We start from the raw sequence: 55295 nt of genomic DNA on the forward strand, positions 1-55295 counted from the left end.
CTGCGGTCAGCGTGGTTTTACCGTGGTCAACGTGCCCAATCGTGCCGATGTTGACGTGCGGTTTTGTACGCTCAAACTTTTCCTTTGCCATTCCTCAGGCGCCCTTTTGCGATTTGGGGGACCCTCGGTCCCGTGGTTACATCTGCGCGCGCGAGATATTTGGTTCAAAGGGGAAAATCAAGCACATCCTGCGTGAAAAGCAGGTTAAGATGCCGGATTTTGCGTAACAACACCGGATTCGAGCGGTTGGATCAGGTCTGGACGACGATCAAACCAGCCATTGTCTTTATGTTCCTCGGCCAACCATTCCTCGACTCGGTCCGCGACCTTCAGTGCAAGCCCGCTCATCTGCTCTTCTTTGGTCCGTTCGTGGCCAGAGCCCTTCAAAGCACTGCCGCCGGTCGTGTCCTCGAGAACCTGGAACTGCTTGCCCTTGGCAAGGAACTCTTTTTTGTTCACGTCATAGACGTTGACCAGGACAATGGCCGTGCTTTTCGGATTGTAGATGACCGGGATACCCGGAGGCGCAAGCATATAGCCTTCGAGGCTGATACCGATGTCGTATTCCTGCACGCCTTCATAGCGACCCAGCCGGATATCAACAGCGTTCTGAATAGCAGCGGTCCATTCATCCGGTGTGGCATCGCGGCTGACCGGCCCCTGCACCGCCTTTTCAGCAAAGGCATAATTGACCCGCAACTTGAATTCGCCCAGCGATTCCGGCTCTTCATAAAGCTGCGTTTGCGTGCAGGCGCCCATAAGGGCCAATCCGGTGATCAAAGTCAGAATGCGCAGCATAGGTTCATCTCGATAGGCCTGTTTTTCTTTGGTCTAGCGCACCGATACGGCCTGTGCCAAGCCGTATCAGCAAAATTCTACCTGCGTCCAGCGCATATTCACGAGAATTTATAGTCACGCGGGAAACCATAGGGTGGCTTTTTCCCAACACTAGCGCGCTTGGCGAGCCATTGGGACATATCCGCCTCGTGCCGGGTTTTATCCCCACCCATCGACCACTTGAGACCCTCTTCCCAATTGAAGGTGGTCAGGTCGGACAAGCCGCCATCCAGCTCAAGTGTGCCCTGCCGTCCACGCGCCATGTTGTATTTCTGCAGACGCACACCTTTGCCGCGGGTCATCTCGGGCAATTCTTCGGTTGGGAAGACCAGGAACTTACCGTTCTGAGACACCACCGCCACGTGATCGCCATCGATGGGCTTACAGATCATTGCGGTTTCTTCGCCTTTGACGTTCAGCACCTGTTTACCGTTGCGGGTCTGGGCCAGCACCTCATCCTCGGGCACCATGAACCCGTTACCCGCATCCGAGGCCACAAGCAGCTTGCGCCCGGGTTTATGGATCAGGATGTCGATGATCTGCGCCTCGTTCGGTAGATCGACCATCAGACGCAGCGGCTCGCCCATGCCCCGCCCGCCGGGCAGGTTGGCGGCGCTGACCGTGTAAAATCGCCCGTTCGAGGCAAACACCAGCAGCCGGTCCGTCGTTTCCGCGTGGAAGATGAAACGCGGGCCGTCGCCATCCTTGAATTTCAACTCGCGCTTCAGGTCGATATGCCCGGTCATGGCGCGAATCCAGCCCATCTGAGAGCAGACGACCGTGATCGGTTCCTTATCGATCATCGCCTCAAGGGGAACCTCTTCAACCTGTCCGGCTTCGGCAAACTGGGTACGGCGCGCACCGCCTTCGTAGTCTTTGCCAAAGGTCTTTCTGGTCTCTCTCAACTGCTCGGCGATCTTGGCCCATTGCAAGGCCGGATCGGCCAGCAAGTCCTCAAGATTGGCGCGCTCCATCATCAACGCGTCGCGCTCGCGCACCAGTTCCATCTCTTCCAGACGGCGCAAGCTGCGCAGACGCATGTTGAGGATCGCGTCGACCTGAACCTCGGACAGCTCGCCCTCACCCGGTTTGGGTGAGACATAGTCGGCCTCGCTAGTGGCACGAACATGATCGATCCCCCAGTCCTCGCGCATCAGCGCGGCTTTGGGGTCTTCGTCGTAGCGGATAATGTCGATCACACGGTCGAGGTTCAGGAAGGCAACGATAAAGCCTTCCAGCACTTCCAACCGATGGTCGATCTTCGCCATCCGGTGACGCGAGCGACGCAGCAACACCTCTTGCCGGTGATCCAGGAACGCGCGTAGCACTTCCTTCATCGAACAGACCTTGGGCGTCACGCCGTCGATCAGCACGTTCATGTTCAGGCTGAAACGCACCTCAAGATCCGAGTTGCGATACAGCATTCCCATCAACACCTCGGGGTCCACGTTCTTGGAACGTGGTTCAAGGATCAGGCGGATGTCGTCGGCGGATTCGTCGCGCACATCTGCCAAGATCGGGATTTTCTTAGTTTGGATCAGCTCGGCGATCTTTTCGATCAGCTTGGATTTCTGAACCTGATAGGGGATCTCGGTGACCACGATTTGCCACTGGCCACGGCCCAGATCCTCAACTTCGAACTTACAGCGCAGACGGAAGGACCCGCGCCCGGTGCGATAGGCCTGCGCGATATTCTCGGGCGGCTCGACAATGACGCCACCGGTCGGGAAATCGGGGCCGGGCACATAGTTCAGCAGGGTGTCGTCACGCGCGTCTGGTGTTTTGATCAAATGCAGGCAGGCGTCACACAGCTCGGCGATGTTATGCGGCGGAATGTTTGTCGCCATACCGACCGCGATGCCGCTGGAGCCATTGGCCAGCAGGTTCGGAAACTGCGCGGGCAGCACGACCGGTTCGGTGAGCGTGCCGTCATAGTTATCGCGGAAATCGACGGCGTCCTCGTTCAACCCCTCTAGCAGCGCCTCGGCCACGATGGTCATCCGTGCCTCGGTGTATCGCGAGGCCGCCGGGTTATCACCATCGATATTGCCGAAGTTCCCCTGCCCGTCGACCAGCGGGTAACGGACGTTGAAGTCCTGTGCCAGACGCGCCATCGCATCGTAAATCGCGGCGTCGCCGTGCGGGTGATAGTTGCCCATCACGTCGCCGGAAATCTTCGCAGACTTCCGGAAACCACCCGTCGCACTGAGTCGCAACTCGCGCATCGCATACAGGATTCGCCGGTGAACCGGCTTCAGCCCGTCGCGCGCATCAGGCAGCGCCCGGTGCATGATGGTGGACAAAGCATAGGTCAGATAGCGTTCGCCAATCGCGCGGCGTAGCGGTTCGGCTATCTCGCCCCCGTTGTCGGGGGCCTCCATGTTGGGGTCGTCGATCGTATCGGTCATACATGATGTGATACGCCGCAACCGCGCGCTGGTAAAGCGAGCAGCACGCATTTTACTGGGGACAAGTGGCGCTTTTTGCAACAGGGGGAGGCAACCCCCCGATTTCCCCCGTCTTTCGACTTGGACCCTGAAATATGGTACGCTGACTGGATTAGACTGCTGCCTATTTCTTGTATCTTACGATTGACCCTGGGGGATGCGCCATGACGCGCCTTGTTGTTTTTACTTTCGCTGCACTTGGTTGGTGCTTTTACGTAATGAGCGGCGGGCCGGATTTCGAACCGCGTGGCCTGCGTGCCGAGCAACCCGCTCGTATTGCAACCGCCCCGACGCAAACCATTGCTCCTGCCCGGGCCGAAGAGCTTGTGACCAATGTCGCAGTTCGTGCGCCAACTGCACGTGTGCAACCCAAGCCCGCCGTGGAAGAGGTGGTCGAATTTGTGGCCGATGATGCCACGCTGGGGTCTTTCTCAACCATTACGGTTTTCGCGGATCAAGACGCCAACATCACGCTTGCTTCGCTTGAGGACGGTGTGGCCGGGCTGCGCCAGATCACGGATGACGTGCAGGAAGATGTGGCCGAAACACCCGCCATCCCCGAGCCCGAAAAAGACATTCGCGAGATTTCGGGAACCCGCGTGAACATGCGCGACGGGCCGGGTACGATCTATCCGATTGTCGGCAAGGCCACCATCGGTCAGAAGGTCGAAGTACTAAGCGAATCCGGAACCGGCTGGCTGCGCCTGCGCGTGTTGCCTCAGCAACAGGTCGGATGGATTTCGGCCTCGCTGGTGCGAAAAATCGCGAACTGACGCAGCCGTGTCATTGTCCTGACCTGAACCTCGCCATAGCTATAGATCAGGTTCAGATTCAGGAAGACCATGCAAAAGACCATTCTTATCACCGGCTGCTCCTCGGGCATTGGACTAGATGCGGCGCACGGCATGCGCGCCCGAGGTTGGCGGGTGTTTGCCTCCTGCCGTCAGCAGCGAGATTGCGACCGGCTGCGGGCTCAAGGGTTTGAAAGCCCGCATATTGATTACACCGACGCCGACAGCATCACCGCGGGGCTGGCTTCGGTGTTTGAGGCGACGGGTGGCACGCTGGATGCGTTGTTCAACAATGGCGCGCATGGCCTGCCCGGTGCGGTCGAGGATTTGCCGACGGATGGCTTGCGCGCAATTTTCGAGGCCAATTTCTTTGGCTGGCACGAGCTGACCCGGCAGGTGATTCCAGCCATGCGGGCGCAAGGACATGGGCGAATCGTTCAGAACTCGTCCGTGCTGGGCCTGGTTGCCTATCCCTGGCGCGGCGCCTATGTGGCCACAAAATACGCGGTCGAAGGTCTGACGGACACGCTGCGCCTGGAACTGGCAGATACCGACATCAAGGTTATCCTGATCGAGCCCGGCCCGATCACCTCGAAAATCCGCGAAAACTCGATCCCCTTCTTTGAAAAATTCATCAACTGGCAGAACTCGCCCCTGCGAGAGCGGTACGAATCTTCGTTGTTGAAAAGACTGTACGAATCCTCGGGGCCGGATCGGTTCGAACTACCCGCGTCGGCGGTAACCGACAAGCTGGCCCATGCGGTCGAATCAAAACGGCCACGCGCGCGATACTATGTGACGACGCCGACTTACATCGCCGGATACCTGCGCCGCTTTCTGCCGACCCGCACGATTGATCGCATTCTGTCGGACGTCTGAGGCAATATTACCCGTTCGCTTTTCACACCTACGGGGCTAGATGATAGCCCAAGGAAACAAAAAACGCGGACGGTGTACCCATGGACCTAATGATGGTCGTTTTGCTGTTGGCCATGGCGGCTGTTGTCGTCGTGCTGGCGATTGGCATCTCAAACTTTGGCAAAAGCGGTAAAGAGGCCGCGATGAAAAGCAACAAGATGATGCGCCTGCGCATCCTGTTTCAGTTCATTGCCGTAGTGCTGATCGTGCTTTACGTCTGGTTGCGTGGACAAGGAGCCCAATAGATGGTCGTTCTCAACAAGATTTACACTCGCACTGGCGATGACGGCAAAACCGCTCTGGGTAATGGTGAGCGCGTTGCAAAGTATTCCGGCCGTGTTGCTGCCTATGGCACTGTTGACGAGTTGAACGCATTTGTTGGCGTGGCCCGCACCGAAGCCGAGGGCGATGTCGAAGCCGCCCTGTCCCGTATCCAGAACGATTTGTTCGACTTGGGCGCCGATTTCTGCCGTCCCGACATGGAAAAGGATGCCGAGGCCGACTATCCCCCGCTGCGCGTCGTGCCAGCCCAGATCGACCGGTTGGAAGCGGAAATCGACGCCATGAACGAAGCATTGGAGCCGCTGCGCAGCTTCATTCTGCCGGGTGGTTCGCGTCTGGCGGCACATCTTCACGTGTGCCGCACTGTTTCACGCCGGGCCGAACGGCTGGCGGTAGAGCTGACCAATATGGAACCGGTGAACACGGTTGCGGTGAAATACCTCAACCGTCTCAGCGACTGGTTCTTCGTCGCCGCACGTTGCGCCAATGAAAACGGCACGCGCGATGTGCTTTGGGTTCCGGGGGCGAACCGCTAAGTCGCGGACCATAACGTCAAAAAGCACGAAACGCGACGTCCCAAACCCATGACGTGACGATTTTGCTCTGTTGCAGGGCGAATTCAGACGTTATTCAGTCGTCCGAGAGCATTGGTGGAGTCGCAACGCGGCTTACCGTTTTTTGTGAGGAGCAAGCGCTAAAATGAAGGTACTCGTGCCTGTCAAACGCGTGATTGACTACAATGTGAAGGTTCGCGTGAAAGCGGACGGTAGCGGAGTTGATCTCGCCAATGTCAAAATGTCGATGAACCCGTTCGACGAGATTGCGGTGGAAGAGGCGATCCGCCTGAAAGAAGCCGGCAAGGCGGAAGAGGTTGTAGCCGTTTCGATTGGCGTCAAGCAGGCGCAAGAAACCCTGCGGACCGCGCTGGCCATGGGCGCCGACCGCGCCATTCTGGTTGTGGCCGCCGATGACGTGCATCAAGACATCGAGCCGCTGGCCGTCGCCAAGATCCTGGCCAAGGTGGTCGAAGAAGAGCAGCCGGGCATCGTGCTGTGCGGCAAGCAGGCGATCGATAATGACATGAACGCCACCGGCCAGATGCTGTCGGCCCTGCTGGGTTGGTCGCAAGGCACCTTCGCGTCCGAGCTGGACATCGAAGGCGACGCCGCCAAGATCACCCGCGAGGTGGACGGCGGCCTGCAGACCATCAGCGTCAAGATGCCGACCATCGTGACCGTTGATCTGCGCCTGAACGAGCCGCGCTATGCGTCGCTGCCCAACATCATGAAGGCGAAGAAGAAGCCGCTGGAGGAGAAGACCGCTGCCGATTACGGCGTAGACGTTTCCCCGCGCCTTGAGATCGTCAAGACCGAAGAGCCGCCGGCGCGTGCTGCGGGCATCATTGTTGGCTCGGTTGATGAGCTGGTTACGAAACTCAAAGATGCGGGGGCTGTGTAATGGCTGTTCTTCTTCTTGCCGAGGTTAACAATGGCGAGCTGGCGCTGGACGCCACCGCCAAGGCCGTCAATGCCGCCAAGGCTCTGGGCGACATTACCGTTCTGGCCGCTGGCGGTTCCGCCGCTGCTGCTGGAGAAGCCGCTGCCAAGATCGACGGTGTGTCCAAGGTTCTGGTTGCCGAAGACGACTCGCTGGGCCACCGCCTGGCGGAATCGACCGCCGCACTGATCGTGTCGCTGGCCGACGGGTATGAGCACATCGTTGCCCCTGCCACCACCGACGCCAAGAACGTGATGCCGCGCGTTGCCGCGCTGCTGGACGTGATGGTGATCTCGGACGCGTCGGGTGTGGTCGACGGCTCGACCTTCGAGCGCCCGATCTATGCGGGCAACGCCATCCAGACTGTGAAATCGAACGACGCCAAAAAGGTTGTCACTCTGCGGACCGCCAGCTTTGACGCGGCGGGCGAAGGCGGATCGGCCGCGGTCGAGACCGTTTCGGTTCCGGGCTCCGAAGGCCTGTCGTCCTGGGTCGAGGACAAGGTCGCCGAAAGCGACCGGCCGGAACTGACTTCGGCTGGGGTCGTTGTCTCGGGCGGACGTGGTGTCGGCTCGGAAGACGATTTCAAACTGATCGAAGGTCTGGCCGACAAGTTGGGCGCGGCGGTTGGTGCCTCGCGCGCGGCGGTCGATTCGGGCTATGCGCCGAACGACTGGCAGATTGGGCAGACCGGTAAGGTTGTTGCCCCGGACCTGTATGTCGCCGTCGGTATCTCGGGTGCGATCCAGCACCTGGCCGGTATGAAGGACAGCAAGGTCATCGTCGCGATCAACAAGGACGAAGAAGCACCGATCTTCCAGGTCGCAGACTTCGGACTGGTTGCCGACCTGTTCCAGGCCGTGCCAGAACTGACCGAAAAGCTTGGCTGATAGCAGGAAAAGATTTTTCGCCGAAAAATCTAGCAAGGCCCGCCACGTGGCGGGCCTTTTTCATTGCAGGTTCCGAATGGGTCCGACCAATGCCTCCGCGATTGACCGATGTGCCGCCGGGCCAATCATGTGCTCGGCCATCGGCTGTTGTAATGTACCGAACAACATATCCTCAAGCTCATCAGATTGCCCGGACACATAAGCCGTGCCTTCGACACAATCGGCGCAGAAAGGCCGCACGGCCTTTAGCATTTCAGGAGTGACTGTGATTGGTGCCCTCTCTTCCTGACGTTCATCATTTTTTTGCGGCAGCACCTTCAGCGCCAGCAGCAGGACCGGTACCTTCAACCTTTGCAGCAGATCGCTGATTTGCCGAACCCAGTTGCGACGCAGCTCTTCTGCCACAACCTCAAAGCGGGCATCCTGACAGTCTTGCAAACGCCGCATCAAGTGGCCCACAAAATGGACATCGGTAAAGTCAACCTCGGGGTAGAGGTCGATCAGATCCTGAGTTTGTGCCAAAACCCGGTCGTTGCGCCGGGGATGGACACGGTAAAAGTGGTTTGACTGGCTCAGAACCCCGGGCGCCTGTAACACACACAGTTCGGCCCCATTCAACAGCGTGAACAGGCCTGCATCGCCGCACAGCGCCTCGACCCCGCAATACAGGCTGCCCAAATTCAGACAGCGCCGGTCCAGCCTGTCCTCTAGAATCGCTGCATAAGGACGGTCAACAAATCGCCCATAGGTCTCATCCCCGCCGACACAGGTCATATAGGCCGTGTCCAAAGACCTCTCTGGTCCCCGAAACCAAAGACGTGATTGACCGTATTGGCATACGGAGTGCCCGGCACCTGCCGAGCCTGTTTGATGATAGCTCACAACACTCACCCATTTTTCACCCGGTTGCCATCTTGCAGCCGCATGTCTTGATAAATTCCTAATGCGCGCAATTTAGACAAATTCGATGGGTCCGATCCCCTTGCCGCCCCTACCGATCTGCCGGTACTGTCCCTTCAATCCCGAGACACAGAGGCATCAGAACATGGACGTAAAATCAGTCGGAGTGATTGGCGCAGGCCAGATGGGCAATGGTATCGCCCACGTCCTGGCCCTTGCGGAATATGACGTTCTGCTGAATGACGTGAACCAGGATGCACTGGAAGCTGCCGTCGCCGCAATCGAAGGCAACATGGCGCGTCAAGCCTCGCGCGGGAAAATTACCGATGAGGCGATGCAAGCCGCCCTTAAACGCGTAAAGACGACACTGGCATTGCCGGAACTGGGGCAAACGGACCTGGTGATCGAGGCCGCCACCGAGCGAGAATCAATCAAGCAGGCGATCTTCGAGGATTTGCAGCCGCACCTGCAACCGCACACGATTCTGACGTCGAACACGTCGTCAATTTCAATCACCCGCCTGGCCAGTCGTACAGACCGGCCTGAACGGTTTATGGGGTTTCACTTTATGAACCCGGTGCCAGTGATGCAGCTGGTCGAATTGATCCGCGGGATCGCTACGGACGAAGAAACCTTCAACACTTGCAAATCCGTGGTGGATCGTCTGGGTAAAACCGCCGCCAGCGCCGAGGATTTCCCCGCCTTCATCGTGAACCGCATTCTGATGCCGATGATCAACGAGGCGGTCTATACCTTGTACGAAGGCGTGGGCAATGTGCAATCCATCGACCAATCCATGAAATTGGGCGCCAATCACCCGATGGGGCCGTTGGAATTGGCCGATTTCATTGGCTTGGACACCTGTTTGGCTATCATGAATGTGCTGCACGAAGGATTAGCCGACACAAAATACCGCCCCTGCCCGTTGCTGACCAAATATGTCGAAGCCGGATGGCTGGGCCGCAAAACCGAACGTGGGTTTTATGACTATCGGGGCGAGGTTCCGATTCCGACCCGCTAAGGCAGAGGGGGTCAGCCCCCTCACCCCCGAGGTATTTTGGCCAGATTAAGAAACGGATCAGTTTTTTTGCGTTTCGGCCAGCGACATTGTGCGTTTTCTGAGCCAAGCCATGAAGCCACGCGGGTCGCGTTCCAGCAATTGCATGTCCTCGTCCGAGATCGGATCGCCGATAACCGGTGATTGCGGTTTGTTGCACGACCGCACGATCTCATGCAGCAGAAGGCCTTGTCGCAGGATCGGGGACAGCTTGTTGGCAATCTGATAGGCGCGAGAGTTTCTGCCCGGAAAGAAGATCGGAACCACTTTGGCACCGGACCGGCGGATCATCTTGGCAGTGAACACGTTCCACTCCCGCTCTTGCGCCGGGCCGAACCAGTCGTCCGAGGACATCACCACGCCTGACGGGAACAAAGCAACGACACCACCTTCTTTCAGGTGGTCCATCGACTTGCTGCGCATTTCCAGCATCTTGGTTTGCGCCTCGGGGTCATGGGGAAATGGCACTGGGATCATGAACGATGTCGCGGCTTCGTCCAGCCCCGTCAGAACAGAACGGGTCAGGATGCGGTAATCGCTGCGCACCTGGCCAATGAGTTCAGCCAAGATCATCCCGTCAACCATACCGTGGGGGTGGTTCGCCACCACAACAACGGGACCTTCTTTAGGTATACGGGCGATTTGTTCCTGAGGGGTGGTCAGGTCGATGCCCATCGTCTTGAGCGCACCACCCCAGAACCGTTGGCCGCGATAATATTCGTTCTTCTTTTCGAATTTGTTGACCATACGCAGAATGGTCAGCTTGCCAGTACACCATTCGATGGCGCGAATGGCCGTCGACGTCCAGACATCATCGAACGAATTCGCATAGGTCAGGGTTCTACGATCGTAGATCTCACCCTGATCTGTGGTCCCATCCACCACTGGGCCGGTCTTCGTCTCGTGCGTTGTTTCCGCCAATTCCAGGTCTTCCCGTTCTTCGTTGCGCGGCGGATGAAATCAGAAACCTTCCCCGAACTTGTCGTTCACCAGGGTTTCCAAGGCATCAGCCAACGCCTCAGCATCCGGTCCGGACGTCTCGACGTCAATAGTCGTTCCGCGCGAGGCTGCCAACATCAAAAGGCCCATTATACTATCGCCGGATGCAGAAAATCCGTCTTTGGATACTTCGGCCTGTGCGTCAAAGCCCTCGACCACCTCAACCAACTTGGCCGAGGCGCGGGCATGCAAACCTTTTTCATTAATGATTTTCAGGCTTCGATTGGTCATTCTTAATCTGTCCGGTCTTCTTCTAATGTAATGTTTTGCGCATTGATATATTTGCGTCCAGCCTCCATCGCCTGCCGTACTGAATCTGCTATGGGCAGGTGGCGGGTTTTGGCCAGTTTGATCAACATAGGCAGATTTGCACCGTAAAGGATACGGCGATCCTGTGGCGCGCAGGCCCGCAAGCTCAGGTTCGACGGGCTGCCCCCGAACAGATCAGTTACAACAACAACCCCATCCCCGACATCGACGCTGTCAGCAGCCGCACAGATTTCAGCCTGTTTTGCGGCACGGTCGTGGTCAGCCTCGATCGAAATCGCGACTAGGCCGGGCTGCTTTCCGACCACATGTTGCATGGCGGCCAGATACTCTTTGGCCAACCCACCATGTGCTACGAGTACGATCCCGATCAATCCGGCCTCACATTCAACGATCGACGTTCTATTTCGCGGTGCCTAATTGCCACTTGCTGCCCCTCCTCTGCAAGGGCCTTTGCAACCGCTTCGGCCATGGCCACCGATCTGTGTTGCCCTCCGGTACACCCAAAGGCCACGGACAGGTGTGCTTTGCCTTCGGCACGGAAGGTCGGCAACAAGAGTTTTAGCAGATCCACCACCCGGTCGAAAAAAGGTGCGTAGTTCGTGTCCGATTGTACATAGCGCGCGACATCGGGGTTTCGACCATCTTTCGCCCGCAAGTCAGGGCGCCAGTACGGATTGTCCAGAAACCGACAGTCAAACACCATATCCAACCCGCGCGGCAAACCGCGCTTGTACGAGAAAGATTCAATCGAAACAGCCAGATGCCGTCCGCCTTTGGGAGCGAACCAGCGTTCGACCTCTTCGCGCAATTGGTGGACGTTCAGCGGGCTGGAGTCGATCAATGTGTCGGCGATTTCGCGGATCGGAGCCAACAGTTCTTTTTCCTGCCGTACACCGGTTTCCGGGCTGGCATCTGTGGCCACAGGGTGCCTACGCCGGGTTTCCGAGAAACGCCGCAGCAATACCTCGTCGCTGCAATCCAGATAGAGGGTAGTCAAGTCTACCTGCTCCATCCGCCGCAGCCGGACCGCCAGCTCAATAAACCCGATGGTCGAGAAATCGCGGTTGCGTGCGTCGATGCCCAGCGCCATAGGACGATCGCTTTGCGGACCGTCCAGCAGGCGCATCAAAAGACCCATCGGCAGGTTATCGATGGCTTCAAAACCCAGATCTTCAAGAACGCGAATCGCCGTCGAGCGCCCGGCGCCCGAGGGGCCGGTTACCAGAACGATGCGCCGTTGCGAAGTCATGTGCTGGGCCATTCCGGGTCCACGCGTCCCATTTTCAAAAGTTGCATGAGTGCTGCCGCCAAATTGGGGACGCCTGCCGCCCGTAGCAAGGGAACGGATTGCTTTAGAACTAGGGTCTTATCGGGATCGGGCAAGCGGGCGGATTCGTTTTGATCAAGATCCACCACATAGCGGATCGGCGTTGTCCCCGCCGTGTGCGCCCGAAGCAAACCAATGCCCCGTGCCTCGATCAATCCACGTAGGTTTGGAGCAGTATCAGCCATAGCCGTATCGCCCACCATCGACAGGGCAACTCGGTCGTCAGCCACCAAAGTTGCGCCATGCGCCATCATCTGCAAGGCCAGCGCCGATTTGCCCGAACCCGACTGCCCCAGAATCAATGCGCCTTGCCCGTCGACGGCAACACATGTCGCATGGAGGATGGCCTTGTCTTGATGTTGGATGTCCAAGAGGGTCTTGCCGCTCATGCGCTTATACAGGCAGCCCCACGACAAAGCGCGCGCCTTGTGGGTCTGATGTAATATCTGCCTCGGTTGGGCGGATGTTCTCGGCCCAAATCACGCCGCCATGGGCCTCGACAATCTGTTTCGAGATCGCCAGCCCAAGGCCCGAGTTATTGCCGAAATGCTCGTCGGGACGCTGTGAATAGAACCGTTTGAAGATTTTGGTCAGCGCCTGTTCCGGGATGCCCGGGCCGGTATCCTCGACCACGATCAATACCCGGTTTTCGCGACGCCGCACCCAGACGCGAATGGCATCGCTGTCTTCGCAGAAAGAAATCGCATTGGTGATCAGGTTGACGAATACCTGCGCCAGTCGCGCTTCGAGCCCGTTCACGATAATCGGCTGAGACGGCAGGTCAGTGATATAGTCGATGCCTTTGGTACGGGCCTCTTCGCCCAGATATTGACCGATATTGCCCAGCAATTTCAGCAGATCAAAGGGTTGTTCCTCTTCTTTGACCAGTTCGGCATCCAGACGCGATGCGTTCGAAATATCGCTGACCAGACGATCCAGCCGCCGCACATCATGTTCGATCACGCCCAACAACTTGTCGCGTTGGTCGTCGCGTTTGACCACGCGCAGGGTTCCCACCGCGGATTGCAGGCTGGCCAACGGGTTCTTGATCTCATGCGCCACATCGGCGGCAAACTGTTCATTCGCATCGATACGATTATACAGCGCTGTTACCATCCCACGCAGGGCGCGGCTGAGGCGTCCGATTTCATCCGGCCGCGCACTGAGGTCCGGGATGCGGATACGGCCGGGATTTACCCCGGCACCGCGATCTTTGCCCATCTCGGCCGCAGCGGCCAGATCGGCCAACGGGTTGGCGATGGTCGAGGCCAAAACAAGGCTGAGACCGATGGACACCAGCAATGCCACAACAAACATCTGCAAAATGCGTTCCTGCGCGCGCCGGGCCAGCGCGTCAATCTGTCCAGCAGGACCAGCCATTGCGACGGCGCCCACCGGCTCGCCGCTTTGCAGGATCGGAGCCGCGGCAACGATGACCGTCTGACCAGCGTCATCCTTTACCGCCTCAATCTGCTTCTGCCCCTGAATCGACAATGGAATGATTTCCTGCACGCGCTGCGCCAGCGTTGGTGCTTCGTCGGGGTCGGAACGGGTGAACACCCGGGACAGCCCGGTCCACACAGCGTTCAGTGCGTCACTGATCAGGGTACTTCCGGTCTGCACTTCGGCTTCGGTTTTCAGCAATGCATAGGTCTGCGTTGAGGTCGAAACCCCGCGCGTCCAGCCGATCAGCGTTCCATCCATGTCATAGACAAAGACCTCGCCGCCGTCAGGCAGGCTAAGCCCCGCCAGCGTATCCTTAACGTCCAACGCCGCCGTATCCTGTGCGGTTCCGGATTGGTTTTGACGCAGCTGGGCTTCGAACACATTGCTGACTAGCTGCGCGTCCCCGATCAGGTTGCGCGCAGTCTGCTGGACCTGCTCTTCGCGAGAATCGTCGAGATACAGCAACCCGGTGACCAAGATCACAAGGGCAATCAGATTGAAGGTAATAATCCGACGCGCAAGGGGCGACCCGCGCAGCGAGAACATGTTGCGACGTCGGCGCGAAGCCCGGAGTTCAGCCGAATCCGGGTCTTGTGGGATGACCCAATCATCCCCCAGAACGACGTCACCGTCGCGCAACTCGTTTGCTTGTTCCGTATCGCGCACGAGACCCGGTTACCCCTTCTCAGTGGCCACACTTATTCTTCGTTGTACCTGTATCCGATACCATACAGCGTTTCGATGGCCGAAAACTCAGGGTCTGCGGTGCGCATTTTCTTGCGCAGGCGCTTGATGTGGCTATCGATGGTCCGGTCGTCGACATAGACTTGGTCATCATATGCAACATCCATCAGCTGATCACGGCTTTTGACAAAGCCCGGTCGCTGCGCCAACGCCTGAAGCAGCAAGAACTCGGTCACCGTCAACGAGACATCCGCACCCTTCCAACTGACCGCATGGCGCAACGGGTCCATCCGCAGTTCGCCACGTTCCATCACCTTGGTTTCGCCGGTATTGGCGTTGGTCGCATCACCCGCCGTCGCCTCTTGCCGACGCAGCAATGCGCGGATGCGTTCGACCAGCAAACGTTGGGAAAAGGGCTTTTTTACATAGTCGTCCGCGCCCATGCGCAGACCCAAAACCTCATCGATCTCATCATCTTTCGAGGTCAGAAAGATCACCGGCATCTGGGTTTTCTGTCGCAGCCGTTGCAACAGATCCATACCGTCCATACGCGGCATCTTTATATCCAGCACGGCCATATCGGGCAGTTTCTTGTTGAAAGCATCCAGAGCCGCCTGCCCATCATTATAGGTTTCGACTTCGAATCCTTCAGCTTCGAGCGTCATGGACACGGACGTCAGAATGTTTCTGTCGTCGTCCACCAGTGCAATCTTTGACATCGGGTTCACCCCTATTCCTGCTCACCTACGCAATAATACGCTTTTTTGTAAGTCATTGTTGGCGGTTTTGACGCGCCGAATCAATCCGTAACTGCGAATCATGCCATTCTTGCGGCAGCTATGCGGCAAAAATGCCTTGCAGCCCGCAAAATACTGCCCAGATTTCCATCAGGAAATTCTTGGTGGCGCTAAACTTGAGCTTGGTGGCGCTAACTGCGCCAAACCGTCCTGTTCATGCCCTAAACGACCGTGATAAGAGGCGCCTGACCGCCGGGTTTTTCCGGCAAATGCCCCAAGAGCGCATCCAGGCCAATCGCCAATGCGCCGCCACAGGAGAAGACACACATGACATCTGGACGGGTTAACCCGCAATTCCGCCTCGAAGATCAGGGCATCGAGGGATTGGGCAATGTCTATTACAACTTCATGGAACCGGCGCTGATTGAAGAAGCGTTGAAGCGTGGCGAGGGTACACTTGGCAACGGCGGGGCATTTCTGGTCACTACCGGCAAGTTTACCGGTCGCTCACCCAAGGACAAACATGTCGTCAAAACTGAAAGCGTCCTTGACTCTATCTGGTGGGAAAACAACGCCGAGATGAGCCCAAAAGGCTTTGACGCGCTTTATGATGATATGCTGGCTCACATGAAGGGCCGGGATTACTTCGTGCAGGACCTCGTTGGCGGAGCAGACCCAGCCTATTCGATCAACGTTCGGATGGTCACCGAGCTGGCCTGGCACAACCTGTTCATCCGCCACCTGTTGCGCCGTCCAGATCGCGAGGACTTGGATGAATTCATCGCGGATTTCACCATCATCAACTGCCCCAGCTTCCAGGCCGACCCGAAAAAGCACGGCTGCCAGTCTGAGACGGTGATTGCACTGAACTTCGATCGCAAGCTGATCCTGATCGGCGGCACGGAATACGCAGGTGAAAATAAAAAGTCCGTATTCACCCTGTTGAACTACATGCTGCCGGAAAAAGGTGTGATGCCGATGCATTGCTCGGCCAACCACGCGGTTGGCAATCCAGTCGACACCGCTGTTTTCTTTGGCCTGTCCGGCACGGGTAAGACTACCCTGTCGGCCGACCCGTCGCGTACGTTGATCGGTGACGACGAGCATGGCTGGTCGGATCGCGGCACCTTCAACTTCGAAGGCGGCTGCTATGCCAAGACCATCAATCTGAATGCCGAGGCCGAGCCGGAAATCTATGCGACAACCAGCAAATTTGGCACGGTCATCGAAAACATGGTTTTCGACCCCGAAACCAAGGAACTGGATTTCGACGACGACTCGCTGACCGCAAACATGCGCTGCGCTTATCCGCTCGAGTATATCTCGAATGCGTCCAGCAGCGCACTGGGTGGTCACCCTAAGAACATCATCATGCTGACCTGCGATGCGTTCGGCGTTCTGCCTCCGATCGCGCGACTGACCCCGGCACAGGCGATGTACCACTTCCTGTCGGGCTTCACATCCAAAGTGGCCGGAACCGAGCGTGGCGTCACCGAACCCCAGCCGACCTTCTCGACTTGTTTCGGCGCGCCGTTCATGCCGCGCCGTCCGGAAGTTTACGGCAACCTGCTGCGTGAAAAAATCGCTCAGCACGGCGCGACCTGCTGGCTGGTGAATACCGGCTGGACCGGCGGTGCCTACGGCGTTGGCTCGCGGATGCCGATCAGAGCCACCCGTGCGCTGCTGACTGCGGCACTGGACGGTTCGCTGCGTGATGCCGAATTCCGCAAGGACGCAAATTTCGGCTTTGACGTGCCGGTGACCGTACCCGGCGTAGCCGAGGTTCTGCTGGACCCGCGCCGCACTTGGGACGATCAAGCGGCATTCGACAAACAAGCAGAGAAACTGGTGAAGATGTTCGCCGAGAACTTTGAGCAGTACCTGCCGTTCATCGACGACGACATCAAAGCCGTTGCAATCGGGTAATTGGACAAGGGGGCGCTGACGCCCCCTTTTTCCTTAGTGGGTATCGTAAAAGAGCTCTCGCTAAAGTTGCATAATACAGACTTCACGTACAAATGCGTTGCCCGGCATGCCTGCCTGAGGTAATTTCGACGCTATTGAAATGAATAAGCCCGGCGCTTACGCACCGGGCGGAAAGTAAAAAGACCTTTGGGTGGCTCGGGCGAACTCTCACATCAGCACGATGAGCAACCTGAAAACGTGACTAGTGTAAGCTAAAGGGGATGAGTGTCAATATGAGACTTACTGATATTGTTTAAGAAATCGGTATATCGCATTTTGTCGCCGAGCAGCGGCATCGACACGAAGAGCGACAGGTAGAATATGACAGAAATCTCAAAACTGACCGAACTGCGTAAACTGATGCAGAGCATGGAACGGACGCTGGGCCTGGAACAGCTGTCTCCGGTTGAGCGTGACATTTATTACGCCGCCGAAGAGCTGTCCAAATCCGATGACGAAGTGCGCACATTCGGCTTGATTGAACACACGCTGGTTCAAAGCGTCTCGCGCCCGACATTCTTTCGTGCACTGAAATCGTTGGTACAGAAAGGGTATCTGTCGCAAAGCGGTACCGCCAACCGGGGCCGGTATATCGTTCATGCACCCAAGTAATGCCTTCTTCCTGCGTACAGGTGGCTGATCAACGTGCGCAGGTGGGCTACTGACACGCTCTTTGCCTCATCGGCTTATGTCGTCGCATCGTACCTCACTTTTGAGGTTCTGATGCCGCTTCAGAACGTGTTTTTTCCGGAATACCCCAGTCGGGCCAGTCTTTTGTTTCTTCCGCACGGGGTGCGGGTTCTATCGGCGTGGCTGTTTGGATGGCGGGCGATATTCGCCTTGTTGCCCGGCGTTTTCCTGGTTTTTGCCGTTCTCGGCGGCAGCGACGTGTTTCTGCCAAGCCGACTGATGGCGATATTCATTGCCGTCACCACCGTTCCTGCGGTGTTCTATCTATTTAAGTGGGCAGGTTGGGATCTGTTTCCCCGACCGGATCGCAAACCTTGTTGGTTATGCGTCATGGGGGTTGGGATCGTCACCTCTTTCCTTGTCTCGGGGTTGACCAATCTGGCTTTTGGCAGCGCGCGCGTCGAATATGTCGCCTTTCTGATCGGTGATATCTCAGGCCTGTTTTTCCTGATGCTGGGGCTATATTTTGCCTTTCGGCTTGCGGACAGGCGCCACTAACCGATTAGCGCGCGACGAAGCAGATTCACCCCTGCGACCAGCAAAACCAGCAACGTTACCTTTCGAAACAACGCCTGATCGATTCGTGATTGCAACTGCAAGCCCGCCCACATACCAAACAGTGCCGGCAGGACCAAAGCAACCGAGAACGGTGCCGTCTCGACTCGCAAAATGCCCGACGCTATATGCGCCAGCAACAATGCCACTGATCCCAGTCCGTATATCACGCCTTGCACGCGCATCTGCACTGCCTTCGGTGTGTTCAGTGCAGTCAGATAGGCGACGGTTGGCGGCCCCCAGATGCCGGACATCCCTCCGACAAACCCGGCAATCGCGCCTATGCCCACCTCGACACGTGCCGATGGTTTGCTCAGGGTCAACTGCATTCCCAGCACTTGAAACAGCGCGAAAACCGTAACCGGAAGGCCAATCATCAACAGAAACGTGGACGCGGGCACGGCGCTGACAACCTGGGCCCCCAACAGCAGGAACACAAAACCTACCATTAAGAAAGTACGGAACTGCTTGATCGCGGACACGGCGGCGGGCACCCCCTCGCGCAGGGCCTGAAACACGTTGGTTACCAGCGTTGGTAAGATCAACCCGGCGATCGCCAGATCGGGCGGCAAGAACATACTCAGCCCCGACACCAGAACCATCGGCATGGCAAATCCAACCATGCCCTTAACCCACCCCGCAACAAAAGCGAGGGCGGCGGCCAGCATCAAGTCATGCGGACTGAGTAAGGAAAACAATGTCATGCGCCCGTGATAACACTCTTGGCGCGCGCTGCATCGCAAAATCGACAAAGCAATTTTCGAACTTTTTCACTGCTTAATTCGTATTTTTGTTGCGCTGCACGTGCAGCATGGTATGACCAGACGACTCTAAAGAAGGACGTGATTCATGGCCCATGACGGACAGGATATGACCCAGATGACGACATCCGCGATTTTGCCCGACCTTCTGACGCTGACCCGCGCGGCCCTGCCTGCCGTTGAAGCAGTTTTTGAACGCGCCCGCGAGTCGGTCCGCGGGATAGTCACCGCTGACGGCCGGATCTCTGGCGGGTTGGTTGAAGCCAATCAAACCGCCGCCCACGGCCTTTCGTGGCTGGCGACGTACAACCAATCACTACAACAGATGCAACGCTGGGCCGAAGCCCTGGATGCAGATGGCAAATTTGGCGAAATGGAACAGCTGTTGCATCAGATCGCCTTTGGTGAGTACCTGCATCAGGTCGCAGGTGGCATCCCGATGAACCAGGGAGAGGTCGTGCGTCTGCAAGATATGGGCCTTGGCTGGGACGCCCTGTCCGGTTTCCAATGCACCGAAGTCCAGACGCTGATGGCTCAGGCCAACACACAGGCCGCCCGCACACAACTGGTTGGTCTGATGGCTGATCAGGCCGGTTCCACTATGTTCGGCGCCTCGGGTCTGGATGAAGAACTGGAAATGATCCGCGACCAATTCCGCCGCTATGCACAGGAAAAGGTCGAACCGAACGCCCATGACTGGCACCTCAAGGATCAGCTGATCCCGATCGAAATCATCGAGGAATTGGCCGAGATGGGTGTCTTCGGTCTAACCATCCCCGAAGAGTTTGGCGGCTTCGGCCTGTCCAAAGCCTCAATGTGCGTAGTGTCCGAAGAACTGTCGCGTGGCTACATCGGCGTCGGCTCACTGGGCACACGGTCCGAGATCGCAGCCGAGTTGATTATCGCCGGCGGCACCGATGAACAAAAAGCCAACTGGCTGCCGAAACTGGCCAGCGCTGAAATCCTGCCCACCGCCGTTTTCACCGAGCCGAACACCGGCTCGGACCTTGGCAGCCTGCGTACACGCGCCGTCAAGGATGAGAACGGCGATTACCAGATCACCGGCAACAAGACCTGGATTACCCACGCGGCCCGAACCCATGTGATGACCCTGCTGGCGCGGACCAATCCGGACACTACTGATCACCGCGGCCTGTCCATGTTCCTGGCTGAAAAAACACCCGGCACGGACGAGAACCCCTTCCCAACCCCCGGCATGACCGGTGGCGAGATCGAAGTGCTGGGCTATCGCGGCATGAAGGAATATGAGCTGGGTTTTGACGGTTTCCATGTGAAAGGTGAAAACCTTCTGGGTGGCGAAGAGGGCAAAGGCTTCAAACAGCTGATGGAAACCTTCGAGTCGGCCCGTATCCAGACCGCCGCCCGCGCCATCGGCGTGGCACAAAGTGCGCTGGATATCGCCATGCAATACGCGCAGGACCGCAAGCAATTCGGCAAATCGCTGATCAACTTCCCCCGTGTCTCGGGCAAGCTGGCGATGATGGCGGTTGAGATCATGATCGCGCGGCAGCTGACCTATTTCTCGGCCTGGGAAAAGGATCACGGCCAGCGCTGCGATCTTGAGGCAGGTATGGCCAAACTGCTGGGCGCTCGCGTGGCCTGGGCGGCTGCGGACAACGGTCTGCAAATCCATGGCGGCAACGGCTTTGCGCTGGAATACAAGATCAGCCGCGTTCTGTGCGATGCGCGTATTCTGAATATTTTCGAAGGGGCTGCCGAAATTCAGGCTCAGGTTATCGCACGACGACTGCTGAGCTGACGGTTTTCGGTATTCCCGTTTCCCCAACTGACCCGGCCCTGGCGCCGGGTCTTTTTCTGTTCGGGGCAGGTTGTGATCCGCTGATGGCGAACTTCCCCTTTGATCTCAAGTACGAACCTGGTTAGAGCATCCTGCGCTCAAGAAAGAATGGCACGAAGAATGACCAGACGACTTTTCGCACTGTGTGCGGTTCTAGCAGCAATAGTCCTTGGCGGATGCGCGACCAAGCAACCGACTGTCGGCCAAAGCGATATTGACGATTTGGCGATGGCCATCCAGGCCCTTGGCCCCGAGGTCGATCCGGCCGAGGCAAACAAAGCCGCCACGATTGCCTACTCTTATTCCCAGCAATTGAAGCAGGAATGGAACGTCACCGACTCGGCCATCATCCACAACGCCAAGGTCATCAACGGCTTTCGCGAGTTTGGGCTGTGCAATGATTGGGCTCAGGCCATGACCACACGCCTGAAGCAAGAGAATTTTCGCACGCTGGACCTGCACTGGGCGACTTCCCCGCCGACGGCGTTTCGGATCATCCACCACTCGGCTCTGATCAGTGCCAAGGGGGATTCGATGTATGACGGGATCATCCTTGACCCTTGGCGCGCTAGCGGCGCACTGACATGGGCGCCTGTCCGGGAAGATACCAAGTATAACTGGCGCCCTCGTCTGGAGGTCCGGGAAGAATTGATTAGCGGTGAGATCCCCTACTGACGTCGGTTCCGTCCAGTCAAAGGTTGCGCTAAGACCATCCCATGACCCGCCTGATCCTGACCCTACCCCTGTTGGCCCTTTTCCAATGCGACAAAGACGAAACCGTCGCTGCCTACGGCGCGGCTGATCAAACATGGGCGTTGCAGGAAATCGACGGACAACCCTTTGAGACCAGCGCCCTGTTGCGCTTTCCCGAGGAAGGCAAGATAGCAGGAAATGCCCCTTGCAACAGCTACAGCGGTACTCTGAACGCGCCATATCCGTGGTTTGAGATTGCAGACCTGACTGCGACCCGCACCGCCTGTGCCGGGCTTGAGGCTGAAGGGTTCTACTTCGCGGCCCTAATGGCCATGACCCAATCCGAGGTCTCTGGTGATGTATTGATCCTGCGAAATGAAGACGGGCACGAGATGGTGTTTACAGCCGTCGAGTAAACTGATCCACAAATCGTGCCCGCGCCTCTGGCAACGGGTGGTGCCCCAGCGACGGGGCCACACGGTGTTCCAGAAAAAACCCGGTCGTTTGCAAACCCGCTGCGATCTCTGCGTCCGGCGCAGCGCCTTCTCCGCGCAGGCAAGGCGGCAGTGGTAACAGCTTATCCGCCCATTCCCCTGCGGCTTCGCCACTGACCGCCCGGCCGGATTTGGGCGAGACATAAACAAGCCCCTCACGTGCGCCCGTCACGGCGCAAACGGACAAATCAAGCCCGAACCCAAGCTCCTCCAACATGGCCAGTTCCCACCGTAGATAAGCCAGCGGCCAAATTTCATCCTGGCCCAGCAAATCCATCAGCTGTTCCGTTTGATTGTAGACGGCAGGGTGCGGCTCTCGTTCCGGCAGACAAAAGGACAACAAGGAGACAACAGCGTTTAACCCGGCCAGCGCCAAGCGCCCCGAAAACGCCGCCGCCGCGCGGGATCGCAGGGGTTCAACCTGAAACGTTCCGATATGTTCCTCAAGTCGCGCGCGCCACAGAACGTCCAACTGCGCCCCCGGTTGCAGGATCGGCGCGGTCTTGCGGCTGGCGCCCCCGCGCACAACCCCAGCATGGCGACCGTGGCCTTCGGTAAAAACCTCGATGATCGCCGCCGTTTCGCCGTGGCGGCGCGAGGTCAGAAGGATGCCGTGATCACGCCAATCCAAAGTGGGCTCCTGATGGGTATAGAACTTCCCGGCCACAAGACCGCAACAACCGATCATGCGCAAGATATATGCCGGTTCCGCTGCAATTCTGTAAAAGTCCCCAGACCTTCCGACAAATGCTATGATCAACGGCACCGGCGCGCTGCTGGGGCAGGTTCATTGATTGATTTGAACGGGATACGCCCCGAGAACAGACAGGAGTACACCATGAAAACACCTTTTTTCACCTCACCTTCCGACTACCCTGAACCCCTGAACGTTCTTGGCGACAAAATCACTGTGCTAGCACGTCTTGAACAGATCGGGGATTATGCAGTCACGCTCAATTACGGTCACGAAGGCAATGGCCCACCGCCCCACACGCACCCTTGGGATGAGACCTTTTTTGTGGTGAATGGCGAGGTCGAATTTGTCATGGACGGGGAAACCAGAAGCGCCCCCGCCGGTACGCTGGTTCATTTCCCGGCCGGGACAGTACACAGTTTCAAGTTTGGCCCCGGGGGCGCACATCTGCTTGAGATAAGCGGCAGGGGTTCGCGCGCCATCGAGATGTTCACGGACCTTGATCGTGAAGCACCAGGCCCCGTTCAGGACGGTGCCAAAATTGCCGAGGTATTGCGCATAACCGGGGTGGAACTGGCTGGATAAGAGTGGTTTCTTTGCGCGTCAATCGACAATTGTCTGTGCGGTATCAATACCTCCGATTTTGACGCAACAATTAGATTCAGAAGTATGCCGTGATCGCACTAGGCCAATCCCGGTCCCCCATGGCTCCAGGTTTTCGGAGGATAGTCGCAGGTCGGGTAGTTTAGAGGGAAAAACTGAACCAGAAGGGCAATTAGAACCTTACTCTGAATGCAAAGCCGACCAACGGTGCCGTTTCGTAATTCTGGCGACTGAGTTCCGAACCATTTGCATCGTCCAACGTCAAACGGCCATCCAACTCAGCCCCTGCAAACACATTCAACGAAACGCCAGGATTGGGACTGTAACCTAACGCCAGCACAACAGGGATGCTTTTGTCTTCACCCACCCCATCCGGAGCCAAGCCATCTCCATCCAATCGAAACCGTATTCTCTCGGAGCGAGCCGAAAGCGACAGGTTCATTTCGTTATTTAGCGCGTAGCTGAGCGTGAGTCCTGGACCTTGCGTAGCACCAATCCCTGAGCCTGTGTTCAAGTTCCAGCGGTCGTTTATATCCCAATCCACCAACAAGGCTGGGAAGAAATCGATATCGTCATCCTCCAACTGCGAAAACACGCCAAATGCAGGGCCGATGGTAAGACGCTCACTTAGCTTCCATGCAATACCCGCAAAAGCTCCATAGGTACGTCCGTCCGAGGCAGTAGCGCCGCTTTGATAGTCCCATCTGATCTGTGGCGATATAAAGGCGGTGGCTGTATTTCCAACTCGAAACCGCACTGGCAAGGAAACGCGAATGTCTCGGATATCTTCCCAAGGCTGGTTATTTGCTTCGCTAAAGTTGTAATCGAACCTACCGAAGCTAGCCGACACCCCAACGGAGTTCCCTCCGTCCATGTTATAAAGCGCGGTGGTTCGCACAAAAGCACGGCTTGCCGAGAACTCTCCACCTCCACTCAAACTCGCATCGCCCTGAAAAGCAGCAAGCCCGTCAAGTTGATAGATCCAACCCAATCTGGGCTGCGCCGCTGCGGAAGTCGCTGTGCAAACCAAGAGCAAAAAGGGAAGACGGCAGGCTAACAAGAAGGTTTTCATAAATTCCAAACTCTTAGGAAGGGGGCACAATTCCAGATAGTATTTCAGTGTGCAGGGTGTAACGCAAAATAGAAATAGATTGTTAGACTTTGTCCGCCAGACCAAGCTGCAGTTAATCCAGCCCTTCTTCTCCAAGAAGATGCCGCCCCTGCCGGTCTTCTACCTCGATCACCCAAAGATCGGGGTCAAAGCTGCGCTGGCGTCGGATGGCTTCATCCACGTCCATTTCCGCACCGCTAGAGAGTTCAACCCATTTACGCTCACCACTCATCAGATCAAAGCTGCGTTGGAAGGCCACGGCCCGCCCGTCCAGAGTGTTCAGCTTAACCAGCACAGCGCCGGCCGTGTCGTCCCCGTGGGCCACTACGTAGGCCGGAATGTCCTGAAACCGCAGCCGCGCCAGATAGGCGTGGACCCAGAAATCAGCCGTCAGGCGCGTCATGCGTTGCCGTCTTTGAAATCCAGCCCCATTTCCGAATAGCGCTCGGATTCTTCCAGCCAGTTCGGGCGCACCTTGACCTGCAGGAACAGATGAACCTTGCGGTCGAGGAACTCTTCCAGCTCGGCCCGCGCTGCCTGGCTGACGGCCTTGATGGTCTCGCCGCGTTTGCCCAGCACAATACCTTTGTGACCGTCGCGCATGACATAGATGACCTGATCGATCTTGGCGGACCCATCCTTGCGTTCCTCCCAGTTCTCGGTCTCGACGGTCAACTGGTAGGGCAGTTCCTGATGCAGGCGCAGGGTCAGTTTCTCGCGCGTCATCTCGGCGGCGATCATGCGCATCGGAAGATCGGCAATCTGATCTTCGGGATACAGCCAAGGTCCTTCGGGCAGTTCTGCGGCCAGCCACTTACGCAGATCGTCCACACCATAGCCGCGCTCGGCCGAGATCATGAAAGTTTCGGCAAAAGGATAGCGCGCGTTCAGATCGCTGGTCAGCGCCAGCAGTTTCTCGGACGGAACCTTGTCAATCTTGTTGATGGCCAGCGCGATGGTACGGCCCTGCCCGATCTCTTCCAGACCTTCGAGGATGCGTTCGACCCCTTCGGTGATGCCGCGATGCGCCTCAACCATCAGCACCACCACATCAGCATCCGCAGCCCCGCCCCAGGCGGCCGCGACCATGGCGCGATCCAGACGACGGCGGGGTTTGAACAGGCCGGGCGTGTCAACGAATACCAGTTGCGCATCCCCTTCCATCGCCACACCACGAATGCGGGCGCGGGTGGTTTGCACCTTATGCGTCACGATCGAGACCTTAGCCCCGACCATGCGGTTCAGAAGGGTGGATTTGCCTGCGTTGGGCTCTCCGATCAGGGCGATAAATCCGGCGCGTGTGGTCATGTGTGATGCGATCCTGTTTGCAAGTGCGCACCCCTATAGCAGAAAGGCCTCGCGGGCCAGAGGCATTTGTCGCATTGCGGCCATGCGGTCGGGATGGCATCACCGGATCACGCCACGCCAATAACAGCCAGGCAATCCTTCTTTTCATGAGGCTGAAATGAACCGTCGCGAGTTTCTTTTGGGCAGTGGTGCCACTGCCGGGGCGTTAGGACTGGGATGCATTGGTTTAGCGGCAGGTGCGCAAGAGTTGGTCGTCCAACCCGCCAGCTTTGCCCTGCGCGATCAGGTCACCACCGGTATGGTCAGCCTGTCGCCCGACGCGCCGCCTCCGGTTTTACATGGCAAACAGGGTGAGGTGATGCGCCTGCCGGTGCGCAATACCCTGCCTGATTATACGGCGATGCATTGGCACGGGCTGCGTATTCCGAATGACATGGACGGGGTGCCTTATCTGACCCAAATGCCGATTGGACCGGGTGAGGTGTTTGACTATGAATTCACGCCTCCAGATGCGGGCACCTATTGGTATCACCCTCATTGCATGACGATGGAACAGATGGCCCATGGTCTGACCGGAGTGCTGGTGATCGCCGAGGCCGCAGATCCCGGTTTTGACAGCGAGCAGGTGATCAACCTGCGTGATTTCCGCCTGAATGATGACGGGTCGTTCCTGCCTGCCTACACCGCGCGCGGGGCCGCAAGGGCGGGAACCTTTGGTAATGTGCAAACGGTGAATTGGCTGGATGGGCCGGTTTATGATCACGTCGCAGGCAGCCTTGTGCGTTTGCGCGTGGTAAACACGGACACAACCCGCATCTACAAGGTGCATCTGAACGGTGCCGAAGCCCGAATTATCGCATGGGACGGTCATCCGGTCGAAGTTGACTTTCCATTGCCCAGTGCCGATGACCCCTTGCTGATTGGACCCGGACAGCGTGTGGATTTTGCTTTGAAAATGCCACTAGGCGAGGGTCAGACTGTCGATCTGATGGCCAAGTTTCCTGGACAGCCGAATCGCTCTATGACCCGTTTGCGTGCAGTGGGTGCGCCCGTCTCGCGCGAACTGCGCGAGCTGCGCCCCCTACCCGTGAACCCCACAACAAAACCGGATCTGGCGAATGCCGAATTGCACGAATTTGTCTTTGGCTGGACACCCGAAGGAGGCGAACCGACCAATGGGTTTTGTGGCTCTCTGGGGTATAACTTCTGGTCGATCAACCGAAGGCCTTGGCCGGGGGATGCGGCGAAAGGGGTTGGTCCGTTGGCCACGCTGCAACGAGGTAAAAGTTATGTTTTGCGATTGCGTAACGAGTCACCGAACCTGCATCCGATCCACCTGCATGGGTTGGCTTTTGTACCGATAAAATCGAACCTTCGCCCGTTACCACCATTGCTGACCGACACGATGTTGCTGTTGAAAGATGAGGTGGTCGAGATCGCGTTGGTCGCCGACAACCCGGGCGACTGGGCGTTTCATTGCCACGTGATCGAGCATCAGAAAACCGGGCTAACCGGATATATTCGGGTGGATTGAGGTTCAGTTTGACCACACCAATACGGGCGAAAGGGGGCTTGCCCCCTGCCCAAGACCACAATCTACTTAGGTAGGTTTTCCAACAGCGATTTGGCTGCGGCCTGTTCTGCCTGACGTTTTGAACCTGCGGTTGCCTGAGCCTCGGTGCCGTCTTGCAGTCGAGCGGCAATCGTGAAGACGGGGGCGTGATCCGGGCCGCTGCGCTTGATCTCGACATAAGACGGCGGCTTTTGGCCCCGCGCCTGCGCCCATTCCTGCAACGAGGTTTTGGCGTCCCGCGCATCAGCTTCGACCGTGTGGATACGATCGCCCCAAAGCGCCAGAATTACATCCCGCGCCGCTTCGAACCCGGCATCGCGATAGATCGCGGCAATGACCGCCTCCATCGCGTCGCCCAGCAGGGCCTGTTTACGACGGCCGCCAGACATCATTTCAGACCGGCCCAGTTTCAACACCGCGCCCAGATCGATCTGACGGGCCACGTCAGCGCACGCCTCCTTGCGGACCAGCGCATTGAAGCGGGGGGCAAGTTGGCCTTCGGATGCCTTCTTGTCGGCCTCAAGCAGAGCCGTCGCCATGACCAAGCCCAGAACGCGGTCGCCCAGGAACTCCAGCCGCTGGTTATCAGGCCGGGTCGCCGAAGAGACCGATCCATGAGTCAACGCGCGCACCAGCAGTTCGGGGTCTGCGAACTCATACCCCAATCGCTGCTCAAACGCTTTTATCTCGGCGGAAAGCTTCAATTGATCGCCTTGAAGAAGCGGTCACCACGCCAGGTCCAGAAGAACAGCATCGACCGACCCGCGGACGAGAACATGATCCGATCAGCACGACCAATCAGGTTTTCATAAGGAACATACCCCACGCCTCCGGCGGACTGTGGCAAGCGGCTGTCGCTGGAATTGTCGCGGTTGTCACCCATGAAGAAATAGTGGCCTTCGGGCACAGTATAAATGCCGGTATTGTCCGAACCCTGATCGGTGATGTTCAGCACGTCGTAAGAGACCCCGTTGGGCAAGGTTTCGATCAGACGGCTCTTTTCGCAGACACCGCCAATGCCGACAGGCCCGTTCTCGCAGCGCGGGCGCAGGCCTTGCGGGCCTTGAGGTTCGGCGGTTTCGGTAAAGACGCCGTCGGGTTGTTGCGGCACTGGTGTACCGTTCAAGATGATCTGCCCCTCACGGACCTGAACGCGATCCCCCGGCAGGCCGATCAGCCGCTTGATATAGTCGCGCCCGGTGACGGGATGACGGAAAACGATGACGTCGCCGCGCTCGGGCTCACCACCCCAAATGCGCGTGTTGTCACCTTTCATCCAACCGCAAATATCTTCCGCATCGACGTTCAAGCCGACGCTGGGAATAATCAGGCTTGGGCACGAGGCATAAGAATAGCCATAGGCCATTTTATTGACGAACAGGAAGTCCCCGATCAGCAACGTCTGTTTCATCGAGCCGGAGGGAATCCAGAACGGCTGAAAGAACAGGGTACGGAAAACACCCGCGATCAATAGGGCATAGACGATGGTTTTGATCGTCTCCCACACGGGATTTCCGGTTTTGACGTCCTCGGCCATACTGCTCTCCGGTCCTTTGGTTGTTGGGGTGCTACATGCGGGGCCGACGGGGGCAAGTCAAGGCTGCGTGGCGTTATCTTGAAGTGGTCGGGCCTCGATCACCACGAAGGCCTGTGCCCAAGGGTGGTCGTCTGTCAGAGTGACATGGATGATGGCTTCATGGCCCTCAGGCGTCATCTCTTTCAGACGTTCGGCGGCCCAACCGGTGACATGCATGACAGGTTGGCCTGTACGCAGGTTAGTGACCGCCATATCCTTCCACGCGATACCCATGCGCAGGCCGGTGCCCAGCGCCTTGGAACATGCCTCTTTCGCGGCCCAGCGTTTGGCATAGGTCCCGGCCGTATCGGCGCGGCGCTCGGCCTTGGTCTGTTCAGTATCGGTGAAAACACGATTGCGGAACCGGTCGCCAAACCGGTCGAGCGTACCCTGAATGCGTTCGATATTTGCGAGGTCTGTGCCGATGCCAAGGATCACATCAGACCTCCAGAACCACGGTGCCCAGTTTGTCACCGGCTTCAACCATTTGGTGGGCTGCCGCTGCGTTGGCTAAATGCCCGCCTGGCACTACTGCATGGTTCAATGCCCCCTGCTTCAACCATTCACTCAGTTGAGCTTCGCCCCTGCGCCGAGCAACAGCATCCAGTTGATAAACAATCAACATATGCAAGCGGATGTTCTTGAACATGAAACCGTAGAAATCGAGCTCTGGTCGCATTTGCGACACGGAAGAATAACTTGCGATGGTACCACCCGGCCGGATTAGTGCCAGAGACGCATCCTGATTTGCCGCAAAGTCCACTTCGACAATACGATCAACGCCCGCGCCGTCTGTCATATCCAATACAGTCTCAGCCACGTTTTGGGTGCGGTAATTCACAAATTCCTTTGCACCAGAGTGCACTGCTTTTTTCTGCGTACTGATCGTGGTGATAACCCGAGCCCCGCCAAGAGCGGCCATTTGGCAGGCGTAACGCCCCACAGTACCCGCCCCGCCGGTCACCAGGATAGTTTTGTCAGCGATCGGCCCGTCAGCATACAAGGCATACCATGCGGTCATTGCCGGAATCCCAAAACACGCACCTTCGGCGAAACTGGTAATGTCAGGAAGAGTAACGGCCTGCTCTGACGGTAAAGCGATATACTCAGCAGCGGTTCCGAACGCGCGTTGCCACTGGCCATTCCAGATCCAGACCCTTTCACCAACCCGGGACGGATCGACACCTGAGCCAACGGACACAATTACTCCGGCACCATCCGAATGTGGAATGACAAGCGGGTGCTGCATGACCGCCCCGGGCCGCGCACCACCACGCAACTTAACATCCGACGGATTGATTCCGGTGGCTTTGATCTGAACCACAACTTCACCCAGCCCAGCCACCGGATCGGGCATATCAATCAGTTCAAGCACGTCCTCTGCTGGACCAAAGTTACGATATGCAATTGCTTTCATTACATTACCCCACCTTCCGACCTTGGTTACACAACACGATCACCCCCGCGCTTCATCCATCAACCGGCGCATTTCGGCAATCGCAGGGGTGAGGCCGCGAAAGATTGATTCACCGATCAGAAAGTGACCGATATTCAACTCGCGTACCTCGGGGAACGCGGCGATGGGTTGCACCGTGTCGTAGGTCAGGCCGTGTCCCGCGTGAACCTCCAGCCCCAGCGAGTGGGCATAGGCGGACATCTCGCGCAGTGATTCCATTTCACGCGTAGCCTCGTCCATGCGGCCCTCGGCGTGGGCATCGCAATAGGCGCCGGTGTGCAGTTCGATCACTTCGGCGCCGATGCGGTGGGCCGCTTCGATCTGGCGCTGATCGGCTGCAATAAAGATCGACACCCGACACCCCGCCTTGCGCAAAGGGGCGATATAATGGGCCAGCTTGTTTTCCTCGCGCGCGACCTCAAGCCCACCTTCGGTGGTCCGCTCTTCGCGTTTTTCGGGAACGATGCAAACCGCGTGCGGTTTGTGGCGCAGGGCGATCTGCTGCATTTCGGGTGTGGCGGCCATTTCAAAATTCAACGGCACCGACAGAACCTCCATCAGCCCATCGATATCAGCGTCCGAGATATGGCGGCGATCTTCGCGTAGGTGAGCAGTGATGCCGTCGGCACCGGCCTCTTCGGCCAACTTGGCCGCGCGCAAAGGGTCAGGATAAGCCCCGCCACGTGCGTTGCGCACGGTGGCCACGTGGTCGATATTCACGCCCAGACGCAGGTGTTTGTCAGACATCGCTTGATTCCTTTCCCGAATTCCGGCCCGAGCCTAGAGGGTTTGCTACCGGAACGGCAGCCTTGGTTTCGGCCAAACGCTTGATTTCATCGAATTTCGCCTTGATCCGGGCGCGGCGGCGCTGCTGATAGGTGCGTACCACCGGCAGGCTGAGATAATAGCAGATGTACCCGGCAATCAGCCCGGGGAAGATGCCGCCAATCAAGTAGGGAAAGAAAACCTCATCATAAAACACACTTAGCCCGCGCCAATCGGCATCGCGGCCCGTGAACATCGCCATGAAGTTGTTCTTCAGGTCACTCAACGCCTTGAAGAAGCTGTCCATCAAGCCGTGGGTTTCTTCCTCTTCAAAGTCGTCACCCAAAAGGAAATGGCCCGTTTGTAGGCAGACGACCCCGATGGGCACATAAGTCAGAGGGTTGCCAAAGAAGGTACCGCTGAGCGATGCCAGCAAATTGCCGTTGAAAATCCGGCTAAGCAGGGCCGCGATAAAGAAGTGGAACCCATAAAACGGCGTGAACGCCGTGAACACGCCCACCCCGACACCACGCGCGATACGCTCAGGTGAATCGGGCAGCCGCCGGATGCGGTGTTTGACGTAATGAAAGGCACGGGTCCAGCCGCCGCGCGGATAGATGAATTCCGAAGCGATCTGAATGGGCGAGCGTCGGTCTCGGCGCTTGAAAACCACTCCTGATCACCCCTTCTCAGCCTGCCGCAACTGCGGTTTTTTCCCGATCCCGATGCCGCTCGACCGCGGCAACGTCGCTTTCAGCCTCAAGCATCAACATCAGCGAATGCAACTGTTCAAGGTCACGCAGTTCGACAGAGATCAAAAGACGGTAAAAATCTGGTTTGCGGTCAACGAATTCCAGGTTCGAGATATTGGCCTTTTTCTCACCGATCAACGTACAGATACGCCCCAACACCCCAGCGTCATTGCCGATGGTCAGGTCCAGCGTCACCCCATAAACTGCCGGGTGTGTGCCCGAATGCCAGTGCAAGTCGACCCATCGATCCGGTTCGCTTTCATAGTCGGACAAGCGATCGCAATCGATGGCATGAACCACCACGCCCTTGCCGCGAAAAGTGATGCCGACGATGCGTTCGCCCGGCAACGGCTGGCAACAGGGCGCGCGGTCGAATTTCTGCCCAGGCTCCAGACCAATCACAGCACGACGAGGGGAAATGGCGTCGCCATCGTCTTGGGTCAGCTCCGGGTAAACGGCGCTGACTACATCATGTGCTGTTAGCTCAGCGCTGCCGAGGCGGGCCAGCAGCTCGTGCCGGTCTTTCAGACGCAGGTGCTTGGCTGCGGTGTCCAGCGCCTTGTCGGTGGCCTTGCGCCCGACATGATCAAACCCTGAACGTGCGAGTTCTTTGCCCAGTTTGATGAACCGTTCACGATCCACCTCGCGCAGGGCGCGACGGATGGCCGTGCGGGCCTTGCCGGTAACTGCGATTTCAAGCCATGTGACCTGTGGGGTTTGCCCATCCGCAGTAATCACGTCCACCGATTGCCCGTTCTTGATCCGGGTCCACAGCGGCACACGGATACCGTCCACCTTGGCCCCGACGCACGCATGGCCGATCCTTGTGTGGATGGCATAAGCAAAATCAATCGGCGTCGCGCCGCGCGGCAGTTTCACCACATCACCCTTGGGCGTGAAGCAGAACACCTGGTCCGAATACATCTCAAGCTTGACGGCTTCGAGGAAATCTTCGTGATCATCCTCGCTGTCGAACTGTTCGGTCAGATTGGCAATCCACTTGGCGGGATCGACTGCAAACGGGTTTTCCGACCGCACACCATCGCGATACGACCAGTGCGCCGCAACACCGGTTTCGGCCACGTCATGCATCTGACGGGTGCGAATCTGAACCTCGACCCGTTTGCCATCACGCCCTGACACCGTCGTGTGAATCGAGCGATATCCGTTCGATTTCGGCTGGCTGATGTAATCCTTGAACCTTCCCGGCACCGCGCGCCAGCGCTGGTGGATAGCGCCAAGGGTACGGTAACAGTCTTCTTCGGTCTGGGTGATGATGCGGAAGCCATAGATGTCGGACAGGCGTGAAAACCCCTGATCCTTTTCCTGCATCTTGCGCCAGATCGAATAAGGTTTTTTGGCACGGCCAAACACTTCTGCCTCGATCCCGGCCTTTTCAAGCTCGTGCCGCATATCGCCGGTGATGCGGTGGATCACATCGCCAGTTTCCCGTTGCAGAGTAATAAAGCGGCGGATGATAGATTGGCGGCCTTCAGGGTTCAGCACTCGGAAGGCGAGGTCTTCCAGTTCCTCGCGCATCCACTGCATACCCATCCGTCCCGCAAGTGGCGCGTAGATATCCATCGTCTCGCGCGCCTTGACCACCTGCTTTTCCGGACGCATCGCTTTGATGGTGCGCATGTTGTGCAAACGGTCGGCAAGCTTGACCAGAATAACCCGCAGGTCCTTGGACATAGCCATGAACAGTTTGCGGAAATTCTCGGCCTGTTTGGTCTCACGGCTGGACAGCTGCAGATTGGTCAGCTTGGTGACGCCATCGACCAGCTTGGCGACCTCATCCCCGAACAGCTCGGACACTTTGCCATAGCTGGCCTTGGTATCCTCGATCGTGTCGTGCAGCAGCGCTGTGATAATTGTCGCATCGTCCAGACGCTGTTCGGTCAGGATGGCGGCAACGGCAACGGGATGGGTGAAATAGGGTTCGCCGGAATGGCGGAACTGACCGTCATGCATCTGCATCCCGAACTCATAAGCCCGGGCGATGCGGTCGGCATTGGTTTTGGGATTATAGTTGCGGACCAGCGCAATCAGGTCTTCAGCAGAAATCATCCGGTCCGCACCTTCGTGTTTGGGGGTTACCCCTGGCCTTGAGCCTCCATCAGAGCGCGCAGCAGCTTCTCTTCCGACATGTCATCCTCGACCGGTTTGTCCGATTCCGCACCCATCAGCAGAGCCATCTGATCTTCTTCTGGCTCATCCACCTCGATCTGGGTCTGGTTGGCTTCGATCAGACGCTCGCGCAGCTCGTCGGCACCTTGGGTTTCGTCCGCGATCTCGCGCAGCGACACAACAGGGTTCTTGTCGTTGTCACGGTCGACGGTGATCGATGCACCGGCGGAAATCTCGCGCGCACGATGGGCGGCAAGCATCACCAGTTCAAACCGGTTTGGAACCTTGTCTACGCAATCTTCAACCGTCACGCGGGCCATGGGGCGCTCTCCGTTACTGAATCCATGTCAGGAAGACGTTTATCTAAGGGCGAATCCCCGCCTTGACAAGCACGAAATGGCGTCAATTGCACCATTCACAGAGGGGTTACAGCCTCGACATCCTCGGTAGGCAGACTTGCGACCATCTCGGTGACGGTCCGACCAAGCACCGGGTGCCGCCAATCAGGGGCTACATCCGCCATCGGAACCAACACGAATGCCCGGTCCTGCAGGCGCGGATGCGGCAAGATCAATTGCTTGGGCGCCTGCTGTTTCTGCGCCTCGGGCGGCAGGTTAAGCCAATGGTCGTATTCAGCAGGATCCGGCAGTATAAGATCGTCATAAAAGACCAGATCCAGATCCAATGTCCGCATGCCCCACCGTTGCACCCGCTCGCGGCCAAATTCGTGTTCGATCTCATGCAGTAATTGCAGAACCTCGGCCGGGGTCTTTTCAGTCTCGATCAATGCAGCCGCATTGACGTAATCCGGCCCAGCTCCGGCAGGGAAACAAGGGGTCTCGAAAAAGCGGCTGACGGCGCGAATCACCACCCCCTGACGCAAAATCGCGTCAATAGCCCTTTGAAGTGTCACCTTGGGCCCAGATGATCTCAAATTGAGATTCGCACCCAGTGCAATCACTGATTCTGACAAAGATTTGCTCCTACTACTCGCTATATTCGGTGAATTGCATGGTTGCGATACATGATAAAAGCCCTAATTATAGGCATATCAGCGCGCCGCCTATTTTCTAGCTCACTCACCTAATCATCCGGCGTTCTGGTTAGTACCGGAAGGATCTATTTATGTTTTATAAAGACGAACGGCTAGCGCTGTTCATCGACGGCTCGAATCTTTATGCGGCCGCAAAAGCACTGGGGTTTGACATCGACTATAAATTGCTGCGCCAGGAGTTCATGCGCCGCGGCAAGATGCTTCGTGCTTTCTACTACACAGCGCTATTGGAAAATGACGAGTATTCGCCGATCCGTCCCTTGGTTGACTGGCTGCATTACAACGGCTTCACGATGGTGACCAAACCGGCAAAAGAATACACCGACAGCATGGGGCGTCGGAAAGTCAAAGGGAACATGGACATCGAATTGACCGTTGATGCCATGGAACTTGCACCGCGCGTTGATCATATCGTGCTGTTTTCGGGCGATGGGGATTTCCGCCCGCTGATTGCCAGCCTTCAGCGCCAGGGCGTGCGTGTTTCGGTTGTTTCGACCATCCGCAGCCAGCCGCCGATGATTTCGGACGAGCTGCGTCGCCAGGCCGACAATTTCATCGAACTGGAAGACTTGCGCGATGTGATCGGGCGGCCTCCGCGCGAAATGCCGATGGAGCCACGCAGCGTTGCGGCTGCAGGCGGGCAATAAGCACCGGCCACCTATCAAACCGGGGAAAGTAATCGGCGCGGTCAGTGTCTCAATCCTGACCGCGCCTTTTTTAACAATGAACAGGTGCTGAAACATCTATTGGCTAGCACCGATTCATGTCAGGGAAATGACAAGCTCCTGTCTGGACCAAGGCCGGGAAAAGACTTACCTGTGGCCTAAGGAGACCGTGACATGACTAAGCCACCCCTGACTCTTTACCTTGCTGCCCCGCGCGGATTCTGCGCCGGTGTCGACCGCGCCATCAAGATCGTCGAGATGGCGCTGCAGAAATGGGGCGCGCCGGTCTATGTGCGCCACGAGATCGTGCATAACAAATTCGTCGTCGACGGATTGCGCGCGCAGGGTGCCGTGTTCGTCGAAGAACTGGACGAATGCCCCGACGACCGTCCGGTAATCTTCTCAGCCCACGGTGTGCCAAAATCCGTCCCCGCGACCGCGGCACAGCGCGAGATGATCTATGTCGACGCAACCTGCCCGCTGGTATCCAAGGTCCATGTCGAGGCCCAGCGCCACGCCGAGTCCGGGTTGCAAATGATCATGATCGGTCACAAAGGCCATCCCGAAACCGTCGGCACCATGGGTCAGCTGCCCGAGGGTGAGGTTCTGCTGGTAGAAACCGTCGAGGATGTGGCCACCGTACAGGTGCGCGATCCGGGCAAACTGGCTTTTGTCACCCAGACCACCCTGTCGGTGGATGACACCAAGGACATCATCGCCGCGCTAGAACAACGGTTCCCGGCCATCGTTGGACCGCACAAGGAAGACATCTGCTACGCCACCACCAATCGGCAAGAGGCCGTCAAGGCCGTAGCCCCGAAGTCGGATGCCTTGCTGGTTGTCGGCGCGCCGAATTCCTCGAATTCGCGCCGCCTGGTTGAGGTCGCCTCGCGCGCGGGCTGCAATTACGCGCAGCTGGTGCAACGCGCGACCGAGATCGACTGGCGCGCGCTCGAAGGTATCTCGTCGGTTGCGATCACCGCCGGGGCGTCGGCTCCCGAAGTGCTGGTCAATGAAGTGATCGACGCCTTCCGCGCCCACTATGACGTGACCGTCGAGCTGGTCGAAACCGCTACGGAAAACGTCGAGTTCAAAGTGCCCCGCGTGCTGAGAGAACCTGCATGAGGGGCATACCAACGGCCCCGCTTTTTCTTGGACTGGCGGGGCTGATCCCGTTTATCTGGGGCGCGCTGACTTATCTGAACGATGATCTGCATAGTTGGGGTACGCAGATGTTTGGCTCGCGTTTCGTCGGGCCCTATGTACAGCTGTTCTATGGCTCGGTGATCCTGAGCTTTATGTCCGGCGTTTTGTGGGGATTCGCCACCAAAACCTCGGGCGGCAAGGCGGCGACATGTTATGCCCTGTCGGTTCTACCCGCGCTATGGGCGTTCTTTAAAACCGGGGGCGGTCCTGTCAGCACCGGCACCAATCTGATGTACGGTTTTGCCGGGTTGTTGGTACTGGATGCCATCTTTGCCTATTGGCGGCTGACCCCAACCTGGTGGCTGCGGTTGCGAGTCATGTTGACCGCCGTCGTGTTGGTCTGCCTCGCCGTAGGAGTATACCTGTGACCGACGATAAAACGATCAACGCCTATACGACACGGGTGGCGGAGTACCTGCAAATCCCCCTGCCCCCGGAACAGATCGAGGCCCGCCTGGCCTTTACCGAGGCCGTTGGCAGTGGCCACATTCTGGATCTGGGCTCGGGCCCGGGTTCAGACAGCGCCTTTTTCATGCGCGAGGGCATGACCGTCCGCGCACTGGACGCAACCCCTGCCTTCGTCGAACACGCGCGGGAAAATGGTGTCGACGCGCATCTGGGCACGTTTGACGATGTGACCGAGGTGGACGCCTATGACGGCATCTATGCCAGCTTTTCCCTGCTGCACGCCCCCCGAACAGATTTCTCGCGCCACCTGGCGGCCATTCACCGGGCAATGAAGCCCGAGGGCATCTTTTTCCTCGGCCTGAAGCTGGGCACGGGCGAACACCGCGACGATCTGGATCGCTACTACACCTATTTCTCACAGACCGAGATCGAGGCTGCGCTGGAACAAACCGGGTTCACCATCGACCGGATCACCACCGGTATGGGAACGGGTCTGGCCGGGTCTTATGACGGGTTCATTCTGGTGCTGGCCCATGCCTGAACTGTTTGCCTATACCGACGGAGCCTGTTCCGGCAATCCCGGACCCGGCGGCTGGGGCGTGTTGCTGCGCGCAATGGATGGCGACAAAGTCCTGAAAGAGCGCGAGTTGAAGGGCGGAGAGGCCGAGACCACCAACAACCGCATGGAACTGCTAGCCGCGATCAATGCGCTAGAGGCGCTGGATCGCGCCTCGACAATCACCGTCATAACCGACAGTGCCTATGTAAAGAATGGTGTGACGGGGTGGATTTTCGGATGGAAGCGGAACGGCTGGAAGACCTCGAACAAAAAACCGGTCAAGAATGTCGATCTGTGGCAGCGGTTGGATGAGGCCCAGACCCGGCATGATGTGATCTGGGAATGGGTCAAGGGTCACGCGGGCCATCCCGAAAATGAAAAAGCCGATGAGCTAGCCCGCGCCGGCATGGCACCGTTCAAGCCCCAAAAGGCCAAATCGTGAACGGTCTGGCCCTGCTGGACTATGCCTCGGTTCTTGTCTTTGCCCTGACCGGTGCCTTGGTGGCCAGCCGAGCGCAGCTGGATTTGGTGGGCTTTGCCTTCATCGCCTGCCTGACGGCAGTAGGCGGTGGCACTGTGCGCGACGTTCTTTTGAACCGGCATCCGGTATTCTGGATTGGGCAACCCGACTATATCCTGATCGCCGTAGCTGCAGCGGTGCTGGTGTTTTTCACCGCACACCTCGTTGAAAGCCGTTATAACTGGCTGATCTGGCTGGACAGTTTTGCCCTGTCTATTGCGGTCGCGGCTGGAACAGGTGCGGCGCTGTCGTTGGGGCAGTCCGGCACCATTGTGGTTTTGATGGGTGTCTGCACCGGATGCTTGGGCGGGCTGATGCGCGATGTGGTTTGCAACGAGGTACCGCTGGTTTTGAAACAGGGAGAGCTTTACGTTTCATGCGCTTTCGCGGGTGCTGTGACCGCCGTGATCGCACACCGTCTTGGGGTCGACGAGCTTGTGACGCTGGCGACCTGCGCGCTGATCTGCTGGGCCTTGCGGGCGGGGTCATTACTGTTCGGCTGGAGACTGCCCGCTTACAAAAGCCGCCCGCCCCGCCATTAACGCGACAACAACCGCGCGCCAATTTCCTTGACGAATTTCGCCGCCACCATTGCGGTCATTCCGTAGGGATCGCGATGGGGGTTCAACTCGACGATATCCGCACCAACAAGCTGACCTTCGAACCGGTGGATCAGATTGATCACCTCACGCGTACTCAACCCGCCGGGTTCATGGTGCGACACGCCGGGCGCAAAAGCCGGGTCCAGCGCGTCCAGATCTAACGACAAATAGACCGGGCCGTCAAAACGGATATCCAAATCAGGGCGCCAGTTGCGCATGTCGATGACCTCGACCCCGAACTTGTCGGCCTGTTCCTGCTGGTGTTTGTTCATGGTGCGGATGCCCACCTGCACAAGACGATTGATCTGACAGGTTTCCATCACCCGCGCGAACGGGCAACCGTGGCCCAAAGGGCCGATCTGCTGGCTTTCATACAGGTCAGGATGCGAGTCGATATGCAGGATGTTCAGCCCCTCATACCGCTCAGAATGCGCCTTGATCAGCGGATAAGCGACCGAGTGGTCCCCGCCCAGTGACAACAGCCGCGCACCGGTTGCGATGCGGGCGGCAGCGCCCTTTTCGATCCGGTCGATGGGTTCCTGCCCGATCATCTCGAACACCTCCAGGTCGCCGGTATCCTTGAAGCGGTCCGTCGCGCCCAGATCGGTTCCATCCTCGGCTGTCAGATTGGCGGCCCCGGAATGCAGCGCTTCGCGGATACGACCCGGTGCAAAGGCAGGTCCTTGCAGAAAAGACGAATGCAAATCCAGCGGCACTCCCATCAGAGCGACGTCACCGGAATTCAGGTTATGTGGCATGAGGCACCTTTCAGGTTGGATATTCCGGCGATCTGGCTGGCATCCTGCCCAAACGTCAAGAGGTTAGCGGCGTAGATAGGTCTGCCAGATCCAGATCACCAACAATGCGCCCAGTACCGCGCCCACAAAGCCCGACAGCCAACCTGCCACTGTAATAAAAAAGCGCAATAGGAACCCACTCACCAGCGCACCCATGATTCCGATCAGCATGGTCGTTGGTATGTTTGCCTCAATCCGCATCAACCGGGTGGCCAGAAATCCGGCAGCGGCACCGATGACGATCAGGGCAATGACGGGCACGTTACTTCCTCCAATGCGTTGGCACGATAATCAGCGCACCAATGGACGACAGAACTGCGTTCAGACCGGGCGAGCCAAAACTGATACCGAACATGATGCGGACAAAATAGAACAGAAACGCCCCGCCCACGCAAATGATGATCGAGGGCAGGTATCCGTTATGGGTAAACCCGGTCTTCTCGGCCAGATAGCCCACGATACCGGCAATCACGACGGTGCCCATCAAGACCATGAACATTTGTCTTACTCCGTGTTCAGGCGGGTTCCGGCTGCGACCGGCCATCCTCGCAGGAAGGTTTTCGTATCCTGTGCCCCTTTTCCTGCTCGCTGCAAGCGCAACAGGTCAATCGCCCCATCACCGCAGGCCACGCGTAGCGCGTCGTTCAGAACCTCTCCGGGCGCGCCCTGTCCCTCGGCCAGTTTCGAGGCCAGCAGCTTGACCCGATCGCCTCCGATCAGAGTCCACGCACCGGGAAAGGGTGACAGGCCACGTATCTGGCGATCTACCTCGACCGCCGGGCGGGTCCAGTCGACCCGCGCCTCAGCCTTGTCGATCTTCGAGGCATAAGTCACGCCATCCTCGGGCTGACGCTCGGGCGTTAGTTCGGGCAGACGGGCCAGAGCCTTTACGATCAGATCAGCCCCCATCGGTGCTAGACGATCATGCAGTTGCGCCGTGGTTTCCTGCGGCCCGATATCAGTGGCCTGCCGCAAAAGGACGGGGCCGGTGTCCAAACCGGCCTCCATCTGCATGATACAGATGCCGGTTTCCGCATCGCCTGACATGATCGCCCGATGGATCGGAGCCGCCCCGCGCCAGCGTGGCAACAGGCTGGCGTGAATATTCAGGCAGCCTTGCGCCGGGGCGTCCAAAATGGGTTGAGGCAACAACAGCCCGTAGGCCACCACTACGGCCACATCAGCGTTCAGTGCGGCAAAGGCATCCTGTTCCTCAGGCGACTTTAGTGAAACCGGATGGCGGACAGTCAGGCCCAACGCCTCGGCCCGGGCATGCACGGGCGTTGGGCGGTCTTTCTTGCCCCGCCCGGCCGGACGCGGAGGTTGGCAATAGACTGCGGCGATCTCATGCCCGGCCTCAACCAGCGCATCCAGAACTGGGACCGAAAAATCGGGCGTGCCCATGAAAATGACGCGCATTACTACCCCTGTTTCTTGGCTTTGCGCAGCAGCATGTCGCGTTTGACCTTGCTGAGACGATCAAAATACATCCGACCGTTCAGATGATCGAGTTGATGCTGCACGCTGGTGGCCTCGATCCCGACAAAGTCGCGGCGGTCGATCATACCCTGTTCGTTCAGAAACCGGACCGTCACCGCACGCGGGCGTTTCACCTTGGCCGAGACGCCGGGCAGATTCGGACTGGCCTCTTCGTGTTCTCGCAATTCGATAGAGCTGTGCAGAATTTCGGGATTTGCCAGACGTACTGCACGGCCCCGCTCGGTCGATCCGTCAACGACCGCCAAGCGCAGCATCACACCGATCTGCGGGGCGGCGAGGCCAACGCCAGGAATGGCCTCCATCGTGTCGATCATGTCATCCCAGATAGCACGAATTTCGTCGGTTACTTCAGACACATCCTCGGCCTTGGTCCGCAGACGTTTGTCCGGCCAGGGCAGGCAGGTGTGGACGGTCACGCGCGGGCCTGTTCGCGTTTGAGTTTCTGCATCTTACGAGTGATCATCTGACGTTTCAGCGGCTTGAGATAATCAATGAACAGCTTACCGTTCAGATGATCGATCTCGTGCTGCACACAGGTTGCCCAGAGCCCATCGAACGTCTCTTTCTGCAAGTTCCCGTCGCGATCCATCCACGTCACCTCCACCACTTTCGGGCGCGTCACCTCGGCGAACTGCTCAGGGATCGACAGGCACCCTTCTTCATAGACGTTAGTCTCGTCTGACGAAGTGATGACCTCAGGGTTGAACATGATCAGAGGGCGTGGCGTCTCGCCTTCTTCCTTGATGCAGTCCATCACGATCAGCCTGTCCAGCACGCCGATCTGCGGTGCGGCCAGCCCGATGCCGGGCGCATCATACATCGTCTCAAGCATGTCGTCGGCCAGTTTGCGTAGTTCGTCCGACAGGTCGGTCACCGGGGCGCAGACCTTTTTCAGACGGGGGTCGGGATGGATCAAAATATTACGCTTCATGGGGTTGATTTAGGCCATCCCGCCCCCCGCCGCAACGCCCCCCTTGCACCTGCGGGAATTGTAGCTAGCTTTCCTGCGGACAGATGGAGCAGACATGACTTTCAACGACCTGATCGACCGCCGGGGCACCAACAGCTCAAAATGGGACAAGATGGAAAAGCTGTACGGTGTCTCGCCACAAGATGGGCTGGCCATGTGGACCGCCGATTCCGATTATGCCACCGCGCCTTGCGTAATCGAGGCTGTCCGGGATGCCGCCGATCACGGGGCCTTTGGCTATACCTGGGAACACCCGCAATATCTGGCCGCTGTACAGTGGTGGATGCAGAACCGTCACGATTGGGCGATTGACACCGATTGGGTGCTGACCTCGCAAGGGTTGGGCAATGCAATTGCCCTGTGCCTGGATGTCTGGACCCAGCCGGAGGATGGTGTTGTCATCTTTACCCCGGTCTATCACGAGTTTGCTCATAAGATTAACACCGCTGGGCGGCGCGTGGTGGAATGCCCGCTGGCGCGGCAAGGCGACAGCTATGGCATTGATCTTGAGGATGCACAGTCACGGCTGGACGGGTCTGAAAAACTGTTGATGTGGTGCTCACCGCAAAACCCGTCGGGTCGGGTCTGGAGCCCCGAGGAGCTGCGGGCCGTCGCCGCCTTTGCCGAGCGCAACGGGTTGATCCTTGTGTCGGATGAAATTCACCAGGATCTGGTCTATTCCGGTCATACCTTCGTGCCGATGGACAAGGCCGCGCCCGAGGCACGCCCCTGGACCGTGACGCTGACTGCGGCGTCAAAGACGTTCAACATCGCAGGGCAGCGGACCGGCAACATGATCATCCCCGATGACAAGCTGCGCGCCACTATGCGGCATCGGCTGAAAACGTTGGACTATGCGCCCAGCGCCTTAGGCGTGGCCATGATCACTGCGGCCTATTCACCGGAAGGCGCGGCCTGGGCGGATACGCAGGTGGCGCACCTGGACGGCAACCGCAAACTATTTGACGCCGCCATCGCCGAAATACCGGGTCTGTGGTCAATGCCCCTGCAGGCCACCTATCTGGCCTGGGTCGATTTCTCGGGCACCGGGATGGATCACGACGAGTTTGTTCGACGTCTGCGCGAGGACGCCCGGATTGCCACCTCCTCCGGCCCCGGATTCGGCGCTGGCGGAGAGACTTTCGAACGGTTCAATCTGGCCACCCAGCGCAGCCGCGTCGAGGAAGCCTGCGCGCGCCTGAAACGCGCGTTTGGCGACCTTCAATAGCGTCGCGCAAGATTGAGCTATTGATCCTGCTTGTCGTACTGGCTGCTGCGGCGTGGATTAGCTGGCACAGATTAGACCTGCGCACGCCCGCGCCGCATTGGTGCCGCAAGCAACCAAACCGATTACATCCTGTTCGAAAAATCCGTCCCTAGTCTTTGTGCCCTAGCAAAGCAATCGGCGCGTCGGGTGCGCGGTAGAAATCCAGCGGGGCCTTGTCGGCCGCGGCCGTACTACGCTTAAAATCATACCGCATCTCACCGGCCTCTTCATCATCGGCGATGATCAGGCATTGATACAAATGGCGCGCACCGTCGTAGATATCGACCAATCCACGCAATTGCGGTGTCGTAGCGGCCTCAACCGTAAAGCCATCCTTCCACAATCTGAGTATTTTGAACGTATTGTCGTCAACTTCGACACGAAGGCGGCTGGTTTTCTTCAACCCCGCGATTCGCGCCGCGTCCAATTCTGCGCTTATTTCCTTTGAAACATAGGTACTCATAACAACTATTCCCCCGGCAATGGATTCCATTGTGACGGCTCAACTGTAAAAATCCAGTGAAGGCCGTCACATAGCGCCATGCGCTGACGATCTGTTGCTGGGAAATCATCGCATGCCCTGTGCGCAGACGCAGAGCCAGTGCGCGACCCTTCACGTGTCAAGGCTGTGTTCAACACCCTATGTTTGTCGAAACGCACAAGCGGAGGATACGCAATGGGCCTGTTGGTCGACGGCAAATGGCATGACACATGGTATGACACCGAATCTACTGGCGGCGCCTTCAAACGCAGCGCCGCGCAGTTTCGCAATTGGCTGACCGCAGATGGCAGCGCAGGGCCGTCCGGCAAGGACGGTTTCAAGGCGGAACCGGATCGCTATCACCTCTATGTCAGCCACGCCTGCCCCTGGGCACACCGCACACTGATCTTTCGCGAACTAAAAGGGCTGAGCGATCTGGTTTCCGTCTCGGTGGTGCATCCAGACATGCTGGACAAGGGATGGACCTTTGAAACTGACGACCACGGTGCAACCGGCGACACCCTTTATGGATTCGATTACGCCCATCAAATCTATACCAAGGCTGATCCAGCTTATTCGGGACGTGTCACTGTGCCGATCCTGTGGGACAAGCAACAACAGACCATCGTTTCGAACGAAAGTTCGGAAATCATCCGTATGTTCAATACGGCCTTTGACGGCATTACCGGCAACACCGATAACTACTGGCCCGAGGCGATGCGGGACGAGATCGAAGAGGTCAACGCCCGCATCTATTCCGACATCAACAATGGGGTCTACAAATCCGGTTTTGCCACCACGCAACAGGCCTATGACGCCGCCGTGCATCCCCTGTTCGACACACTGGACTGGCTTGAAGATCGCCTTGCCCGAAACCGGTACCTGATGGGCGATCAGGTGACTGAAGCAGATTGGCGGCTGTTCACCACCCTGATCCGGTTTGATCCGGTCTATCATCTGCATTTCAAATGCAACAAGCGGCGGCTGATCGACTGTCCGAACCTGTGGGCCTACACACGCGAGCTATATCAATGGCCCGGTGTCGCACAGACGGTAAATATGAACCATATCGTGCGCCACTATCACTACAGCCACGAAACAATCAATCCGAGCCGGATCATCCCAGTGAACCCATCCTTGGATTATCTGCACCCCCACGGGCGCGGTCAGCGACCCGCCGCGTAATGCTCGACCATCGCCGCCAGATCCTCTGGCGGCGTTGCGCTTTGCACATAGGCGCAGGCATTCGGGCTGTGGGCAAAGATCGAACCGTCCGAGAAAAAGGTGGTGTTTGTGACAAAGATCACCCGCGCCTCGGGGCGGCGATAGCTGGCAAAATCGGCCACGGCCAGCGCGCTGCCGGTTTCAAGCACCAGATCCAGCACGATGATATCGAACTCCTGACCATACAGCGCCAGAATCGCTGCCTCCTGCCCGGCCACCAGCGTCACTTCGGTGCCGTGCCGTTCAAGATGCCTTTTCCAGACCCGACCAAGGTCGGGGTTACTCTCAACAATCAAAACATTCATTTGCGACAACCTCGGCCCAAAAAAGAGTGAATGGTGCCGACCCCCCGTGAATTGTGATCACGCTTATTCCTTAACAAAGCGTTAACGACGTTGCCGCAAGGCCCGGAACTTGCGGATTCGCTTGTGTAAACGGCAAAAATCCGCTTGAAACGGGCCGAAACAGGCGATTCCAGCGAGAAACCCCATGGCAAGCCCTACCGAGAATTTGAACCCACGCGCCGCACGCGACCATGGCGGAGGGCTGGACGGGGCCATCGCATCTTATGGCGGCACGCGCACCGATTGGGTGGACCTGTCCACCGGGATAAATCCTCACCCCTATCAGGTGTCTGGACTGATCCCTTCAGACTGGGCTGAGTTGCCGGATCATGGTGCCTTCGAGCGCCTGACTGAGGCCGCCCGCCAGTTCTGGGCAGTGCCCAATGGGGCCGCAATCCTGCCCGCGCCCGGCGCATCGGCGGTGATCTCCCGCATTCCGGCGCTGGCCGCCCGTGGTCGGGTTCAGATCACAACGCCCACTTACAACGAACATGCCGCCGCCTTCGCCGCGCAAGGCTGGACCGTTCAACCCAACGGCCCAGCCGACGCCCGTGTCATCGTGCATCCCAACAACCCCGATGGCCGGATTTGGTCCGAGGCGGATGCAGACGCCCCGCTGACCGTGATCGACGAGAGCTTTTGCGATATCAGCCCCGGTGTTTCACTGATCCATCTGGCCGCGCGCCCCGGTGTGATCGTGCTGAAAAGCTTTGGCAAGTTCTGGGGGCTTGCCGGGCTGCGGCTGGGGTTTGCCATCGGTCATCCTGACCTGATCGCCCGGCTGAACGACCTGACGGGGCCTTGGTCCGTGTCCGGTCCTGCCCTGCGGATCGGAGAGCAGGCTTTGCGGGACGTTGACTGGGCCAGTTCCACCCGTCAGCACCTGACCGTCGAGTCTGACCGGCTGGATCGATTACTGATCAACAAAGGAGCCACCCTGGTCGGGGGCACTTCGCTGTTTCGCCTCTACACCGTCGACAACGCAACCCAATGGCAGGACCGTCTGGCCCGCGCCCATATCTGGAGCCGCGTCTTCCCCTATTCCCAGACCTACTTGCGGGTTGGCCTGCCCCCAGCGGATGGATGGAGCAGGTTAGAGGCCGCACTGTGAGCATCACTTTCATGCTGGTCTGCGCCATGTGTCTGGACGCGGCATTGGGTGAGCCGAACTGGCTCTGGTCGCGCGTTCGCCACCCGGCAGTCGTGATGGGCAACATCATCGGGTGGTTGGACAAGCACCTGAACCACGGCGCGCAGCGGCGAATGAAAGGCGTCGCAGTAGTGATATTGCTGGTCGTTGGCGCATTGATCCTTGGACGTTTGCTGGCACTGCTAGGACCAGTCGCTGAGATCATACTCTGTGCCATCCTGCTGGCGCAGAAATCGCTGGTGTCGCATGTGCGCGATGTGGGCGAAGGGCTGCGCGTCTCCTTGGCCGAGGGCCGCGCCAAGGTCGCGATGATCGTGTCCCGCGACACTCGCGACATGACCGAGGCGCAGGTTGCCCGCTCTGCGATCGAAAGCGCGGCTGAGAACCTCAGCGACGGGGTCATCGCACCTGCTTTCTGGTTCCTGCTCGCCGGGTTGCCGGGGTTGCTGATTTACAAGGCTATCAACACCGCCGACAGTATGATCGGCTACCGCACCGAAAAGTACCGCGACTTTGGCTGGGCCGCCGCCCGACTGGACGACATGCTGAACCTGATCCCCGCGCGCCTGACCTGCCTGATAATCGTGGCACTGTCCCGCCAATGGGAACGCTGGCCTGACATGGTGGCGGATGCGCGCCGCCATATCTCTCCCAATGCAGGATGGCCCGAGGCCGCCATGGCACGCGCCCTGAACGTGGCCCTTGCGGGCCCGCGCAGCTATGACGGTAAGGTCCGCGATCTAGCCTGGGTGAACGGCGATGCTCCGCGCGAAATCGGCGCGACAGAGGTTTTCCGCGCATGTAACATGCTGTGGACCGTTTGGGGGCTTGCGCTTGGCCTTCTATCGGTGTGGGTTGGGGTCAGCTTTATTCTCTGACGGACCTGCCCATGCGCATTCTCTCTGGCCTTGTTGCCGCCGTTCTGCTCGCCTCGCCCGCCCTTGCCCAATGCGGTGGCGGATTCAATTCCTTCGTCAAAGGGCTGAAGGCTGAGGCCAAACAGCAAGGGTTCGACAAATCCACCGTCAATGCGTTTTTCAACGGCGTACAGCAGGACGGCGCCGTCCTGAAAGCCGACCGCGCGCAGGGTGTGTTTCAGAAACCGTTCATCGACTTCTCACGCCATTTGATCTCGCAAAACCGGATCGACCGGGGTCAGGCCATGTCACGCAAATATGATGCGGTGTTTGATCGGATTGAGCAGGAATACGGCGTCTCACGCGGGGTTCTTTTGGCCTTTTGGGCGTTCGAGACCGACTATGGCGCGTTTCAGGGCGACTTCAACACCCGCAACGCGCTGGTAACACTGGCCCATGATTGCCGCCGCCCCGAACTGTTCCGACCACAGATCTTTGCGGCCATCGAGCTGTACCAACAGGGCAATTTCGAACCGAATCGCACCACCGGTGCCTGGGCTGGTGAGATTGGAATGGTGCAAATGCTGCCTCGCGACATTCTAGAAAACGGTGTCGACGGGGACGGAGATGGCACGGTCTCGTTGAAAACGTCCGCGCCGGACGCGCTGATGTCGGGCGCCAAGATGCTGTCGCACCTGGGCTGGCAGCCGGGGCAGCCGTGGCTGCAAGAGGTGACAGTGCCCGCGCAAATGGACTGGTCGCTGTCCGGCCCGGGCAAACCGCGCCCAGTGTCCGACTGGCAGGCCATGGGTGTCCAGGCCCGCAACGGATCTTTGGCTAACTTGCCCGCATCGCTGATATTGCCGCAGGGCCACAACGGCCCGGCCTTTTTGGCCTATCCGAATTTTGACGTCTATTTCGAATGGAATCAGAGCTTTGTCTACGTTCTAACCGCCGCCTATTTCGGCACACGGCTGGAAGGTGGTCAAATCTATGATGCCGGTAATGCTTCACAGGGGCTTTCAGGCGCACAAATGAAACAGCTACAAAGCAAGCTACAGGCGCGCGGATATGATGTAGGCAAAATCGACGGAATTCTGGGCGCGGGTACACGGGCTGCTGTTCAGGCTGAACAAGCGCGGCTCGGATTACCGGCGGATGCCTGGCCGACGGCCGAATTGCTTGGACGTTTGTGAAACGTTGTTGGATTACGCGCTTTTTGCCGCAAAAAGTGCTCGGCCAGGTTCGAACGCGTGTGAAATGATCTCTGATCCTTCCGTTTCGATTGCAGTGTTCGGCTGAATTTCGACCCAGCCGTCGCTGTCACCATCCAATGGTTCTGATGAGATGATAATACCATCTTTGCAGCGACGGTAATGCAGGCTCGGCGCGTACCGATCCGAAGCATAACGCGCTGCAAATATACGTTCTCCATCTGACCAGCAGGCCGCGAACCTAAGATAGGGTAACACACCGCATCGTCTTGACGCCGCCTCCACTCGCGCGACCGCTCGGGACATTGCTGCTACCGGGTCAGCGTCTAGCCCCTCGCCTTGCGCGATCAGAAAGATCGCTTCGCTTTCTGTTGCGCCAAATCTATACCCATACAGATGTGCTGGGATCATCGCGTCCAGTTCCTGCCGGATCAGATCATGCCCTCCGGCTTGGCCATTGTGCATAAAGCTCCATGCACCGACCCCAAAAGGATGACAGTTGTTCCGAGACGTGGCTGTCCCGGTCGAGGCCCGAACGTGGGCCAGGAAAAGGCGCGATCTGGTATGATGGGTCAATTGCTTAAGGTTTGCGTCCGACCAGGCTGGGTGTGTATCTTTATAAAAACATGGCGTCTCACGATCAGAATACCACGCAAGCCCAAATCCATCAGCATTTACGGGCGTCTTCCCGATCAGCGCGTTGCGGCTCTGAATGACAAGAGATTGCTCTTGATCCAGAACTAATTCATCAAGATACCGCTGCTCGCCGACCCAAGCCAGAAACCGACACATCTGTTCGCCTATTCAAAAATTTTCAGATGTGGCTGGTATATCAACTCATTGAGTAGTTTTTTTCCCAAATTTCCAACTTTTTTGGAATTTCTTCTATCACATGACAACCAGAGTTCACATTTGCCAATCAATTACTCCGGTCGCACCGGATAACGATCGCCCTTTTGATCAATCAGGATCAGTCGTTCGCCGCTGCGCACATACAAATCGCAGCGGTCGAACCCGTTTCTGTACTGGATGCAGACGCTGCCATCCTCGGCGATCGAATAGGTGCCAAAGGCGGATTCACCGCTGGCATAGGTGTAAGAGTAGGCTCCGCCGACTGAGAAACTGGATTGCCCATCATCATAAAAGGTCAGTGTGCGCCCGGCCAGCGCCTCCAGTTCTGTTGGCGTCAGGGGAATATCTCCGGGTTTGGTTGGCCATTCCGCCGCCCATACCGGGCTTGCGATCAGCAGGATAAGGATCAAAAGACGGGTCATACCAACACCCTACCCCGAATGGTGATGAAAAGGGCATAACGTTGCAGTGATGGGTCAAGCGACCATCTGCTCGGCCTTTTTCAGATCGACCGAGACAAGCTGGCTGACGCCCTGTTCCTGCATGGTCACGCCGAACAGACGATCCATCCGCGCCATCGTCACCGCGTGGTGAGTGATGATCAGGAAACGTGTATCGGTCTGGCGGCACATCTCATCCAGCAGGTCGCAGAACCGGGTGACGTTGGCATCGTCAAGCGGCGCGTCGACCTCGTCCAACACACAAATCGGGGCCGGATTGGCGAGGAAGACGCCAAAAATCAAGGCCGTCGCCGTCAGGGTCTGTTCGCCACCCGACAACAGGCTGAGCGTCGACAATTTCTTGCCCGGCGGCTGGCACATGATCTCAAGCCCGGCATCCAGCGGATCGTCGCTTTCGACCATAACCAAATTGGCCTCGCCACCGCCGAAGAGGTGCTTGAACAGCATGGCAAAGTTTGAGTTCACCTGTTCAAACGCGGTCAACAGACGTTCGCGGCCTTCGCGGTTGAGGCTGGCGATACCAGAGCGCAGGGCTTTGATTGCCTCTTCCAAATCCGCCTTTTCGCTGTTCAGTGTGTCAAACTCTTCCTGAACTTCTTTGGCATCTTCTTCAGCGCGCAGGTTCACCGCACCCATCGCATCGCGCTGGCGCTTGTGACGGTTCACTTCGGCCTCAAGCGCGTCGGCGGCAGGCATCTGATCGGGGTTCACGTCCAACTGATTCAGCAACTGGTTCGGGGTCAGCTGCTGATCTTCAGCAATCCGTTCTGCCGTTGCAGTCACGCTTTCCTTGGCGGCATCACAACGTGCTTCTGCCGCCGCGCGGGATTCGCGTGCTTCCGAAGCCTGACGTTCCGCATCCCGTTCGGCCAGCACCACTTCGCGCTGCTGGGTTTCGGCTTCGGCCAACTTATCGGCGGCGTCGGCGCGACGAGCCTCGGCCGTTTCAATCAGCTCGTTCAGCTCCTCGCGGGCTTCGGCGATCTCGCTGGGCGCTGCCATCGCTTCGGACAGCTCTTCTTCCGAACTTTCCTTGCGTTCGGCCAGCTCTGATATCCGTTTTTCCGCCGTTTCCAGACGATGCTTCCACCCGCTGAGGTCTTTTGTAACCTCTTGCGAACGTCGCGTGCGGGCCTCGCCCTCGCGGCGCAATTCATCATGGGACGAGCGATGGGTCAGCATAGTGATCCGCGCAGCCTCGACCGTCTGTTTGATATCTTCGACCTGCGCGCGGGCGGTGTCGAGATCGCCCAGACCGGTCAACGCCCCCTCGGCCTCGCGCAGCTGCGCGCGGGCGGACATGGCGTCCTCTTTGTGGCGATCCACGGCCAGCGACAGTGTCTCAAGCTTGCCTTGCGCCAGATTGCGGTCAGCTTCGGCGCGGCTGAGCGCGCGAGCGGTTTCGGCCATACGCTGATCGGCGGCGCGGCGGGCATCGCGGGCGCGGCGGTCCGCTTCGGTGACATCAGCCAGTTGCTGCGACAACGCCTCATGCGCGGCGCGGGCACCTTCGGCCTGTGCCTCGGTGCGGGTCAGCTCCTGTTTCAGCGCCTCCAGCTTATTGAGCTGCTCCAGCCGCAGGGCAGCGGCGCTTGGTGCATCCTCAGCCCAGGCGCGGAACCCGTCCCACCGCCACAAATCGCCGGACCGGGACACCAGACGCTGCCCCGGCTTCAGCGAAGCCTGCAAACGCGCACCCTGATCCGCATCAACCAGACCAATCTGCGCGATCCGACGGCTCAGGCGATCCGGGCCAGACACATGCAGCGCCAGCGGTTCAACCCCATCCGGCAATGGCTGATCAGCATCATAGCCCGCTACCTGTACCCAACCCGATGGACCGTCGCCTTCGACCAGTGGGGCACGCAGATCATCGGCCAGTGCAGCTCCGAGTGCCTTTTCGTAACCGGGTTCGACGCGTAGCAGGTCAAGTACCTGACCGCCTTCGGCTGTGTCGCGTTCCACCAGCTTTGCCAGCGCTGAGGTTTCGGCACGGATCGCGCCCAGTTCGCCCTCGGCCTCAGACCGTTGTGCGCGGGCCTCAGCCTCACGCGCTTGCGTATCATTGCGCAGCTCATCCGCTGCGGCGAGCGCTTCCTCGGCGGCCTCAGCCGCCTCGCGGGCTTCTTCCTCGCCCTCTTGCGCAGTCTCAAACGCGTCGCTTGCGTTGGTCAAAGCTTCGCGCGCCTCATCCACGGCGCTGCGGGCCTTTTCCTCTTCGGCCTCGGATCGAGTCAACGTCTTGCGGCTGTCTTCAACCAGACGCTGCGCCGATTGGTGGCGGGCGACCAAGCGCGCCATATCCTCGGTTTCCTGCGACAGATGATCTTCACGGTCCTGCAACACTGACGCCGCCTCACGCGCGATTTCGGCAGCCTCGGCCACCTTATCCTCGTGCCCTTCGGCGGCCTTGGCCAATTCGCGCGCTTCCCATTCCAGACGTTCGATCATCTGGCCGGCATCGCGATTCAGGCCGGTTTCGCGTTCTATATCGTTGCCCAATTGCTGAATACGGTTGGTCAGCGTCTCAATGGTCTGGCGGGCGCGGGTTTCCTGATCCGACAGGGCATCACGTTGTACTTGCTGGCGTTGCAGGACGGCGGCGGCGATGGCTTCTTCTTCGCGCAGAGGTGGCAGGGTCTCTTCGATTTCGGCACGTTTGGTGGCGGCCGCGCGGGCTTCGGCCTCGGCCCGCGACGCCTCGGTGATCCGTTCGCGCAGCTTTTCTTCGGCCTGCTGGCGGGCCATGTCTGCCTCTTTCCAGCGACGATAGAGCAACATGCCTTCGGCCTGGCGCAGTTGCTCGCCAATCTCACGATAGCGCGCGGCCTGACGGGCCTGGCGCGCCAGTTGCGCAAGCTGGCCGCCCAGTTGTTCAAGCACATCGTCGACGCGGGTCAGATTGGATTCAGTGCCCTTCAACTTCAATTCGGCTTCGTGCCGACGTTGATAAAGACCCGAGATACCTGCGGCCTCTTCCAGAATGCGGCGGCGGGCGCGGGGTTTGGCGTTGATAAGTTCGGCAATGCGGTTCTGCCCAACAAGCGCAGGTGAATGCGCACCTGTCGAAGCATCGGCAAACAGCATCTGAACATCTCTCGCCCGCACGTCCTTGCCATTGGTCTTATAGGCGCTGCCTACGTCCCGGGTGATGCGACGCACGATCTCAAGCTGATCCGCGTCGTTGAACCCTGACGGTGCCAGCCTTTCCGAGTTGTCCATGGTCAGGACAACTTCGGCAAAGTTACGGGCTGGGCGCGTCGCGGCGCCTGCAAAAATCACATCCTCCATAGCGCCGCCACGCATGGATTTGGGGCGGTTTTCCCCCATCACCCAACGCAGAGCTTCCAGAAGGTTGGACTTGCCGCATCCATTCGGGCCCACCACACCGGTCAACCCATCCGCAATGATCAGATCGGTCGGATCAACAAAGCTTTTGAAGCCGGTAAGTTTGAGTTTGCTAAAGCGCAAAGGCAATGAGTCCTGTGATTCCTATGTGAAGGAAGTCTGCGCAACGGATGGGGGCTGAGTCAACGAAGTTGCGCAGGATATGGGATATCACCCCGACTTATCCACAATATCTTGCCGAAATGCGCAGGAATACGCGTATCTCAGTACGGCGTACACTCGAACACCTGAAAGCCGTACTCCTTCCCAATATCCTCATAAACACCATAATCGACGCATTCGTAATTCGGTGTCGAGATGGCGGTCAACAACAGACGTTCCCCCGCCTCGTGGTCACAGCCCAGCACACCAACGGTCACCGCGGCGTCGCCCAGTACATCCAGGATTGGACAGCCCGAAACCTGCGCCATGGCCAGCCCCGCCCGATCTTTGATCGGCCCCAGACGCGGGGCGTATTGGGTGTTGATCCGCACGGCCTCGGCCAGATCCCCGCGCACGCGTACGTCAAAGACACTGCCGTTCACGGCGATGCGGGTTGCAGGGATATCCCGGAAATAGGGGGTGCCGGCCGAACAGGCGGCCAGCACCGATAGGAGGAACAGAAACCGGAACATACGGCCAGCATTGCCGCAATATGGTTAACAGAACCTTTCCTGCATTTAGGTTCGCAGGACGTCGCCCAACCGGCGGATACCCTCGCGGATTTTTGCCTCATCCGAATTCGAAAAGCTCAAACGGATAGTATTGGCCCCGGTTTCGTCCGGAAAGAACGCCTGGCCGGGAACAAAAGCCACCTTCACCGTCTCAATCGCCTTGGCCAGCAAATCAGCCCCGCTCAGCCCCTTGGGCAAGGTCACCCAAATGAACATGCCGCCCTCGGGCTTGGTCCAGTCCACTCCAGCGGGCATATGTTCGCGCAATGCGCTGAGCATCGCATCGCGTCGTGCGCCGTAAACGCGGCGCAACATGGGGATATGCGTATCAAAGCAGGCACGCGCCACTTCGTTGATAGCCATTTGGTTGATCGTCGCGGAATGCAAGTCAGCCGCCTGTTTCATCAACACCAGCTGCGAGATCACCGGCTTGGCCGCCACGACCCATCCCACCCGCAGACCCGGAGACAAAGTTTTCGAGAAGCTGCCACAATAAATCGTCCTGCAGTTTTCGATCGACCCTTTGCGCGCCAATTCCAACGCCAGAACTGGCGGAATTGCTTCCCCATCATAGCGCAGGGCCTGATAGGCGCCGTCTTCGATCACAGCGCAGTTCAATTCGTCCGCCAGATCGAGCAGGGTTTCGCGGCCGCGCAGGTCTACAGTTTCTCCGGTCGGGTTGGCAAAGTCAGGCGACAGATACGCAAATTTAACAGCCCCCTCACCCGCTGCGGCAGCGTATTCAGCCGCCCTGCGGTTGCCGTTGATGCCAAGCCGGTCAAAGCGCGGTTCATAAGCATTGAACGCGGCCAACGCCCCCAGATAGGTGGGCCATCCGACCAGTGCTGTATCACCCGGCGACAGATACAACTTGCCCAAGTAGTCCAGTGCCTGCTGCGAACCCGACGTGATCAGGATGTTATCAAGCCCGCAGTCGATCCCGATCTGGCGCATATGATCGACCAGCCATTCACGCAACGGGGCATAGCCCTCGCTGACGGAATATTGCAGCGCCTGATCTTTTAGTTCAGTGCCCAGTGCATTCTGGAACGCAGCGGCAAAACCCTCTGCTGGAA

The 55295-nt window shown here is 58.2% G+C and carries 64 protein-coding genes (1 of these 64 running past the window's edge); 26 read left to right on the forward strand and 38 right to left on the reverse strand.

Going from position 1 to position 55295, the window contains the following annotated elements:
- The 3 genes from ACR0LY_RS11400 to ACR0LY_RS11410 form a co-directional block, all read right to left on the reverse strand.
- Positions 1–91 (reverse strand): GTP-binding protein (locus ACR0LY_RS11400; RefSeq protein ID WP_215675807.1); only part of this gene is annotated, 91 nt, incomplete at its 3' end.
- 113 nt (positions 92–204) lie between these two features.
- Positions 205–798, reverse strand: a complete 594-nt coding sequence (locus ACR0LY_RS11405) for a hypothetical protein (RefSeq protein ID WP_170350410.1) — start codon at positions 796–798, stop codon at positions 205–207.
- A gap of 98 nt (positions 799–896) precedes the next feature.
- Complete coding sequence (locus ACR0LY_RS11410) at positions 897–3245, reverse strand: DNA topoisomerase IV subunit A (RefSeq protein ID WP_170350409.1); 2349 nt, start codon at positions 3243–3245, stop codon at positions 897–899.
- A gap of 203 nt (positions 3246–3448) precedes the next feature.
- On the opposite strand from ACR0LY_RS11410, the gene ACR0LY_RS11415 reads away from it, so the two are divergent.
- From ACR0LY_RS11415 to ACR0LY_RS11440, 6 genes are all read left to right on the forward strand, one after another.
- Positions 3449–4057, forward strand: a complete 609-nt coding sequence (locus ACR0LY_RS11415) for an SH3 domain-containing protein (protein ID WP_254440231.1) — start codon at positions 3449–3451, stop codon at positions 4055–4057.
- A gap of 69 nt (positions 4058–4126) precedes the next feature.
- Complete coding sequence (locus ACR0LY_RS11420; RefSeq protein ID WP_170350407.1) at positions 4127–4954, forward strand: SDR family NAD(P)-dependent oxidoreductase; 828 nt, start codon at positions 4127–4129, stop codon at positions 4952–4954.
- Positions 4955–5034: 80 nt separating this feature from the next.
- A complete protein-coding gene (locus tag ACR0LY_RS11425) occupies positions 5035–5238 on the forward strand; it encodes a twin transmembrane helix small protein (RefSeq protein ID WP_170350405.1) in 204 nt (67 codons plus the stop codon).
- A complete protein-coding gene (locus ACR0LY_RS11430; RefSeq protein WP_170350403.1) occupies positions 5239–5811 on the forward strand; it encodes a cob(I)yrinic acid a,c-diamide adenosyltransferase in 573 nt (190 codons plus the stop codon). It begins immediately after the preceding gene.
- A gap of 163 nt (positions 5812–5974) precedes the next feature.
- Positions 5975–6733: an electron transfer flavoprotein subunit beta/FixA family protein gene (locus tag ACR0LY_RS11435; RefSeq protein ID WP_170350401.1), complete on the forward strand. Its 759-nt coding sequence runs from the start codon at positions 5975–5977 to the stop codon at positions 6731–6733.
- Positions 6733–7662: an electron transfer flavoprotein subunit alpha/FixB family protein gene (locus tag ACR0LY_RS11440; protein ID WP_170350399.1), complete on the forward strand. Its 930-nt coding sequence runs from the start codon at positions 6733–6735 to the stop codon at positions 7660–7662. The genes ACR0LY_RS11435 and ACR0LY_RS11440 overlap by 1 nt, the downstream gene beginning before the upstream one ends.
- A gap of 60 nt (positions 7663–7722) precedes the next feature.
- On the opposite strand, the gene ACR0LY_RS11445 is transcribed toward ACR0LY_RS11440, so the two are convergent.
- Positions 7723–8553 carry a DUF6473 family protein gene (locus ACR0LY_RS11445; protein WP_480640922.1) on the reverse strand — a complete coding sequence of 277 codons (831 nt, stop codon included), beginning with the start codon at positions 8551–8553 and terminating at the stop codon, positions 7723–7725.
- Positions 8554–8707: 154 nt separating this feature from the next.
- On the opposite strand from ACR0LY_RS11445, the gene ACR0LY_RS11450 reads away from it, so the two are divergent.
- The gene (locus tag ACR0LY_RS11450) at positions 8708–9583 is read left to right on the forward strand and encodes a 3-hydroxybutyryl-CoA dehydrogenase (protein WP_170350396.1); all 876 of its coding nucleotides are present in this window, start codon (positions 8708–8710) and stop codon (positions 9581–9583) included.
- A gap of 57 nt (positions 9584–9640) precedes the next feature.
- On the opposite strand, the gene ACR0LY_RS11455 is transcribed toward ACR0LY_RS11450, so the two are convergent.
- Genes ACR0LY_RS11455 through ACR0LY_RS11485 form a run of 7 tightly spaced genes read right to left on the reverse strand, consistent with a single transcriptional unit; the run spans position 9641 to position 15064 of the window.
- Positions 9641–10540 (reverse strand): lysophospholipid acyltransferase family protein, encoded by a 900-nt coding sequence (locus tag ACR0LY_RS11455; protein ID WP_170350394.1) that lies wholly within the window; start codon positions 10538–10540, stop codon positions 9641–9643.
- A gap of 39 nt (positions 10541–10579) precedes the next feature.
- Positions 10580–10849 carry an HPr family phosphocarrier protein gene (locus ACR0LY_RS11460; protein WP_170328297.1) on the reverse strand — a complete coding sequence of 90 codons (270 nt, stop codon included), beginning with the start codon at positions 10847–10849 and terminating at the stop codon, positions 10580–10582.
- 2 nt (positions 10850–10851) lie between these two features.
- Positions 10852–11259, reverse strand: a complete 408-nt coding sequence (locus ACR0LY_RS11465) for a PTS sugar transporter subunit IIA (RefSeq protein ID WP_170350392.1) — start codon at positions 11257–11259, stop codon at positions 10852–10854.
- Positions 11256–12149 carry an RNase adapter RapZ gene (rapZ, locus tag ACR0LY_RS11470; RefSeq protein WP_254428536.1) on the reverse strand — a complete coding sequence of 298 codons (894 nt, stop codon included), beginning with the start codon at positions 12147–12149 and terminating at the stop codon, positions 11256–11258. Before rapZ ends, ACR0LY_RS11465 begins: the two co-directional genes overlap by 4 nt.
- Entirely contained in the window at positions 12134–12586 is a 453-nt protein-coding gene (locus tag ACR0LY_RS11475; RefSeq protein WP_480640925.1) for an HPr kinase/phosphorylase, read from the reverse strand. Before ACR0LY_RS11475 ends, rapZ begins: the two co-directional genes overlap by 16 nt.
- Before the next feature lie 22 nt (positions 12587–12608).
- Positions 12609–14327, reverse strand: coding sequence for an ATP-binding protein (locus ACR0LY_RS11480; protein ID WP_170350388.1), 1719 nt, complete (start codon positions 14325–14327; stop codon positions 12609–12611).
- A gap of 32 nt (positions 14328–14359) precedes the next feature.
- On the reverse strand, positions 14360–15064 hold the full coding sequence (locus ACR0LY_RS11485; protein ID WP_170350387.1) for a response regulator transcription factor: 705 nt from the start codon (positions 15062–15064) through the stop codon (positions 14360–14362).
- 345 nt (positions 15065–15409) lie between these two features.
- On the opposite strand from ACR0LY_RS11485, the gene ACR0LY_RS11490 reads away from it, so the two are divergent.
- The 3 genes from ACR0LY_RS11490 (at position 15410) to ACR0LY_RS11500 (ending at position 18235) form a co-directional block, all read left to right on the forward strand.
- On the forward strand, positions 15410–17008 hold the full coding sequence (locus tag ACR0LY_RS11490) for a phosphoenolpyruvate carboxykinase (protein WP_170350385.1): 1599 nt from the start codon (positions 15410–15412) through the stop codon (positions 17006–17008).
- Between the two features lie 360 nt (positions 17009–17368).
- Entirely contained in the window at positions 17369–17659 is a 291-nt protein-coding gene (locus ACR0LY_RS11495) for a hypothetical protein (RefSeq protein WP_170350384.1), read from the forward strand.
- A 111-nt stretch (positions 17660–17770) separates the two neighbouring features.
- Entirely contained in the window at positions 17771–18235 is a 465-nt protein-coding gene (locus tag ACR0LY_RS11500) for a hypothetical protein (protein WP_174820511.1), read from the forward strand.
- Here the strand turns inward: ACR0LY_RS11500 and ACR0LY_RS11505 are convergent.
- On the reverse strand, positions 18232–18996 hold the full coding sequence (locus tag ACR0LY_RS11505; protein WP_170350382.1) for a sulfite exporter TauE/SafE family protein: 765 nt from the start codon (positions 18994–18996) through the stop codon (positions 18232–18234). The genes ACR0LY_RS11500 and ACR0LY_RS11505 overlap by 4 nt on opposite strands.
- Before the next feature lie 145 nt (positions 18997–19141).
- On the opposite strand from ACR0LY_RS11505, the gene ACR0LY_RS11510 reads away from it, so the two are divergent.
- The 3 genes from ACR0LY_RS11510 (at position 19142) to ACR0LY_RS11520 (ending at position 21981) form a co-directional block, all read left to right on the forward strand.
- Positions 19142–20833, forward strand: a complete 1692-nt coding sequence (locus ACR0LY_RS11510; protein WP_170350381.1) for an acyl-CoA dehydrogenase family protein — start codon at positions 19142–19144, stop codon at positions 20831–20833.
- Between the two features lie 159 nt (positions 20834–20992).
- Complete coding sequence (locus tag ACR0LY_RS11515; protein WP_170350380.1) at positions 20993–21547, forward strand: hypothetical protein; 555 nt, start codon at positions 20993–20995, stop codon at positions 21545–21547.
- A 41-nt stretch (positions 21548–21588) separates the two neighbouring features.
- The gene (locus ACR0LY_RS11520; protein ID WP_170350379.1) at positions 21589–21981 is read left to right on the forward strand and encodes an META domain-containing protein; all 393 of its coding nucleotides are present in this window, start codon (positions 21589–21591) and stop codon (positions 21979–21981) included.
- On the opposite strand, the gene recO is transcribed toward ACR0LY_RS11520, so the two are convergent.
- Entirely contained in the window at positions 21965–22690 is a 726-nt protein-coding gene (gene recO, locus ACR0LY_RS11525) for a DNA repair protein RecO (RefSeq protein ID WP_170350378.1), read from the reverse strand. The genes ACR0LY_RS11520 and recO overlap by 17 nt on opposite strands.
- 207 nt (positions 22691–22897) lie before the next feature.
- Here recO and ACR0LY_RS11530 point away from each other — a divergent pair, with 207 nt between their 5' ends.
- The gene (locus tag ACR0LY_RS11530) at positions 22898–23338 is read left to right on the forward strand and encodes a cupin domain-containing protein (protein ID WP_170350377.1); all 441 of its coding nucleotides are present in this window, start codon (positions 22898–22900) and stop codon (positions 23336–23338) included.
- A gap of 190 nt (positions 23339–23528) precedes the next feature.
- Here the strand turns inward: ACR0LY_RS11530 and ACR0LY_RS11535 are convergent, their stop codons facing one another.
- From ACR0LY_RS11535 to era, 3 genes are all read right to left on the reverse strand, one after another.
- Positions 23529–24428 (reverse strand): hypothetical protein, encoded by a 900-nt coding sequence (locus tag ACR0LY_RS11535; RefSeq protein ID WP_170350376.1) that lies wholly within the window; start codon positions 24426–24428, stop codon positions 23529–23531.
- Between the two features lie 112 nt (positions 24429–24540).
- Complete coding sequence (locus tag ACR0LY_RS11540) at positions 24541–24870, reverse strand: DUF1491 family protein (RefSeq protein ID WP_170350375.1); 330 nt, start codon at positions 24868–24870, stop codon at positions 24541–24543.
- Entirely contained in the window at positions 24867–25775 is a 909-nt protein-coding gene (gene era / locus ACR0LY_RS11545) for a GTPase Era (protein ID WP_170350374.1), read from the reverse strand. The genes ACR0LY_RS11540 and era overlap by 4 nt, the downstream gene beginning before the upstream one ends.
- Positions 25776–25932: 157 nt before the next feature.
- Here era and ACR0LY_RS11550 point away from each other — a divergent pair, with 157 nt between their 5' ends.
- Positions 25933–27309, forward strand: a complete 1377-nt coding sequence (locus ACR0LY_RS11550; protein ID WP_170350373.1) for a multicopper oxidase family protein — start codon at positions 25933–25935, stop codon at positions 27307–27309.
- Between the two features lie 62 nt (positions 27310–27371).
- On the opposite strand, the gene rnc is transcribed toward ACR0LY_RS11550, so the two are convergent.
- The 9 genes from rnc to folK form a co-directional block, all read right to left on the reverse strand.
- Positions 27372–28052 carry a ribonuclease III gene (gene rnc, locus ACR0LY_RS11555; RefSeq protein WP_170350372.1) on the reverse strand — a complete coding sequence of 227 codons (681 nt, stop codon included), beginning with the start codon at positions 28050–28052 and terminating at the stop codon, positions 27372–27374.
- A complete protein-coding gene (gene lepB, locus ACR0LY_RS11560) occupies positions 28049–28885 on the reverse strand; it encodes a signal peptidase I (protein WP_170350371.1) in 837 nt (278 codons plus the stop codon). Before lepB ends, rnc begins: the two co-directional genes overlap by 4 nt.
- Before the next feature lie 57 nt (positions 28886–28942).
- A complete protein-coding gene (acpS, locus tag ACR0LY_RS11565) occupies positions 28943–29362 on the reverse strand; it encodes a holo-ACP synthase (RefSeq protein ID WP_170350370.1) in 420 nt (139 codons plus the stop codon).
- Between the two features lies 1 nt (position 29363).
- Positions 29364–30341 (reverse strand): NADPH:quinone reductase, encoded by a 978-nt coding sequence (locus ACR0LY_RS11570; protein ID WP_170350369.1) that lies wholly within the window; start codon positions 30339–30341, stop codon positions 29364–29366.
- A gap of 39 nt (positions 30342–30380) precedes the next feature.
- Positions 30381–31127 carry a pyridoxine 5'-phosphate synthase gene (locus ACR0LY_RS11575; protein ID WP_170350368.1) on the reverse strand — a complete coding sequence of 249 codons (747 nt, stop codon included), beginning with the start codon at positions 31125–31127 and terminating at the stop codon, positions 30381–30383.
- Entirely contained in the window at positions 31120–31818 is a 699-nt protein-coding gene (locus tag ACR0LY_RS11580) for a DUF2062 domain-containing protein (RefSeq protein ID WP_170360028.1), read from the reverse strand. Before ACR0LY_RS11580 ends, ACR0LY_RS11575 begins: the two co-directional genes overlap by 8 nt.
- A gap of 16 nt (positions 31819–31834) precedes the next feature.
- Positions 31835–33967, reverse strand: coding sequence for a RelA/SpoT family protein (locus ACR0LY_RS11585; RefSeq protein ID WP_170350366.1), 2133 nt, complete (start codon positions 33965–33967; stop codon positions 31835–31837).
- A gap of 26 nt (positions 33968–33993) precedes the next feature.
- Positions 33994–34347, reverse strand: coding sequence for a DNA-directed RNA polymerase subunit omega (gene rpoZ / locus ACR0LY_RS11590; protein WP_170350365.1), 354 nt, complete (start codon positions 34345–34347; stop codon positions 33994–33996).
- Between the two features lie 95 nt (positions 34348–34442).
- The gene (gene folK / locus ACR0LY_RS11595; protein WP_170350431.1) at positions 34443–35024 is read right to left on the reverse strand and encodes a 2-amino-4-hydroxy-6-hydroxymethyldihydropteridine diphosphokinase; all 582 of its coding nucleotides are present in this window, start codon (positions 35022–35024) and stop codon (positions 34443–34445) included.
- Between the two features lie 128 nt (positions 35025–35152).
- Between folK and ACR0LY_RS11600 the strand changes: the two genes are divergently transcribed.
- The 6 genes from ACR0LY_RS11600 (at position 35153) to ACR0LY_RS11625 (ending at position 38981) form a co-directional block, all read left to right on the forward strand.
- A complete protein-coding gene (locus tag ACR0LY_RS11600; RefSeq protein WP_058283597.1) occupies positions 35153–35728 on the forward strand; it encodes a LabA-like NYN domain-containing protein in 576 nt (191 codons plus the stop codon).
- A gap of 192 nt (positions 35729–35920) precedes the next feature.
- Positions 35921–36871 (forward strand): 4-hydroxy-3-methylbut-2-enyl diphosphate reductase, encoded by a 951-nt coding sequence (gene ispH, locus ACR0LY_RS11605; protein ID WP_170350364.1) that lies wholly within the window; start codon positions 35921–35923, stop codon positions 36869–36871.
- Positions 36868–37320 carry a DUF3429 domain-containing protein gene (locus ACR0LY_RS11610; RefSeq protein ID WP_170350363.1) on the forward strand — a complete coding sequence of 151 codons (453 nt, stop codon included), beginning with the start codon at positions 36868–36870 and terminating at the stop codon, positions 37318–37320. Before ispH ends, ACR0LY_RS11610 begins: the two co-directional genes overlap by 4 nt.
- Entirely contained in the window at positions 37317–37901 is a 585-nt protein-coding gene (locus ACR0LY_RS11615; RefSeq protein ID WP_170350362.1) for a class I SAM-dependent DNA methyltransferase, read from the forward strand. Before ACR0LY_RS11610 ends, ACR0LY_RS11615 begins: the two co-directional genes overlap by 4 nt.
- Complete coding sequence (gene rnhA / locus ACR0LY_RS11620; RefSeq protein WP_170350361.1) at positions 37894–38361, forward strand: ribonuclease HI; 468 nt, start codon at positions 37894–37896, stop codon at positions 38359–38361. The genes ACR0LY_RS11615 and rnhA overlap by 8 nt, the downstream gene beginning before the upstream one ends.
- Positions 38358–38981 (forward strand): trimeric intracellular cation channel family protein, encoded by a 624-nt coding sequence (locus ACR0LY_RS11625; RefSeq protein WP_170350360.1) that lies wholly within the window; start codon positions 38358–38360, stop codon positions 38979–38981. The genes rnhA and ACR0LY_RS11625 overlap by 4 nt, the downstream gene beginning before the upstream one ends.
- Here the strand turns inward: ACR0LY_RS11625 and speB are convergent.
- From speB to def (ACR0LY_RS11655), 6 genes are all read right to left on the reverse strand, one after another.
- Entirely contained in the window at positions 38978–39799 is an 822-nt protein-coding gene (gene speB / locus ACR0LY_RS11630; protein WP_170350359.1) for an agmatinase, read from the reverse strand. The genes ACR0LY_RS11625 and speB overlap by 4 nt on opposite strands.
- Positions 39800–39862: 63 nt before the next feature.
- Complete coding sequence (locus ACR0LY_RS11635; RefSeq protein WP_170350358.1) at positions 39863–40099, reverse strand: GlsB/YeaQ/YmgE family stress response membrane protein; 237 nt, start codon at positions 40097–40099, stop codon at positions 39863–39865.
- Position 40100: 1 nt separating this feature from the next.
- Positions 40101–40337 carry a hypothetical protein gene (locus ACR0LY_RS11640; RefSeq protein ID WP_170350357.1) on the reverse strand — a complete coding sequence of 79 codons (237 nt, stop codon included), beginning with the start codon at positions 40335–40337 and terminating at the stop codon, positions 40101–40103.
- Between the two features lie 5 nt (positions 40338–40342).
- Positions 40343–41257: a methionyl-tRNA formyltransferase gene (gene fmt / locus ACR0LY_RS11645; RefSeq protein ID WP_170350356.1), complete on the reverse strand. Its 915-nt coding sequence runs from the start codon at positions 41255–41257 to the stop codon at positions 40343–40345.
- A gap of 2 nt (positions 41258–41259) precedes the next feature.
- Complete coding sequence (gene def / locus ACR0LY_RS11650) at positions 41260–41754, reverse strand: peptide deformylase (protein WP_170350355.1); 495 nt, start codon at positions 41752–41754, stop codon at positions 41260–41262.
- Complete coding sequence (gene def, locus ACR0LY_RS11655; protein WP_170350354.1) at positions 41751–42269, reverse strand: peptide deformylase; 519 nt, start codon at positions 42267–42269, stop codon at positions 41751–41753. Before def (ACR0LY_RS11655) ends, def (ACR0LY_RS11650) begins: the two co-directional genes overlap by 4 nt.
- Before the next feature lie 94 nt (positions 42270–42363).
- Here def (ACR0LY_RS11655) and ACR0LY_RS11660 point away from each other — a divergent pair, with 94 nt between their 5' ends.
- Positions 42364–43536 carry a MalY/PatB family protein gene (locus ACR0LY_RS11660; RefSeq protein WP_170350353.1) on the forward strand — a complete coding sequence of 391 codons (1173 nt, stop codon included), beginning with the start codon at positions 42364–42366 and terminating at the stop codon, positions 43534–43536.
- 148 nt (positions 43537–43684) lie between these two features.
- On the opposite strand, the gene ACR0LY_RS11665 is transcribed toward ACR0LY_RS11660, so the two are convergent.
- Positions 43685–44038, reverse strand: a complete 354-nt coding sequence (locus ACR0LY_RS11665; protein ID WP_170350352.1) for a hypothetical protein — start codon at positions 44036–44038, stop codon at positions 43685–43687.
- Positions 44039–44251: 213 nt separating this feature from the next.
- Between ACR0LY_RS11665 and ACR0LY_RS11670 the strand changes: the two genes are divergently transcribed.
- Positions 44252–45241, forward strand: a complete 990-nt coding sequence (locus ACR0LY_RS11670) for a glutathione S-transferase family protein (RefSeq protein WP_170350351.1) — start codon at positions 44252–44254, stop codon at positions 45239–45241.
- On the opposite strand, the gene ACR0LY_RS11675 is transcribed toward ACR0LY_RS11670, so the two are convergent.
- On the reverse strand, positions 45223–45585 hold the full coding sequence (locus ACR0LY_RS11675; protein WP_170350350.1) for a response regulator transcription factor: 363 nt from the start codon (positions 45583–45585) through the stop codon (positions 45223–45225). The genes ACR0LY_RS11670 and ACR0LY_RS11675 overlap by 19 nt on opposite strands.
- 184 nt (positions 45586–45769) lie before the next feature.
- On the opposite strand from ACR0LY_RS11675, the gene ACR0LY_RS11680 reads away from it, so the two are divergent.
- Genes ACR0LY_RS11680 through ACR0LY_RS11690 form a run of 3 tightly spaced genes read left to right on the forward strand, consistent with a single transcriptional unit; the run spans position 45770 to position 48827 of the window.
- Entirely contained in the window at positions 45770–46735 is a 966-nt protein-coding gene (locus ACR0LY_RS11680) for a threonine-phosphate decarboxylase (protein ID WP_170350349.1), read from the forward strand.
- The gene (cbiB, locus tag ACR0LY_RS11685) at positions 46732–47652 is read left to right on the forward strand and encodes an adenosylcobinamide-phosphate synthase CbiB (protein WP_170350348.1); all 921 of its coding nucleotides are present in this window, start codon (positions 46732–46734) and stop codon (positions 47650–47652) included. The genes ACR0LY_RS11680 and cbiB overlap by 4 nt, the downstream gene beginning before the upstream one ends.
- Before the next feature lie 11 nt (positions 47653–47663).
- Positions 47664–48827, forward strand: coding sequence for a lytic murein transglycosylase (locus ACR0LY_RS11690; protein ID WP_170350347.1), 1164 nt, complete (start codon positions 47664–47666; stop codon positions 48825–48827).
- Between the two features lie 12 nt (positions 48828–48839).
- Here the strand turns inward: ACR0LY_RS11690 and ACR0LY_RS11695 are convergent, their stop codons facing one another.
- From ACR0LY_RS11695 to ACR0LY_RS11715, 5 genes are all read right to left on the reverse strand, one after another.
- Positions 48840–49637 (reverse strand): class II glutamine amidotransferase, encoded by a 798-nt coding sequence (locus tag ACR0LY_RS11695; protein WP_170350346.1) that lies wholly within the window; start codon positions 49635–49637, stop codon positions 48840–48842.
- A 131-nt stretch (positions 49638–49768) separates the two neighbouring features.
- Positions 49769–50119, reverse strand: coding sequence for a hypothetical protein (locus tag ACR0LY_RS11700; RefSeq protein WP_170350345.1), 351 nt, complete (start codon positions 50117–50119; stop codon positions 49769–49771).
- A 54-nt stretch (positions 50120–50173) separates the two neighbouring features.
- Positions 50174–53629 (reverse strand): chromosome segregation SMC family protein, encoded by a 3456-nt coding sequence (locus tag ACR0LY_RS11705; protein ID WP_170350344.1) that lies wholly within the window; start codon positions 53627–53629, stop codon positions 50174–50176.
- A gap of 140 nt (positions 53630–53769) precedes the next feature.
- Positions 53770–54180, reverse strand: coding sequence for a hypothetical protein (locus ACR0LY_RS11710; RefSeq protein ID WP_170350343.1), 411 nt, complete (start codon positions 54178–54180; stop codon positions 53770–53772).
- A 45-nt stretch (positions 54181–54225) separates the two neighbouring features.
- Positions 54226–55295, reverse strand: partial view of an aminotransferase-like domain-containing protein gene (locus tag ACR0LY_RS11715; protein ID WP_170350342.1) — the 3' portion only. It continues 130 nt past the right edge of the window; the window shows 1070 of its 1200 coding nt (coding positions 131–1200); the start codon falls outside the window, past its right edge — the gene reads right to left on this strand; the stop codon is at positions 54226–54228.

This window comes from Ruegeria sp. BC5 (genome assembly GCF_056539205.1).

Bases quoted from the DNA above. Each gene is read 5' to 3' on its own strand.
- ACR0LY_RS11405 (WP_170350410.1), bottom strand. From the start codon at position 798: ATGCTGCGCATTCTGACTTTGATCACCGGATTGGCCCTTATGGGCGCC.
- ACR0LY_RS11410 (WP_170350409.1), bottom strand. From the start codon at position 3,245: ATGACCGATACGATCGACGACCCCAACATGGAGGCCCCCGACAACGGG.
- ACR0LY_RS11415 (WP_254440231.1), top strand. From the start codon at position 3,449: ATGACGCGCCTTGTTGTTTTTACTTTCGCTGCACTTGGTTGGTGCTTT.
- ACR0LY_RS11420 (WP_170350407.1), top strand. From the start codon at position 4,127: ATGCAAAAGACCATTCTTATCACCGGCTGCTCCTCGGGCATTGGACTA.
- ACR0LY_RS11425 (WP_170350405.1), top strand. From the start codon at position 5,035: ATGGACCTAATGATGGTCGTTTTGCTGTTGGCCATGGCGGCTGTTGTC.
- ACR0LY_RS11430 (WP_170350403.1), top strand. From the start codon at position 5,239: ATGGTCGTTCTCAACAAGATTTACACTCGCACTGGCGATGACGGCAAA.
- ACR0LY_RS11435 (WP_170350401.1), top strand. From the start codon at position 5,975: ATGAAGGTACTCGTGCCTGTCAAACGCGTGATTGACTACAATGTGAAG.
- ACR0LY_RS11440 (WP_170350399.1), top strand. From the start codon at position 6,733: ATGGCTGTTCTTCTTCTTGCCGAGGTTAACAATGGCGAGCTGGCGCTG.
- ACR0LY_RS11450 (WP_170350396.1), top strand. From the start codon at position 8,708: ATGGACGTAAAATCAGTCGGAGTGATTGGCGCAGGCCAGATGGGCAAT.
- ACR0LY_RS11460 (WP_170328297.1), bottom strand. From the start codon at position 10,849: ATGACCAATCGAAGCCTGAAAATCATTAATGAAAAAGGTTTGCATGCC.
- rapZ (WP_254428536.1), bottom strand. From the start codon at position 12,149: ATGGCCCAGCACATGACTTCGCAACGGCGCATCGTTCTGGTAACCGGC.
- ACR0LY_RS11485 (WP_170350387.1), bottom strand. From the start codon at position 15,064: ATGTCAAAGATTGCACTGGTGGACGACGACAGAAACATTCTGACGTCC.
- ACR0LY_RS11490 (WP_170350385.1), top strand. From the start codon at position 15,410: ATGACATCTGGACGGGTTAACCCGCAATTCCGCCTCGAAGATCAGGGC.
- ACR0LY_RS11495 (WP_170350384.1), top strand. From the start codon at position 17,369: ATGACAGAAATCTCAAAACTGACCGAACTGCGTAAACTGATGCAGAGC.
- ACR0LY_RS11500 (WP_174820511.1), top strand. From the start codon at position 17,771: ATGCCGCTTCAGAACGTGTTTTTTCCGGAATACCCCAGTCGGGCCAGT.
- ACR0LY_RS11505 (WP_170350382.1), bottom strand. From the start codon at position 18,996: ATGACATTGTTTTCCTTACTCAGTCCGCATGACTTGATGCTGGCCGCC.
- ACR0LY_RS11510 (WP_170350381.1), top strand. From the start codon at position 19,142: ATGGCCCATGACGGACAGGATATGACCCAGATGACGACATCCGCGATT.
- ACR0LY_RS11515 (WP_170350380.1), top strand. From the start codon at position 20,993: ATGACCAGACGACTTTTCGCACTGTGTGCGGTTCTAGCAGCAATAGTC.
- ACR0LY_RS11520 (WP_170350379.1), top strand. From the start codon at position 21,589: ATGACCCGCCTGATCCTGACCCTACCCCTGTTGGCCCTTTTCCAATGC.
- ACR0LY_RS11530 (WP_170350377.1), top strand. From the start codon at position 22,898: ATGAAAACACCTTTTTTCACCTCACCTTCCGACTACCCTGAACCCCTG.
- ACR0LY_RS11535 (WP_170350376.1), bottom strand. From the start codon at position 24,428: ATGAAAACCTTCTTGTTAGCCTGCCGTCTTCCCTTTTTGCTCTTGGTT.
- ACR0LY_RS11540 (WP_170350375.1), bottom strand. From the start codon at position 24,870: ATGACGCGCCTGACGGCTGATTTCTGGGTCCACGCCTATCTGGCGCGG.
- era (WP_170350374.1), bottom strand. From the start codon at position 25,775: ATGACCACACGCGCCGGATTTATCGCCCTGATCGGAGAGCCCAACGCA.
- ACR0LY_RS11550 (WP_170350373.1), top strand. From the start codon at position 25,933: ATGAACCGTCGCGAGTTTCTTTTGGGCAGTGGTGCCACTGCCGGGGCG.
- lepB (WP_170350371.1), bottom strand. From the start codon at position 28,885: ATGGCCGAGGACGTCAAAACCGGAAATCCCGTGTGGGAGACGATCAAA.
- ACR0LY_RS11570 (WP_170350369.1), bottom strand. From the start codon at position 30,341: ATGAAAGCAATTGCATATCGTAACTTTGGTCCAGCAGAGGACGTGCTT.
- ACR0LY_RS11575 (WP_170350368.1), bottom strand. From the start codon at position 31,127: ATGTCTGACAAACACCTGCGTCTGGGCGTGAATATCGACCACGTGGCC.
- ACR0LY_RS11585 (WP_170350366.1), bottom strand. From the start codon at position 33,967: ATGATTTCTGCTGAAGACCTGATTGCGCTGGTCCGCAACTATAATCCC.
- rpoZ (WP_170350365.1), bottom strand. From the start codon at position 34,347: ATGGCCCGCGTGACGGTTGAAGATTGCGTAGACAAGGTTCCAAACCGG.
- ACR0LY_RS11600 (WP_058283597.1), top strand. From the start codon at position 35,153: ATGTTTTATAAAGACGAACGGCTAGCGCTGTTCATCGACGGCTCGAAT.
- ispH (WP_170350364.1), top strand. From the start codon at position 35,921: ATGACTAAGCCACCCCTGACTCTTTACCTTGCTGCCCCGCGCGGATTC.
- ACR0LY_RS11610 (WP_170350363.1), top strand. From the start codon at position 36,868: ATGAGGGGCATACCAACGGCCCCGCTTTTTCTTGGACTGGCGGGGCTG.
- rnhA (WP_170350361.1), top strand. From the start codon at position 37,894: ATGCCTGAACTGTTTGCCTATACCGACGGAGCCTGTTCCGGCAATCCC.
- speB (WP_170350359.1), bottom strand. From the start codon at position 39,799: ATGCCACATAACCTGAATTCCGGTGACGTCGCTCTGATGGGAGTGCCG.
- ACR0LY_RS11640 (WP_170350357.1), bottom strand. From the start codon at position 40,337: ATGTTCATGGTCTTGATGGGCACCGTCGTGATTGCCGGTATCGTGGGC.
- fmt (WP_170350356.1), bottom strand. From the start codon at position 41,257: ATGCGCGTCATTTTCATGGGCACGCCCGATTTTTCGGTCCCAGTTCTG.
- def (WP_170350354.1), bottom strand. From the start codon at position 42,269: ATGAAGCGTAATATTTTGATCCATCCCGACCCCCGTCTGAAAAAGGTC.
- ACR0LY_RS11660 (WP_170350353.1), top strand. From the start codon at position 42,364: ATGACTTTCAACGACCTGATCGACCGCCGGGGCACCAACAGCTCAAAA.
- ACR0LY_RS11665 (WP_170350352.1), bottom strand. From the start codon at position 44,038: ATGAGTACCTATGTTTCAAAGGAAATAAGCGCAGAATTGGACGCGGCG.
- ACR0LY_RS11670 (WP_170350351.1), top strand. From the start codon at position 44,252: ATGGGCCTGTTGGTCGACGGCAAATGGCATGACACATGGTATGACACC.
- ACR0LY_RS11675 (WP_170350350.1), bottom strand. From the start codon at position 45,585: ATGAATGTTTTGATTGTTGAGAGTAACCCCGACCTTGGTCGGGTCTGG.
- ACR0LY_RS11680 (WP_170350349.1), top strand. From the start codon at position 45,770: ATGGCAAGCCCTACCGAGAATTTGAACCCACGCGCCGCACGCGACCAT.
- ACR0LY_RS11690 (WP_170350347.1), top strand. From the start codon at position 47,664: ATGCGCATTCTCTCTGGCCTTGTTGCCGCCGTTCTGCTCGCCTCGCCC.
- ACR0LY_RS11695 (WP_170350346.1), bottom strand. From the start codon at position 49,637: ATGTGTCGGTTTCTGGCTTGGGTCGGCGAGCAGCGGTATCTTGATGAA.
- ACR0LY_RS11700 (WP_170350345.1), bottom strand. From the start codon at position 50,119: ATGACCCGTCTTTTGATCCTTATCCTGCTGATCGCAAGCCCGGTATGG.
- ACR0LY_RS11710 (WP_170350343.1), bottom strand. From the start codon at position 54,180: ATGTTCCGGTTTCTGTTCCTCCTATCGGTGCTGGCCGCCTGTTCGGCC.